48 protein-coding genes (2 of these 48 only partly in view) are annotated in these 57,671 nt (G+C 69.0%); 31 read left to right on the top strand and 17 right to left on the bottom strand.

Annotated features, from left to right (window positions below; all coding sequences use genetic code 11):
- The 6 genes from ACN0TP_RS08500 to ACN0TP_RS08475 all read left to right on the top strand — a co-directional run.
- A protein-coding gene (locus ACN0TP_RS08500; protein WP_417218418.1) for a M20 family metallo-hydrolase crosses the window boundary here: on the top strand, positions 1-1,077 show its 3' portion. It extends 192 nt beyond the left edge of the window; the window shows 1,077 of its 1,269 coding nt (coding positions 193-1,269); the start codon falls outside the window, past its left edge; it ends in the stop codon at positions 1,075-1,077.
- 82 nt (positions 1,078-1,159) lie between these two features.
- Positions 1,160-1,720, top strand: a complete 561-nt coding sequence (locus ACN0TP_RS08495) for a DoxX family protein (protein WP_417218417.1) — start codon at positions 1,160-1,162, stop codon at positions 1,718-1,720.
- Positions 1,721-1,723: 3 nt separating this feature from the next.
- A complete protein-coding gene (locus ACN0TP_RS08490; protein WP_417218416.1) occupies positions 1,724-2,401 on the top strand; it encodes a peptidyl-tRNA hydrolase in 678 nt (225 codons plus the stop codon).
- A 139-nt stretch (positions 2,402-2,540) separates the two neighbouring features.
- The gene (locus ACN0TP_RS08485) at positions 2,541-3,989 is read left to right on the top strand and encodes a GntP family permease (protein ID WP_417218415.1); all 1,449 of its coding nucleotides are present in this window, start codon (positions 2,541-2,543) and stop codon (positions 3,987-3,989) included.
- Between the two features lie 47 nt (positions 3,990-4,036).
- The gene (locus ACN0TP_RS08480) at positions 4,037-5,287 is read left to right on the top strand and encodes a CaiB/BaiF CoA transferase family protein (protein WP_417218414.1); all 1,251 of its coding nucleotides are present in this window, start codon (positions 4,037-4,039) and stop codon (positions 5,285-5,287) included.
- A complete protein-coding gene (locus ACN0TP_RS08475; RefSeq protein WP_417218413.1) occupies positions 5,284-6,237 on the top strand; it encodes a hydroxymethylglutaryl-CoA lyase in 954 nt (317 codons plus the stop codon). The genes ACN0TP_RS08480 and ACN0TP_RS08475 overlap by 4 nt, the downstream gene beginning before the upstream one ends.
- A gap of 137 nt (positions 6,238-6,374) precedes the next feature.
- Here ACN0TP_RS08475 and ACN0TP_RS08470 read toward each other — a convergent pair whose 3' ends face one another.
- Positions 6,375-7,178, bottom strand: coding sequence for an IclR family transcriptional regulator (locus tag ACN0TP_RS08470; RefSeq protein WP_417218412.1), 804 nt, complete (start codon positions 7,176-7,178; stop codon positions 6,375-6,377).
- 83 nt (positions 7,179-7,261) lie between these two features.
- On the opposite strand from ACN0TP_RS08470, the gene ACN0TP_RS08465 reads away from it, so the two are divergent.
- The 3 genes from ACN0TP_RS08465 (at position 7,262) to ACN0TP_RS08455 (ending at position 12,276) form a co-directional block, all read left to right on the top strand.
- Entirely contained in the window at positions 7,262-7,714 is a 453-nt protein-coding gene (locus ACN0TP_RS08465) for a hypothetical protein (protein WP_417218411.1), read from the top strand.
- Positions 7,715-7,788: 74 nt separating this feature from the next.
- On the top strand, positions 7,789-8,334 hold the full coding sequence (locus ACN0TP_RS08460; RefSeq protein WP_417218410.1) for a flavin reductase family protein: 546 nt from the start codon (positions 7,789-7,791) through the stop codon (positions 8,332-8,334).
- Between the two features lie 183 nt (positions 8,335-8,517).
- The gene (locus ACN0TP_RS08455; RefSeq protein WP_417218409.1) at positions 8,518-12,276 is read left to right on the top strand and encodes a S8 family serine peptidase; all 3,759 of its coding nucleotides are present in this window, start codon (positions 8,518-8,520) and stop codon (positions 12,274-12,276) included.
- Positions 12,277-12,366: 90 nt separating this feature from the next.
- Here ACN0TP_RS08455 and ACN0TP_RS08450 read toward each other — a convergent pair whose 3' ends face one another.
- Positions 12,367-14,172 carry a bifunctional metallophosphatase/5'-nucleotidase gene (locus ACN0TP_RS08450; protein WP_417218408.1) on the bottom strand — a complete coding sequence of 602 codons (1,806 nt, stop codon included), beginning with the start codon at positions 14,170-14,172 and terminating at the stop codon, positions 12,367-12,369.
- Between the two features lie 205 nt (positions 14,173-14,377).
- On the opposite strand from ACN0TP_RS08450, the gene ACN0TP_RS08445 reads away from it, so the two are divergent.
- From ACN0TP_RS08445 to ACN0TP_RS08430, 4 genes are all read left to right on the top strand, one after another.
- On the top strand, positions 14,378-15,013 hold the full coding sequence (locus tag ACN0TP_RS08445) for a TetR/AcrR family transcriptional regulator (protein ID WP_417218407.1): 636 nt from the start codon (positions 14,378-14,380) through the stop codon (positions 15,011-15,013).
- Positions 15,000-16,847, top strand: a complete 1,848-nt coding sequence (locus tag ACN0TP_RS08440; RefSeq protein WP_417218406.1) for an MDR family MFS transporter — start codon at positions 15,000-15,002, stop codon at positions 16,845-16,847. Before ACN0TP_RS08445 ends, ACN0TP_RS08440 begins: the two co-directional genes overlap by 14 nt.
- A gap of 7 nt (positions 16,848-16,854) precedes the next feature.
- Positions 16,855-18,021 (top strand): N-methyl-L-tryptophan oxidase, encoded by a 1,167-nt coding sequence (solA, locus tag ACN0TP_RS08435; RefSeq protein WP_417218405.1) that lies wholly within the window; start codon positions 16,855-16,857, stop codon positions 18,019-18,021.
- A gap of 89 nt (positions 18,022-18,110) precedes the next feature.
- On the top strand, positions 18,111-18,455 hold the full coding sequence (locus ACN0TP_RS08430; protein WP_417218404.1) for a bifunctional 3-phenylpropionate/cinnamic acid dioxygenase ferredoxin subunit: 345 nt from the start codon (positions 18,111-18,113) through the stop codon (positions 18,453-18,455).
- Here ACN0TP_RS08430 and ACN0TP_RS08425 read toward each other — a convergent pair.
- Positions 18,438-19,283 carry a hypothetical protein gene (locus tag ACN0TP_RS08425; RefSeq protein ID WP_417218403.1) on the bottom strand — a complete coding sequence of 282 codons (846 nt, stop codon included), beginning with the start codon at positions 19,281-19,283 and terminating at the stop codon, positions 18,438-18,440. The two genes, ACN0TP_RS08430 and ACN0TP_RS08425, sit on opposite strands and share 18 nt — an antisense overlap.
- Before the next feature lie 29 nt (positions 19,284-19,312).
- Entirely contained in the window at positions 19,313-20,284 is a 972-nt protein-coding gene (locus ACN0TP_RS08420) for a D-2-hydroxyacid dehydrogenase family protein (RefSeq protein ID WP_417218402.1), read from the bottom strand.
- 83 nt (positions 20,285-20,367) lie between these two features.
- Here ACN0TP_RS08420 and ACN0TP_RS08415 point away from each other — a divergent pair, with 83 nt between their 5' ends.
- Complete coding sequence (locus ACN0TP_RS08415; RefSeq protein WP_417218401.1) at positions 20,368-21,330, top strand: aldo/keto reductase; 963 nt, start codon at positions 20,368-20,370, stop codon at positions 21,328-21,330.
- An 18-nt stretch (positions 21,331-21,348) separates the two neighbouring features.
- Here ACN0TP_RS08415 and ACN0TP_RS08410 read toward each other — a convergent pair whose 3' ends face one another.
- Positions 21,349-22,275: an NAD(P)H-binding protein gene (locus ACN0TP_RS08410; protein ID WP_417218400.1), complete on the bottom strand. Its 927-nt coding sequence runs from the start codon at positions 22,273-22,275 to the stop codon at positions 21,349-21,351.
- Between the two features lie 169 nt (positions 22,276-22,444).
- On the opposite strand from ACN0TP_RS08410, the gene ACN0TP_RS08405 reads away from it, so the two are divergent.
- Both ACN0TP_RS08405 and ACN0TP_RS08400 read left to right on the top strand, forming a co-directional pair.
- A complete protein-coding gene (locus ACN0TP_RS08405; RefSeq protein ID WP_417218399.1) occupies positions 22,445-23,683 on the top strand; it encodes an MFS transporter in 1,239 nt (412 codons plus the stop codon).
- Positions 23,684-23,745: 62 nt separating this feature from the next.
- The gene (locus ACN0TP_RS08400) at positions 23,746-24,201 is read left to right on the top strand and encodes a DedA family protein (protein WP_417218398.1); all 456 of its coding nucleotides are present in this window, start codon (positions 23,746-23,748) and stop codon (positions 24,199-24,201) included.
- A 13-nt stretch (positions 24,202-24,214) separates the two neighbouring features.
- Here the strand turns inward: ACN0TP_RS08400 and ACN0TP_RS08395 are convergent, their stop codons facing one another.
- A complete protein-coding gene (locus ACN0TP_RS08395) occupies positions 24,215-24,772 on the bottom strand; it encodes a YetF domain-containing protein (protein ID WP_417218397.1) in 558 nt (185 codons plus the stop codon).
- A 123-nt stretch (positions 24,773-24,895) separates the two neighbouring features.
- The gene (gene ald, locus ACN0TP_RS08390) at positions 24,896-26,023 is read right to left on the bottom strand and encodes an alanine dehydrogenase (protein ID WP_417218396.1); all 1,128 of its coding nucleotides are present in this window, start codon (positions 26,021-26,023) and stop codon (positions 24,896-24,898) included.
- A gap of 181 nt (positions 26,024-26,204) precedes the next feature.
- Here ald and ACN0TP_RS08385 point away from each other — a divergent pair, with 181 nt between their 5' ends.
- Together ACN0TP_RS08385 and ACN0TP_RS08380 are read left to right on the top strand one after the other, a co-directional pair.
- A complete protein-coding gene (locus ACN0TP_RS08385; protein ID WP_417218395.1) occupies positions 26,205-26,696 on the top strand; it encodes an Lrp/AsnC family transcriptional regulator in 492 nt (163 codons plus the stop codon).
- A 112-nt stretch (positions 26,697-26,808) separates the two neighbouring features.
- Complete coding sequence (locus ACN0TP_RS08380) at positions 26,809-28,230, top strand: HNH endonuclease (protein WP_417218394.1); 1,422 nt, start codon at positions 26,809-26,811, stop codon at positions 28,228-28,230.
- Between the two features lie 15 nt (positions 28,231-28,245).
- Here ACN0TP_RS08380 and ACN0TP_RS08375 read toward each other — a convergent pair whose 3' ends face one another.
- The 4 genes from ACN0TP_RS08375 to ACN0TP_RS08360 are packed head-to-tail and all read right to left on the bottom strand — an operon-like array spanning position 28,246 to position 31,952.
- Positions 28,246-28,980, bottom strand: a complete 735-nt coding sequence (locus ACN0TP_RS08375; RefSeq protein ID WP_417218393.1) for an ABC transporter permease — start codon at positions 28,978-28,980, stop codon at positions 28,246-28,248.
- Complete coding sequence (locus ACN0TP_RS08370) at positions 28,977-29,765, bottom strand: ABC transporter ATP-binding protein (RefSeq protein ID WP_417218392.1); 789 nt, start codon at positions 29,763-29,765, stop codon at positions 28,977-28,979. The genes ACN0TP_RS08375 and ACN0TP_RS08370 overlap by 4 nt, the downstream gene beginning before the upstream one ends.
- A gap of 19 nt (positions 29,766-29,784) precedes the next feature.
- Positions 29,785-30,459 (bottom strand): TetR family transcriptional regulator, encoded by a 675-nt coding sequence (locus tag ACN0TP_RS08365; RefSeq protein WP_417218391.1) that lies wholly within the window; start codon positions 30,457-30,459, stop codon positions 29,785-29,787.
- 35 nt (positions 30,460-30,494) lie between these two features.
- Positions 30,495-31,952, bottom strand: coding sequence for a GuaB1 family IMP dehydrogenase-related protein (locus ACN0TP_RS08360; protein ID WP_417218390.1), 1,458 nt, complete (start codon positions 31,950-31,952; stop codon positions 30,495-30,497).
- Between the two features lie 155 nt (positions 31,953-32,107).
- Between ACN0TP_RS08360 and ACN0TP_RS08355 the strand changes: the two genes are divergently transcribed.
- The 5 genes from ACN0TP_RS08355 (at position 32,108) to treZ (ending at position 40,691) form a co-directional block, all read left to right on the top strand.
- Positions 32,108-33,325 carry an NRAMP family divalent metal transporter gene (locus ACN0TP_RS08355; RefSeq protein WP_417218389.1) on the top strand — a complete coding sequence of 406 codons (1,218 nt, stop codon included), beginning with the start codon at positions 32,108-32,110 and terminating at the stop codon, positions 33,323-33,325.
- Positions 33,326-33,333: 8 nt separating this feature from the next.
- Positions 33,334-34,173, top strand: coding sequence for a putative hydro-lyase (locus ACN0TP_RS08350; RefSeq protein WP_417218388.1), 840 nt, complete (start codon positions 33,334-33,336; stop codon positions 34,171-34,173).
- A 132-nt stretch (positions 34,174-34,305) separates the two neighbouring features.
- A complete protein-coding gene (glgX, locus tag ACN0TP_RS08345) occupies positions 34,306-36,507 on the top strand; it encodes a glycogen debranching protein GlgX (RefSeq protein WP_417218387.1) in 2,202 nt (733 codons plus the stop codon).
- Positions 36,504-38,849, top strand: a complete 2,346-nt coding sequence (treY, locus tag ACN0TP_RS08340) for a malto-oligosyltrehalose synthase (RefSeq protein WP_417218386.1) — start codon at positions 36,504-36,506, stop codon at positions 38,847-38,849. The genes glgX and treY overlap by 4 nt, the downstream gene beginning before the upstream one ends.
- A 9-nt stretch (positions 38,850-38,858) precedes the next feature.
- Complete coding sequence (gene treZ, locus ACN0TP_RS08335) at positions 38,859-40,691, top strand: malto-oligosyltrehalose trehalohydrolase (RefSeq protein ID WP_417218385.1); 1,833 nt, start codon at positions 38,859-38,861, stop codon at positions 40,689-40,691.
- Here treZ and ACN0TP_RS08330 read toward each other — a convergent pair.
- Entirely contained in the window at positions 40,614-41,408 is a 795-nt protein-coding gene (locus ACN0TP_RS08330; RefSeq protein ID WP_417218384.1) for an SDR family oxidoreductase, read from the bottom strand. The genes treZ and ACN0TP_RS08330 overlap by 78 nt on opposite strands.
- A 122-nt stretch (positions 41,409-41,530) precedes the next feature.
- Here ACN0TP_RS08330 and ACN0TP_RS08325 point away from each other — a divergent pair, with 122 nt between their 5' ends.
- The 7 genes from ACN0TP_RS08325 (at position 41,531) to ACN0TP_RS08295 (ending at position 51,814) form a co-directional block, all read left to right on the top strand.
- The gene (locus ACN0TP_RS08325; protein ID WP_417218383.1) at positions 41,531-42,328 is read left to right on the top strand and encodes an IclR family transcriptional regulator; all 798 of its coding nucleotides are present in this window, start codon (positions 41,531-41,533) and stop codon (positions 42,326-42,328) included.
- Between the two features lie 129 nt (positions 42,329-42,457).
- The gene (locus ACN0TP_RS08320) at positions 42,458-44,128 is read left to right on the top strand and encodes an FAD-dependent oxidoreductase (protein ID WP_417218382.1); all 1,671 of its coding nucleotides are present in this window, start codon (positions 42,458-42,460) and stop codon (positions 44,126-44,128) included.
- Positions 44,125-44,454 carry a Dabb family protein gene (locus ACN0TP_RS08315; protein WP_417218381.1) on the top strand — a complete coding sequence of 110 codons (330 nt, stop codon included), beginning with the start codon at positions 44,125-44,127 and terminating at the stop codon, positions 44,452-44,454. The genes ACN0TP_RS08320 and ACN0TP_RS08315 overlap by 4 nt, the downstream gene beginning before the upstream one ends.
- The gene (locus ACN0TP_RS08310) at positions 44,451-45,830 is read left to right on the top strand and encodes an MFS transporter (RefSeq protein ID WP_417218380.1); all 1,380 of its coding nucleotides are present in this window, start codon (positions 44,451-44,453) and stop codon (positions 45,828-45,830) included. Before ACN0TP_RS08315 ends, ACN0TP_RS08310 begins: the two co-directional genes overlap by 4 nt.
- Positions 45,831-45,905: 75 nt before the next feature.
- Positions 45,906-47,687 carry an FAD-dependent oxidoreductase gene (locus ACN0TP_RS08305; protein ID WP_417218379.1) on the top strand — a complete coding sequence of 594 codons (1,782 nt, stop codon included), beginning with the start codon at positions 45,906-45,908 and terminating at the stop codon, positions 47,685-47,687.
- 5 nt (positions 47,688-47,692) lie between these two features.
- The gene (locus ACN0TP_RS08300) at positions 47,693-48,442 is read left to right on the top strand and encodes an SDR family NAD(P)-dependent oxidoreductase (RefSeq protein ID WP_417218378.1); all 750 of its coding nucleotides are present in this window, start codon (positions 47,693-47,695) and stop codon (positions 48,440-48,442) included.
- Positions 48,443-48,478: 36 nt separating this feature from the next.
- A complete protein-coding gene (locus ACN0TP_RS08295) occupies positions 48,479-51,814 on the top strand; it encodes an SNF2-related protein (protein WP_417218377.1) in 3,336 nt (1,111 codons plus the stop codon).
- Between the two features lie 78 nt (positions 51,815-51,892).
- Here ACN0TP_RS08295 and ACN0TP_RS08290 read toward each other — a convergent pair whose 3' ends face one another.
- The 5 genes from ACN0TP_RS08290 to ACN0TP_RS08270 form a co-directional block, all read right to left on the bottom strand.
- A complete protein-coding gene (locus tag ACN0TP_RS08290) occupies positions 51,893-52,771 on the bottom strand; it encodes a shikimate dehydrogenase (protein ID WP_417218376.1) in 879 nt (292 codons plus the stop codon).
- Positions 52,761-53,633, bottom strand: coding sequence for a sugar phosphate isomerase/epimerase family protein (locus ACN0TP_RS08285; RefSeq protein WP_417218375.1), 873 nt, complete (start codon positions 53,631-53,633; stop codon positions 52,761-52,763). The genes ACN0TP_RS08290 and ACN0TP_RS08285 overlap by 11 nt, the downstream gene beginning before the upstream one ends.
- Positions 53,630-54,775 carry a Gfo/Idh/MocA family protein gene (locus ACN0TP_RS08280; RefSeq protein ID WP_417218374.1) on the bottom strand — a complete coding sequence of 382 codons (1,146 nt, stop codon included), beginning with the start codon at positions 54,773-54,775 and terminating at the stop codon, positions 53,630-53,632. Before ACN0TP_RS08280 ends, ACN0TP_RS08285 begins: the two co-directional genes overlap by 4 nt.
- 91 nt (positions 54,776-54,866) lie before the next feature.
- On the bottom strand, positions 54,867-56,207 hold the full coding sequence (locus ACN0TP_RS08275) for an MFS transporter (protein ID WP_417218373.1): 1,341 nt from the start codon (positions 56,205-56,207) through the stop codon (positions 54,867-54,869).
- Positions 56,208-56,375: 168 nt separating this feature from the next.
- Entirely contained in the window at positions 56,376-57,323 is a 948-nt protein-coding gene (locus tag ACN0TP_RS08270) for a LysR family transcriptional regulator (RefSeq protein WP_417218372.1), read from the bottom strand.
- Positions 57,324-57,455: 132 nt separating this feature from the next.
- Between ACN0TP_RS08270 and ACN0TP_RS08265 the strand changes: the two genes are divergently transcribed.
- Positions 57,456-57,671 carry the 5' portion of an FAD-dependent oxidoreductase gene (locus ACN0TP_RS08265; RefSeq protein ID WP_417218371.1) on the top strand. The gene runs 1,548 nt beyond the window's last position, so only the first 216 of its 1,764 coding nucleotides appear in the window; its start codon is at positions 57,456-57,458; the stop codon falls past the right edge of the window.

The following is a 57,671-nucleotide window of genomic DNA, read 5'->3' as shown; positions in this document are numbered from 1 at the left end:
GAGGTCCGCTACGACGCCGTCGGGAACCAGTTCGCCCTGCTCGAACTCGTCCCCGGTGCCCCCTACGTGGCCATGGGATCGCATCTGGACTCACAGCCCCTGGGCGGTCGTTTCGACGGCGCCTACGGCGTGCTCACCGCGGCGCACGCCGCCATCCGGCTCAAGGAGTCGGCCGCCGGAGCGAAGTTCAACATCGCCGTCATCAACTGGTTCAACGAGGAGGGCTGCCGCTTCAAGCCCTCGATGATGGGCAGTTCGGTGTTCACCGGAAAACTCCCGGCCGAGCAGGTCCTGGAGACCACCGACCCGCACGGCACCACCGTCCGCGAGGCCCTGGAATCCATCGGCACCATCGGCGACTTCAGCCTCGACGTCGCCGCGTACCTGGAGATCCACATCGAACAGGGCCGTTCGCTGGAGGACGACGGGCTGGTGATCGGCCTGGTCGAGTCGACGTGGGGGGCCAACAAGTACGAATTCATCGTCCACGGCGAGCAGGCCCACACCGGGGCCACCGTCATCGCCGACCGCCGCGACGCACTCCTCGGTGCCTCCCTGCTGGTGGCCGCCGCCCGGGACATCGCCGACGAGTTCTCCACCGACGAGCACGCGGTCATCACCTCCTGCGGTGAATTCACCGTTTTCCCCAACTCCCCGGTGGTTGTCGCCAGCCGGGTCAACCTGCTGGTGGACCTGCGCAGCACCGACCCCGACGTGCTCGCCACCGCCGACGCCGAACTGCACCGGCGGGTCGCCGCCATCGAGGCGCGCGCGAACGTCCAGATCGAACGCGGCGCCGAACATGTCTGGGCCTCCAAGGCCTACGACGCCTCCGGGATGGAGCTGGCCGCCGCGTCGGCCGAGAAGCTGGGCCTGCCCTATGGCACCGTCCGCACCCTGGCCGGACACGATTCGACCAACATGAAGGACATCGTGCCCACGATCATGCTCTTCGTGCCGAGCGTGGAGGGCATCTCCCACAACGAGAAGGAGCTGACCCGCGACGAGGACATGCTCTCCGGCGTCGACCTCTTCACCGAACTGCTCGGCCGCGTGGCCCGCGGGGAGTTCGTCTAGGACCTTCATCCAAACGCGGCGGGCACCGCGTTTCTGCCAAACTGGGTGGACAACCAAGCCCCCCACCAGCAGGAGTTCCACCATGCCCCAGTCCGTCCCGTCCACCGTCTCGAGCACCATCGCCCATACGCTGCTGCGGGTCGGCGTCGGTGGTGTCCTGGTCGCCCACGGCACCCAGAAGCTCTTCGGCTGGTTCGGCGGCAGCGGGGTCGAGGGCACCGCCCAGGCAATGCACGCCATGGGTTTCCGGCCCGGACGGCGCAACGCGGTCCTGGCCGGGTGGGGCGAGGCCGGAGCCGGGGCTGCACTGGTCCTGGGCCTGGCCACCCCCGCCGCCGGAGCTTCGGCGGCCACCGCCATGGGCGTGGCGGCAGCGGTACACGCCCCCAACGGATTCTTCGCCACGAAGGGCGGAATGGAGTACCCGGCCCTGTTGTCCCTGGCGGCCGCCTGCACCGTGATCGCCGGCCCCGGCCCGGTGTCCCTGGACGCCGCCACCCGGAACATCCTGGACCGCCCGTGGATGCGCGCCGTCGCCCTGGGGGCCATCCCCCTCGTGGCCGGCGCCCAGATCCTGGGCCGCCGCAAGGCCCTGCGCGAGGACGCGGCCCCGGCGCAGGCCGCCGGAACCCCCGAAGCCTGAACCGTGGAGACCCCGCCGGAGGATCTCATCCAGCAGATCGTCCTGTTCGTGGACCGGGAGGATCCGGCCCCGGAGCCGGAGGGCATCGCCGCTGCCGCGCTGGCCTCCGTGGGGGCCTTCACGGCACACCCCGCGGCGGATGAGTGGCGGGGGTGGGCCGAAGGCTCCTTCGCGAAGGTCGTCCGCCGCGCCGATGCCGGCACCTTCGCCAAGGTCCGTGCCGCGCACCCCGACCACGCGCTGGCCACTTCCGGTGCCGGGCAGGCGATCGCCTTCGTCCCGGGACCTTCCGGGCACGTCCCGAAGAAGATCGCCAAGCTCCAGGTCTCCGGCACGGAACTGCCCCGCGCCGGAGATGCCCCGCGGCCGGGCCGGGCACCCGAGTCAGGGCCCGGCCTCGTCGTCGTGCTCAACGACTCCCTCGGCATGTCCACGGGCAAGGCGGCGGCGCAGGCCGCCCATGCGCTGTTCGCCTGGGTGCTGGAGGCCGCCCCGGCCCGTGTGGACGGCTGGTTGCGCGCGGGACGTCCCCTGTCGGTGCGTCGCCTCCCGGCCGCCGGCTTCCGCCGGGCTGTGCAGGGCGAGGGTGCGGGGCCGTTGATCCATGATGCGGGCCGCACGGAAATCGCCCCCGGATCGGCCACCGCCTGCGTGGTGGCACCGATCCGTTGCGCCGACTAGGCCCCGGCCCGGCTCCGTTGCCACCCCGATCCGACATGTAGTCGTCACAGGTCTTGCATTATGGGTTGAAAACCATAATATGGGTTCAGTACTGTGGTTCCGGTCACATCTTTGCGACGCCAACCCGAAGGACCCTCCCATGTCAGATGCAGCCATCCTGATCAATACGGCAGTGGCCGTGATCGCCACTGTCGTGCTGATCGTGCGCTTCAAGGTCAACCCGGTGATCTCACTGGTCATCGGCGCCGCCTACCTCGGCCTCGCGGTCGGCCTCGGTGTGAAGAAGACCGTCGAGACCATCTCCACCGGATTCGGCGACATCATGATGGAAGTCGGCCTGCTCATCGCCTTCGGCGTCCTCATGGGCTCGATCCTCAACGAAACCGGGGCCATCCGCCGCCTGGTCGAGCATCTGCTGAAGACCTTCGGCCCCGGTCGCCTGCCCTACACCATGGGCCTGGCCTGCGCGACGGTCCTGCAGTCGATCTTCCTGGACGTCCTGCTGGTCATCTCCGCCCCGCTGGCCCGCCGCCTCGCCCCGAAGATCGGCCGGCTCGGCACCGCGCGCATGGCCACCGCAATGGCCATCTCGCTCGAATGCGGCATCGTGTTCATGGTCCCCGGCGTCGGCGCCCTGGCGCTGGCCGGGCTGCTGGGCGTCCCGCTGGGCAAGATGCTGCTCTTCGGCCTGCTCATCGTCGTCCCCACGGTCGTCATCGCGATCGCCATCATGACCTTCCTCTTCCGCCGCGGCCTCTGGAAAGAGGAATCGGATGAGAACCATGAGCTGTTCGAAGCAGAAGAACCACTGCACGACGGCGGTGCCCCCACGGGCCCCGGTGCCCCCTTCCGCAACAACAGCTCCGGCAGAGGCCAGCCGGCCGACGTCCCCCCGGCCGGAACCCAGGGCTCCGCCGTGGCCGTCGCCGAGGAGACCCGACAAGAGCCCGCGCTGATCCTGCTCTTCGCCCCGCTGCTGCTGTCCCTGGTCCTCATCGCGGCCGGCGCCATCCTGGAGATCGCGAAGATCGAGATCGCCCCCGTCCAATTCGTCGGCGAACCCATCATCGCCCTGCTCATCGGCCTGGTCGGCACCTGCATCGTCGGCCGCTACACCGTGGGCCAGAAACGGGTCGAGGCCGGCATCTCCGCGGGCTTCCGGGAATCCGGCCAGATCCTGCTGCTCACCGGCGTCGGCGGCTCCCTCGCCGCAGCAGTCACCGCAGCAGGCGTCGGCGACATCCTCGGCGGCTTCTTCACCGCCAGCCATGTCGCACCGCTGGTCGTAGTCTGGGTCATCGCGGCCGTGCTGCACATCGCCGTCGGCTCGGTCACCCTCTCGGCCATCACTGCAGCGGGCCTGCTGGCCCCCATCGCCCCAGCGCTGGGTCTGGACCCGGTGCTGATCGCCCTGGCCGCCGGCGCCGGTTCACTGTTCATGGTCCACGTGACCTCCAATACCTTCTGGCTCCTGCAGTCGCTGCTCGGCCAGACCACCCGCGGTGCCCTGAAGTCCGTGACCTTGGGCGTTTCCGTCGCCTCAGTCGTGGCCCTGGGCCTGGTCACGGTCCTGAGCCTGTTCATCTGACCCAGCACCCCCGAACCACCGACACCGCCGTAGCAAAGGAAGAACCAATGAGCGAGAACACCACGGCCCCGCTGGCCGGAGTCCGCGTCCTGGAACTGGGCAACTACATCGCCGCCCCGACAGCCGGGCGACTGCTGGCCGACTTCGGCGCGGAGGTCATCAAGGTCGAACGCCCCGGCACCGGTGACGAACTGCGCAACTGGCGCCTGGCCAAGGGCACCACGTCGATGCTTTACCGGACGCTGAACCGGAACAAGAAGTCGGTGGTCCTGGACCTGCGCTCCGACGCCGGCCGCGCCGCGGTCCTCGAACTGGCGCGCACCTCCGACATCCTGCTGGAGAACTTCCGCCCCGGCACGCTGGAGAAGTGGGGCCTCGGCCCGGACGTCCTCAACGAGGCCAACCCCGAGCTCGTCATCACCCGGATCTCCGCGTTCGGCCAGACCGGCCCGCTGTCCGAGCGCCCGGGTTTCGCCGCCGTCGCGGAGGCCTACAGCGGCTTCCGCAACCTCGTCGGCGACCCGGACCGCGCCCCGGTCCGCGTGGGGGTCTCCATCGGCGACTCGATCGCCGGACTCTACGCCGCCTTCGGTTCGGTCATGAGCCTGTTCCAGCGCGAAACCCGGCGCGGAGCGGGCCAGCCCGGAACCGCACTGGGCGAACGCATCATCGACGTCGCCCTGAACGAGGCGATGTTCTCGATGATGGAGTCCCTCGTCCCGGATTACGAGGCCTACGGGAAGAAACGTGAACGCACCGGCGGCCGCATGGAGGGCATCGCCCCCTCCAACGCCTACGTCTGCGCCGACGGGGCCAGCATCGTCGTCGCCGGCAACGGCGACTCGATCTTCCAGCGCTACATGGAGACCATCGGTCGCCCCGACCTCGGCGCCGACCCCGGCCTCGGCTCCAACGCCGGCCGCTGGGCCCGCCGCGAGGAACTCGACGCGGCCATCGGGGAATGGACGGCACGCCACGACGCCGCCACCGCCCTGGACCTGCTCGACGCCGCCGGCGTCCCGGCCGGACCCATCTACACGGCGGCCGACATCGTCGCCGACGAGCAGTACGCGGCCCGCAACATGGTCCAGAAGTTCGACGTCTCCACCGGCGACGAAATGCTGCACGACGTCGGCTTCCCCGGCATCGTCCCGGTCATCGGCGCCACGTCGCTGCCGGTCCGGCACCTGGGCCCGGACCTGGGCGAACACAACGACGAGGTGCTCGGCGGACTGCTGGGCCTGGACGCGGACGCCATGGCGGCGGCCGCCGGAGCAACGGAGGCGCGCAGCGCATGACATCCACACCAGAAAACCAGGGCACGACGGCGGTGCGCAGCGCGGGATTGCGCGATGTCACCTTGCGCGACGGCCTGCAGCTCACGGGCAAGAACCTCTCCACCGCGGCGAAGGTCGCCACCGTGCGCCGGCTGCTGGAACTCGGGGTCCCGGAGATCGAACTGGGGTCCATGGCCCGCGCCGATCTGGTCCCCACCATGGCCAACACCCTCGAGGTCGTCGCCGAGCTGATACCTGCCGAGCTGGAGCACTGCTGGATCTGGGTGGCCACACCCGGCCACGTGGCCAAGGCAGCCGCGGCAGGGGTACGGAACTTCCAGTACTGCCTCTCGGCCACCGACGCACACAATCAGGCCAACATCGGCCGCAGCACCGATGCCAGCCTGGAGGCGTTGCCGCAGGCCGTTGAATACGCGCAGGGCGTGGACGGCCGCATCCAGCTGTGCATCGCCACCTCGTTCACCTGCCCCTTCGAGGGCCAGGTCCCCGTCGAGCGCGTTCTCGCCATCGCCAACGATCCCCGCGCCGAAGGGACCTGCGACATCGTCATCTGCGACACCCTGGGCCAGGCCCACCCCGCCCAGGTCACTGAACTGGTTTCCCGGGTGCGAGACGAGACGCCGGGCCGGCGCATCGTCTACCACGGCCACGACACCTGGGGGCTGGGGGTGGCGAACACCCTGGCCGCGATCGACGCCGGCGCCGACCTCGTCGATGGCGCACTCGGCGGGCTGGGCGGTTGCCCCTTTGCCCCGGGGGCCAGCGGGAACACGGCCAGCGAGGACATCCTCTTCGCCACCCGGCCCGGATGGCTCACGCCCGACACTTTTGCAGGGATCGTCGAGCTGGGCGAGCAGGTCCTCGGGGACCTGGGGGAGTCCAGCCGGTCCAAGGCCGCCCAGGGTGCCCGGTCCAAGGCCGAGGCCTTCGAGTGGGTCATCCGCGCCTGAAGCGTTGTTGGCGACTTATCCAAGTACGGAAGCTACGTAGAGTCACGCAGTGGATAAAAGCCGCCGGCCCCAAGCTGCTCGAAAGGGCGGTGCACACCGTCGTCGTGCATTGAAAGGACGCGACGGCGGACGACAGGTCAGGCGGGGGCGCCCGGCTCGCCGGGGAAGCGGCCGCCGACCATCCGGGTCATCCGCTCGGCGGCCTGCAGCAGGGGTTCGACCCATCCCCGGCAGACCTCTTCAGACATCCGGAACGTCGGGCCGCTGATCGTCACCGCGCCCAGCACGGCTGCGGAGGCGTCGAAGACGGGGGCCGAGAGTCCCGAGGCCCCGGACTCGCGCTCGCCGGTGGTGATCGCGAACCCGTCGGTGCGGGTCTGGCGGACCGCCGCCTGCAGCGCCTTGGACTCGGTGATGGTGAAGTCGGTGATCGATTCCAGCGGGTTGCGCAGCAGCGACGCCAGCAGGTCCGGGTCCCAGGCCAGCAGCACACGACTGGCGGAACCGGCGTGCAGGGGCAGGATCTTGCCGACGTGCATTTCGCGGCGCAGCGCGTGGCGGGTCTCGGCCATCGCCACGCAGACGCGGTGGTTCTGCTCGGCGGTGAAGAAGCAGGCGGTCTCGCCGACGGTGTCGCGCAGGTCGGCCAGCAGGGGGGAGATCACGTCGAGCATGGCCTTGCCGCGGGTCGCCGGCGCGGCCCAGTAGGCCATCTTCAAACCGATCCGGTAGGCGTCCCCTTCGCGGTCCAGGAAGCCCTGCCCGGCCAGGTTGGCCACGAGGCGCTGGACGGTCGACATCGGCAGGTCGGTGGCCTCCCGGATGTCCCCCAGGGTGAGCACCGGACGGGTGAGGGAGAACGCATCGAGGATGGCGGTGATCTTTCCGAGCACCAGCAGGGTGTTGCCGGTGGTCTTCGGGACGGCGGGCGCGGCTGACATGGGACTTACGCTATGCGCAAGCCCCGATCCCGTCCAACCCCCGGGCGGACGCCCCGCCCGTCCCGCATCCATAAACTGGAAGCGTGAACAGAACGGCAGCACCTTTCCTCGTCATCGGCGGACTCGGCATCCTGGCCGGGGGCTTCCTCTCGGCCATCAGCGCAGCCGCCCCCAGCTACCTCGCCTCGTGGGCCGTCGCCTACCTGGTCCTGGTCGTTGGATTCGCCCAGCTGCTGCTGGGCATCGGCCAGGACCAGCTGGCCGTGCGCCGCCCCTCGACCGGCCTGGTGGCCGCAGAGGTGCTGGCGTTCAACCTGGCGAACGTTGCGGTCCTGGTCGGCTCGCTGACCTCGATCGTGGTGCTGACCTGGATCGGCGCGGCCCTGATCGTGGTGGCCATGGTGTTGTTCATCTGGGCGGCCCGGGGCGGCGGAAGCCGGCACCGGTGGCTGCTGTACCTGTTCCGTGCCATGATCGTCATCCTCTTGGTCTCGGCACCGATCGGCATCATGCTGGCCCATTCGCGCATGGGCTGAACGCGTGGGGTGGTGCCCATCGCCTGGCCGACCTACGGTGGAAGGCAACAACCGCATCCGGCAGGAGGGCAACGGTGGAGCGAATCACAGGTGCCCGGGCGGCGCGGGGCGCACGCGGCCGTGCCGATGTGGCAGATGCCTTCCGCGAGGCCTTCGCCGCCCATCCCTCGGGCGTCGCGGTGATCACCGCCGCCGGCCCCCGTGGTCCCGTGGGCCTGACGGCGTCCTCGGTGATCTCCGTGGCCGTGGCGCCGCCGGTGCTGGCCTTCTCGCTGTCCTCGTTCCGCGGTTCGGTCGGCGCACTGCTCGTCTCCAGCCAACTGGCGGTGCACCTGCTGACGTCCGGCGATGAGGAGCTGGCCCGGCGCTTCAGCGCCGCGGGAATCGATCGTTTCGGCCCGGACCTCGACTGGCACCCAGCGCCGACGGGCGAGCCGCTGCTGGAGACCAGGGGAACCATCCTGCGCTGCCGCGTCCTCACCCGTACGCCGGTGGCCGGATCAAGCCTGGTCGCCGCCCAGGTTACGGACATCCTGGTCGTGGGCACGACGGCGGTGCCATCGGAGGGGCCGCTGGTGCACTTCCGCCGCGGCTACCACCGGGTGGCCGCAGACGGCTGATCGCAAACCCCGAATATCTGTCTCAGGGGTTCACAAGTTCCGTTTACTGACCTACTGTGAAGCAGTCGCTTAATAAATTAAGTGACGGTTCGGAACTTTGGCGAACCACGCTCCACTCCACTTCACCGCACCCAAGAGGTCGGGGCAATGGCGCCCCGGCACGTCAGGATTCGAGTTGAGATCATGATTCCCTTCTCCCGCCGCGCCCAGAGCGCGGATCGCCCCACCGTCCGGCTGGTGGCCGCCATCTCGTTGGTGTCCGCCGGCCTGGCCATCGGTCCGCCGGCCACTGCCGCACCGCCGCCAGACCCCGCAGCGCACCATCAGGAGGACTTCGAGGCCGGAAAGTACATCGTCCGGCTCCAGGCAGATCCCGTCGCCTCCTACGACGGCGGGGTGCGCGGATTTGCTGCGACCCAGCCGAAGGACGGCAAACGGCTGGATGCCGGGAGCGCCACGAGCCGCAGCTATGCCGGCTACCTGCGCAAACGCCAGGATTCCGTGGCGGACCGTGCAGGTGTCGATCCGCTCTACCGATACACCTACGCCCAGAACGGCTTCGCCGCTGAACTCGGCGCCGACGAGGCCCGCGAACTCGCAGCGGACCCGGCCGTCGCCGACATCGTCCCGGCCGAAACACTCGAACTGCAGGGATCGACGACGCAGTTCCTCGGCCTGGGCGATGACCAAACCGGCGCCGGCGGCGTCTGGGAAGACCTCGGGGGCATCGAGGATGCGGGGAAGGGAGTCGTCGTCGGGGTCATCGACAGCGGCATTGCCCCGGAGAACCCCTCGTTCGCGGGCGAGCCGTTGGCCACCGAGGCATCCGATACCCAGCCCTACCGCGACGGGGACGCCATCCGCTTCAACAAGGCCGACGGCCAGCAGTTCGTCGGCCGGTGCCAGGAAGGTGAACAGTTCACCAGCGAGATGTGCAACAGCAAGCTGATCAGTGCGCAGTACTTCCTCGCGGGGGCCGGCAACGTCGGCACGCCGGAGATGGGCGAATACCGGTCCGCCCGCGATGGCAACAGCCATGGTTCGCATACTGCCAGCACCGCAGCGGGGAACTTCGGGGTCACCGCGACCGTCGGCCCCGGCTACACCCAGCGCATCTCGGGGGTCGCCCCGGCAGCCAAGATCTCCGCCTACAAGGCCTGCTGGCACCAGATCACCGGCAGCAGCGGGTGCAGCACACTGGACCTGCTGGCGGCCATCGACCAGGCCATCAAGGACGGAGTCGATGTCCTGAACTACTCGATCGGCCCCAGCGGCGGATCCCCCTCCACCGCCAGCCTGACCGACCTGGCCTTCCTCAACGCCATCAACGCCGGGATCTTCGTCGCGGCGTCCGCGGGCAACTCGGGGCCCGGTGCGGAAACGGTGGGCAATACCGCCCCCTGGCTGACCTCGGTGGCCAACAGCACCTACATGAACCCGCAATCCGACGTCGTGCTCGGTGACGGGCGCCGGTTCACCGGACAGTCGTTGACGATCCCCGACGCCGGGGTCGCATCCGCGGAACTGGTCACCGCGGCCTCCATCGCACTGGAGGGCGCCACCGGAGCCAACCTCTGCGCCGAGGGCACCCTGGATCCGGAACGGGCGGCCGGCAAGGTCGTCATCTGCGACCGTGGCGACTTCGCCCTCGTCGACAAGGGGGTGGAGGTCAAACGGGCCGGAGGCATCGCCATGGTCATGGCCAACGTCCCCGGCGGCGCCACCGACCTGGCCGCCCTGGACTACGTCCTGCCGGCCGTCCACGTCGACGCCGACCAGGCAGCCACGATCAAGGACTACGCATCCGCCGGCACGGCGACGGCAGCGTTCGAGAAGGAGCCCAGCAAACCGGTCGAGGTGCCCGTCCCGCAGATCGCCCCCAGCTCCAGCCGCGGCCCCATCCGTTCGGACGGCCAGAACGTCCTCAAGCCAGACGTCGCGGCACCCGGCACCACGGTGATCGCCGCCGGCGCCAACGCCGCGGGCGAAAAGCCCATCCACGTGGTCATGTCAGGCACGTCCATGGCCTCACCGCATGTGGCGGGACTCGCGGCCGTCTACCTCGGAGAACACCCGCTGGCCACACCGGCCGAAATCCGTTCGTCCCTCATGGGCACCGCCGGTGATCTCGTCGACGCCGACGGCGCCGGAACCCACGACGTCTTCGCCCAGGGCGCCGGCCAGGTGGACCCCACCCGGTATCTCGACGCCGGTTTCTACTACCCGGCAGGCGCGGCGGACTGGACGGCCTACCGCCGCTGGCTCGCCGACCCGACGGCCGAAGGTGCCACGAGCGGAACCGACCTGAACATCCCCTCGTTGGCGATCGGTGAGATGATCGGTGCCCGCGAAACCACCCGGACCGTCACCTCCCTGAAGGCCGGAACCTGGACGCCCAGTGCCGATGTCCCCGGCATCGAGGTCACCACCTCGCCGGCACGGTTGGACTTCGACGCCGCCGGAGAGAGCAAGACGGTGAAGATCACCCTGCGCCGCACCACAGCGCCGGTCGACGCGTTCGCGAAAGGCTACCTGACCTGGACCAACCAGCAGGGGGCGACCTCGCGGATGCCGATCGCCGTCAAACCCGGAGCCCTGCAGGCGCCGGCAGCGGTGATCGGACAGGGCACCACCGGCAGCACCCAGGTCACCGTCACCCCCGGTGCCACCGGGGAGCTGAAGCTGGCGGTGAACGGCCTGTTCCGCCAGGACACCCTGCGGTGGCAGGACAGCCTGGTCCCCCCGACCCGGTACAAGTACCCAGCACCGGATGCGGCCACCGGGCCGGAATCGCCCTTCAGTGGTCGCCTGACCGGTGACAAGTCAACCAGCTTCCTGGCCTACAAGGTCGACATCGCCCCGGGCAGCACCGAGGCAACGTTCGAACTCGGGGCGGAAAACGGCAGCGGCGCCGACATGGAAATGGTGATCTACCAGGACGCCGACACCGGCAACTACAGCGCAGGCAGCGGGAACTTCACGGGAGCCACCCTGGCCAAGCGCGAGCGCGTCGTCATGAAGGACCCGGCCCCCGGTGGCTACACCGTGTTCGTCTACGCCTGGTCCGTCCCCTCGGGCGAGGAGGCCGTGGACTTCAGCCTGGCGATGAGCGAGAAAAACCCGCAGGCACCCGTCACGCCGCTGGTGGTTCCGGCAAGCATCACCGGCACCGCAGGGGTCCCGCTCACGTTCGACGCCAGCTGGAAGGACCTGGAACCGAACACCACCTACCGAGGATCGATCGCCTTCGGCGACGGCGATGCCACCACCGACGTCACCGTGATGACCGGCGACGCCACGGATCCCACCGATCCCACGGACCCCACCGATCCGGTGGACCCGGGGGAGCCGGATGACCACGAGGCAGCACTGCCCGGCGTGGGCGTCCTGGGAACGGACAGCGGCTGGGATACCGGACTGCGCGATGGCGACTACAACGTCACCATGAACATGTGGTGGGGCTCCAACGCCAGCCTGTTCCGGTTGTATGAGAATGACGTGCTGGTCGCGGTCAAGGACCTCACCGTCAAGACGCCGCGGGCCCAGTCGGCCGAGGTGGCCATCAGCGGTCGGCCGAACGGGACCTACGTCTACACCGGCGAGCTGGTCAATGCCGCCGGCGTCACGGCAACGAAGCCCGTTACCGTCAAGGTGGACCAGGCGGCTCCCGGAAAGCCGGTCCTCTCCGGTCCGAAGCGCGACGCCGATGGCAGCTTCACGCTGGCCGCCGACCTGTGGTGGGGCACGAACGCCACCAGCTACCGGTTGCTGGAAAACGGGAAGGAGATCGACGCCGGCACGCTGGAGGCGAAGACCCCCGCCGCGCAGCATGTGAGGATCCCGGTCCAGGGACGCGAGCCCGGGAAGTACACCTACGTCGTCGAGTTCACCAACGACGCCGGAACCACTGCGGGCAAGCCCCACACCGTCACGGTGAAGTAGCCGGCACGGACCAGGGCCCGCACCCCGCCGCCAGGACGACGGCGGGGTGCGGGCCCTCGTGCCGCCATCCGGCGGCAGGGTGCTCCGGGTCTACTGCGCCGTCGCCCGTCCAAGCGGCGCCGGATCGACCAGATCGTGCGCTTCGAAGTAGTTGATCGCTGCGACCAGGTCGCTCTGGCCCGTATCGGCGGCGTTCGTGCCCTCGGCGAGGGTGGTGAAGTTGTCGCCGCCGGCCGCGAGGAACGAGTTCATCGCGACCTTGAACACGTCGGAATCGGCGATGGGCTCGCCGTTGAACGACATCGACGTGATGTGCGAGCCACGGGCCGCGTTTTCGGTGTAGGTGTAGCTCAGGCCCGCCGAGATGCCCAGGTGCAGTTTCGGACGGCTCGAACCCTCCGGCTGCCACTGTTCCTCCAGGACCGCCTTCAGCTGCGCTCCGGTCAGGTCCTCGGTCCACAGGGTGTTGCCGAACGGCTGCACGCTGGCCACGTCCTTGTAGGTGACGGTGCCATCGGTTCCGTAGAGCAGATCCGCGCGCAGGCCGCCGGGGTTCATCAGCGCGATCTGCGCCGGTTCGCCGCCGAAGTCCTCGTTGGAGGTCGCCCACAGCTGCATGTCGGCCACGAGGTTGCCCAGGGAGGACTCGACGCCGCGATCGGAGCCCGGCTCGGCCCCGCCGCGCAGGATGTCGGCGCTGATCTTGCCGATCGGCTGGGCGCCGACGACCTCCGCCTGTTCGGCGGCCTTCGTGACGATGCTGGCCACCCGCGGATCCGCCGGGAACGCGGGAACCGTGGCGCCGGCGTCGTCCGTGGTGGTGAGCTGCACCAGCGAGCCCGCCAGCGCAACCGGCTTCTTGCTGCGGCGGTCGACGGTGATCTGCACGCGGTCCAGCGTGGTCCCGTACTCATGAGCTTGCACGACCGGGCGCTTCATGGCCTTCGGCCATCCCTTCACCGGGTACGAGCAGGCGTAGCCCTGATGGGTGTGGCCGGAGTAGATGGCATCGATGTTGGCCGATGCCCCGCGGACCAGCTCGCCATAGGCGGTGTCCTCGGTGGCGATCGCCGAGCAGTCGGTGCCCGCCGAACCATCGTGGGCCAGCAGCACGACGACGTCCGCCTCGCCATTGGACTTCCGCCCATCGGAGAGCTGGCGGGCGACGCGGTTGGCCGCCTCGAGCTGGTTGCCGAAGTCGAGCTGGCTGATGCCGGCCGGTGTGACCAGCGATTCGGTCTGCTCGGTGACGACGCCGACGAATCCTACGGTCACCCCCTGGACCTTGCGCAGGGCGTATTCCTTCAGGGCTGGCTTCTGGGTGCCCTGGTAATAGACGTTGGCACCCAGGGCGTAGTCCGCTCCGCGCTTCGCGCTGCCGTTGCCGTAGCGGGGGATGACCCGGTTCTTCAGGTCATCGAAGCCGCGGTCGAATTCATGGTTTCCCACGGCCGAGACGTCCAGCCCCCCGGTCCGGAGCGCATCGATCGTGGGGGTGTCCTGTTGGGAAAAGGAGGTGAAGGTCGAGGCGCCGATATTGTCCCCGGCCGAGACGAAGAGCGTGTTGTCCTTCTTCTGTCCGGTCAGCTCGTCGACGGCACCGGCCAGCACCGCCGCCCCCGCGGAGGTGCCGTTGGCCTCCAGCCTGCCGTGGAAGTCGTTGATGCCGAGCAGTTGGATGGTGCTCGTCCGTGGCTGGTGGTGGCCTCCTCCGTGGTGGCCTCCTCCGTGGTGGCCGCCCCCGTGGTGCCCACCCCCATGGTGGTTGCCCTGGTGCTTGCCCTGCGGGACCGCCGTCGGCGCCGCCTGGGCCGGGGCGGCCAGCGACGTGGCGGCCAAGGCGAGGCCGGCCGCGACCAGGCTGGCGCGTTGGATCGGATGCTTGCGTGGGTTCATGTCATGACTCCCGGGTGCGATGAGTGATATGCCGCACATTCGAGGCACGGCACATCGGCGATCCTACCGAGCGCCGATGCCGTGTCAATGGCCGGGGGGTGGCCGGTGGGCTGCCATTCCGCGAACGGCTCACATCCGAACGATGTGGCATAGCCGATATTCCTTGCAGTTGTGCAAACTTTGCACGAGTGCATAAACTGTACCTATGCAAGAAGTCCCCATCTCCCAACGCGAGCGCAATCGCCTCGACACCTGGAACGCGGTGCACGACGCCGCGGCCGCCATGGCGCTGGAAGACGGCCCGGTCGCCGTGACCATCGAGGCCATCGTGACGCGGGCCGGCGTCTCGAAGCGGACGTTCTTCAACTACTTCCCCACGAAGGAGGACGCCATCCTGGGCACCCGTGCCCCCTGCGTCCCCGAGGAGCTGCTCGAGCAATTCCGCACCAGCGAGGCCGACCTGCTGACCCGGATCGTCCGGATCCTCACCGGTGTCATGCGCACCAGCCTGGGCCGGGGGGCGTCCTACCAGATGCGCCGCGAGATCGTCACGCGGTACCCCGAATTGCGGGGCCGGGTCATGCAACACATCAACGATGCCGAGAAGCTCGTCGACGAAATCCTCCGCGAACGCATGCAGGCCGACGAGGCAGAGGAAGAGCCCGGCCGGCTGCCTGCCGGTGAGGACTCCGCCCGGGCCCTGCTCATGCTCGCCGGGACGATCACCCGCTACGCCTACAGTTCCGATCCCGAGGGAACCGTCGCCGACATCGACGGACACATCGACTCAGCCGTCACCATCTTCCGAGAGGTTATGAACTCCACCCATGACAACGACTAAACCCACACGGTCCAAGCCGGTACACGGGAGCAAGAACCACATCCTGCTGCTCTTCGCCGCCCTGATGGTCACGATGCTCATGGCGTCGCTGAACCAGACCGTGCTGTCCGCTGCGCTGCCGACCATGGTCGGGGAGCTCAACGGCGTCGAGCACATGGCCTGGATCATCACCGCCTTCATCCTGGCCTCCACGGTGATGATGCCCGTCTACGGCAAGCTGGGCGACCTCTTCGGCCGCAAGCCGTTGCTGATCTTCGCGATCGTGGTGTTCATGTGCGGCTCCGTCTTCGGTGCGCTGTCCGACACCATGAACCTGGTCATCATCGCCCGCGTCATCCAGGGCCTGGGCGGCGGCGGATTGATGATCCTCTCGCAGGCCATCATCGCCGACGTCATCCCCGCCCGGGAGCGCGGCAAGTACATGGGCGTCATGGGCGGCGTCTTCGCCGTCTCCTCCGTCGCCGGCCCCCTGCTCGGCGGCTGGCTGACCGAGGGCCCCGGCTGGCGCTGGGCCTTCTGGCTGAACCTGCCGCTGGGCCTGGTGGCCGTGCTGGCCACCATCTTCCTGCTGCACATCCCGAAGACGACCAACTCCACCCGACCGAAGATCGACGTGATGGGCATGACCCTGCTCGCCCTGGCCACCACCTCGCTGGTCCTGGCCGGAACCTGGGGCGGCAACACCTACGCCTGGGATTCACCCACCATCCTGGGCCTCTTCGCGGCCGCCGTCGTCGCCGCAGCCCTGTTCGTCCTGGTCGAATCGAAGGTCTCCGAACCGGTCATGCCGCTGATGCTGTTCAAGAACCGCAACTTCGTCCTGACGACGTTCTCCGGCCTGATGATCGGCATCGCGATGTTCGGCGCCATCGGCTACATGCCGACCTACCTGCAGATGGTCACCGGCTACGGTCCCACCGAGGCCGGGCTGCTGATGATCCCCATGATGGGCTGCCTGCTTATCACCTCGGTCATCGTCGGCCGCCAGGTCTCCAAATCGGGCCGCTACAAGATCGTCATGATCGCCGGCACGCTGGTCCTGGGCCTCGGGCTCTTCCTGCTCTCCACCATCCACGCCGATTCGCCGGTCTACCTGATCTGCGTGTTCCTCGGTGTGATGGGTCTCGGCCTGGGCATGTGCATGCAGATGCTCACGCTCGTGGCCCAGAACTCCTTCCCCCTGCGCTACGTCGGCACCGCGACCGCCGGGCAGAACTACTTCCGCCAGGTCGGCGCCACCCTGGGCTCCGCCGTCGTCGGCTCGCTCTTCGCCAGCCGCCTGACGGACCTGCTGAAGGACAAGATGCCGGCCGGTGCCGGCTCCTCGGGTGGCCCGAGCGCCAACTCCCTGACCCCGGAACTGGTCACCTCGCTGCCGGACCCGATCCGCAACATCATCATCAGCTCCTACAACGAGGCGCTCGTGCCGCTCTTCCTCTGGATGGTCCCGCTGGCCATCGCCGCCGCCATTTCCCTGAGCTTCATGACGGAGAAGGCGCTCGCCACCAAGATCGAGCGCGACATCCCCTCGGAGTCGCTGTCGACCGGCCAGGTCGGCCACGTCGAGGACCACTCCACCGGCAGGGCGGCCGCCGCCCACCGGGTGCAGGCGGACGACGCCGGTGCCTCTTCGGCTGCCCGCTCACCGGAGGACACGCAGCAGGAGGCAGTGCGTGAAAAGGTCAGCGTCTCCGCCGCGGGCGCCGGCCGGGAACGCGGCCAGGTCCCCTCCATGGGCCCGGTCCCCGCGCGCGACGCCGTGGCGGACCCGGACGTGTCCGGAAACGGACAGCACCGCCGTGGCGCCCACCGCGCCTCCGGCCCGGCCGAATAGCGCCGCCATGGCACCGCAGCGCGTGCAGGTCGCCGTCGTCGGCCTGGGGGCCCTCGGGTCCGCGGCCCTCTGGCGGCTCGCGGCCCGGGGCATCGACGTCGTCGGCTTCGAGCAGTTCGGGATCGGCCATGCCCTCGGGTCCTCCCACGGGCAGACCCGGCTCTTCCGCGAGGCCTGCCTCGAGCACCCGGGCCTGGCACCCATGGCCGCCGAAAGCCGGAGCCTGTTCCGCCGGCTCGAGGAGGCCTCCGGCCGCGACCTGCTGAAGATCACGGGCGGCTACATGGTGGGCTCCGCTGACTCCGATGTCGTGGCCGGAACCGCGCGGGCGGCGGACGACCACGGGCTGCCCTACGAGCGGCTCGACCGGGAGGCGCTGACGGGGCGGTTGCCGCATTTCGCGGATCTTGCCCCGGACGCGCGCGGCCTCTTCGACCCCGGCTGCGGCGTCATCCACCCCGAAGCCACCGTGACCGCCGCCGTCACCGAGGCGGCCCGGCTCGGGGCGGCCGTCCACGCGGACACCCGGGTCGAATCCCTCGACGCCGGTCCCGCGGGCGTCCGGCTCACCGCCGGGGGACACGACTACCTGGCCGAAACGGTCATCATCGCCGCGGGTGCCTGGCTGCCCCCGTTCGTCCCCGACGTGGACCTGGTCCCGATCCGCACCCCGTTGCACTGGTTCGCCCCGGCGGCCCCGGCAGGCGAGTCCGGCGGGAGCCCCGGGTTCGACGCGGGGGACTTCCCCGTCGTCGTGCACCAGGTCGACCCCGAGACCGTGCTCTGGGGCCACGGGTCGGTCGACGGCGGCCTGGTCAAACTCGGGATCGGCGACATCTGGGGCGAACGGCCGCCACGCATCGATCCGGACACGCTGGACCGCGGGGTCGACTCGGCGGCATGGCGCCGGCTCTCTGCCCTCGTCGAGCGCGTCCTTCCGGGGCTGGACGCGGTTCCGGCGCGGGTGGAACCGTGCATGATCACGCTGTCCCCTGACGACCAGTTCGTCATCGGGCCCACCGCCGCATCACCGCGGGTGCTGGTGGCCGGAGGCGACAGCGGGCACGCGTTCAAGCACTGCCTGGCCATCGGGGAGATCCTGGCCCGTGATGTCGCGGGGGAGCGGCAGCCCTACGCGCTGGACTTCGTGAGGCCCTCCCGCTTCGGGGTGTGAGGTGCGGAATTGCGCACCGTCGGGCCGTGCACAACACTGGAAGCAGGGACCCGTTCGGCGTCCCGCTGCGCCAACCAAGGAGTGACACCGTGAGCGAACCCATCCATGTGGGCCCGGTCGACGAGATCGAGGAGGGCGAGGCCAAGGTCATCGACGCCGACGACACCGGCACCGGCTCGGATATCGCCGTCTTCCACAGCGAAGAGGGCGGCTTCTACGCGCTCGACGACGAATGCACCCACGAGACCGCCTCGCTCGCCGACGGCTGGATCGAGGGCAACGAGGTCGAATGCCCCGTCCACTCGGCGCGCTTCTGCCTCACGACCGGAGAGGCCCTCTGCCTGCCCGCCACCGTGAACGCCCGCACCCACAAGGTCGAGGTCCGCGACGGAGAGGTGCTGCTCTACCCCGGCGTCTCACCGGCCGACGGCTAGCCGTTCCACCGCCGCGGCGGTTCCCAGCTCCGGTCGGTCGGCCGGCTCGGCGAGGTAATGCAGCAGTGCGGTGTGCAGGACGTTGGGGTCCGCGAGCAGGAACTCCACCTGCACCAGCAGCTCGTGCGGGGCATCGCCGTCGTTCCCGGAAGAGCCCACGTCCTGCCGGCGGCCGCGCAGCACGATCAGTGCCGGACCCCGGCGTCCCAACGGGGTGCGGCCGCGCGGGTTGGCGGCGCCGACCGATTCCATGTCGCGCCAGTACATCTCGTCCAGGCCCAGCGGCCCGAAGACCACCACCCGGCTGCGCGTCAGGTAGACGCCCGGTGCCTGTTCGGCGGAGGCGATGCGCAGCAGGCGCAGGCCCTCGCGCAGGATCAGGAACCCGATGACGCCCAACACCAGGGCGCCGGCGACGGTCCAGTACCGTTCGAATCCGGAGTGCAGCAGGACGAACCGGCCCACCGCGGCCAGCGCGGCCACCAGCCCGATCACCCCGAGCCCCACGGTGCCCGCGGCGAACGCCGGGGAGTTGCGCCGGAACGCAAAACGGGTCGCCGCACGCACCCCGTTGCGGGTGGTGACGGGAGCCAGGTCGGGGTCCACGGGGTCCGGATCGAGCCGGAATTCGCGCACCAGCGACACGACGGTGCCGGTGCCGAACGCGAGCAGCGGGATGCCGAACAACCACGACTGCAACAGCAACGCCCACGCGCCCAACCCGATGAGGAACGCCGCCATGACCAGGGCGGGAACCAGGTGGTGCGCCAGCTTCCACCCGCGGTGCCGCCCAGCCCAGCGGGGCGCGGGGGACGGGGCGGATGACATGCCCCCAGCTTATCGGTGGACGCCGCCGCTCAGCTGGTCAGCACGCGCACCGGGGCGTCGGCGAGCCAGGCCTCGACGTCCTGGAGCGCCCCGCCGTGGAACTGCCGGTAGCTGGCGTCGGAGACGTACCCCAGATGCGGGGTCAACACGGTGCGCGGCGCCTGGAGCAGCCGGTGCCCCAGCGGCAGTGGTTCAATGTCGAAGACGTCCAGTGCGGCACCGCCGAGCCAGCCCTCGTGCAGCCCGCGCAGCATCGCCTCCTGGTCCACGATGCCCGCCCGCGACGTGTTCACCAGCAGGCCGTCGGGGCCGAGCAGGCGCAGTTCGGCCTCGTCGACCAGCCCGCGCGTGCGATCGGACAGGCGCAGGTGCACGCTGAGCACGTCGGCGGCGGCGAAGAGCTCCTCGCGCCCCACCAGCCGGGCCCCGGCGGCCTCGGCCCGGTCCTGCTCCAGGTTCTGGCTCCACGCGATGACGTCCATCCCGAACGCTGCCCCGTACCCGGCGATCCGCGTGCCGATCCGGCCCAGGCCCAGCACGCCGAGGGTCTTGCCGGCCAGCTCCGTGCCGACGCCGCTCTGCCATGTCCCGGCCCGCAGCGAGGCCTGCTGCGCGGGGATGTCGCGCATCCACGCCATCAGCAGCGCCCAGGCCAGCTCCGGGGTGGCGGTGGGCGACCCCGGTGTCCCGCAGACCGTGATGCCCGCCGCCGCTGCGGCGTCCAGGTCGATCGACGCGTTGGCCATCCCCGTGGTGACCAGCAGCCGCAGGCGGGGCAACTGGTGGAGCACGTCGGCGCCGAAGGCCGTGCGTTCGCGCATCGCCACGACGATGTCGAATCCGGCCAGGGCCCGCACCACCTCCGCGGCGTCGGGCATCGGGTCGTGGAAGACCACCACCTCCACGTCCTCCAGGGTGTCCCAGGGCGCGAAATCCAGCGCCACGTCCTGGTAGTCGTCGAGGATCGCCAGCCGGTGGGCCGGTTGCTCGGTGGTGGCCATGGGGGCCCCTTCCGGTGTGGGTCGTCTCTCCTGAACCCTATGCCCGTAGGCTGGGATCCGTCAGCATCGGACAGGAGACACCCATGAAGCACGACGCCGGATCCCCCCTGTTGTTCGGCTGCATGGGGTTGGGCGGTGGCTGGGACCGCGGCCCGATCGAGGCGGCGGATGTCGCTGCGGCCCATGCGGCGGTCGACGCGGCGCTGGAGGCCGGCATCACCGTGTTCGACCACGCCGACATCTACCGGCACGGAAAGGCCGAGGCGGTCTTCGGCCGCGTCCTGGCCGACCGGCCTGGGTTGGCGGGGCAGCTGCACCTGCAGACCAAATGCGGGATCGTGCTCGGCACCGCCGACGCCCCGGGCCGCTATGACTCCTCGGCCCGCACCATCACCGCCCGGGTACAGGACTCGCTGGCCCGGCTCGGCGTCGAACGGATCGACACGCTGCTCATCCACCGCCCCGACCCGTTGACGCCCCCGGAGGAGATCGCCGCAGCCTTTGCCGCCCTGCACGCCGCGGGCACCGTCGGCCGCTTCGGGGTCTCCAACCATTCGGGCGCGCAGATGGCCCGGCTGCAATCGGTGCTGGACGAACCGCTGGCGGTGAACCAGCTGCAACTGAGCCTGGGGCATCGCGGCTGGCTGGAGTCCGCGGTCGCGGTCAACGTCGCCGAACCCGGCATCGACGCCTCCTCCTTCCCGCACGGGACGCTGGAATACTGTGCCGCCCACGACGTTCAACTGCAGGCCTGGGGGTCGATGGACCGCGGCCGCTACACCTCGGTGGGGGACCCCGCGGCTCCAGCTGCCGACCGTGAGGCGGCGGCACTGGTCGCCCGGCTGGCCGGGGAGCTGCACACCACGCCGGAGGCGATCGTGCTGGGCTGGCTGATGCGCCACCCTGCGGGCATCCGGCCCGTTATCGGCACCACGAACCCCGCACGCATCGTCGCCTGCGCCGACGCCGGGGCCGTCGCCGCCCGGATGGACCCCGACGACTGGTATGCCCTCTGGATCGCCGCCCGCGGCCAACCCCTGCCGTAGACGCAGCGGCCTTGGGAACTACACCTGGCGCTGTGACCGCTCCAGGGTCTGGCGCAGCGTCTGGGCGGGACGGCCGAGCAGCCGCTGCACGTCGCCGGACACCGCCGCCAGATCACCCGATCCGATCGCCGTGTAGGTGCTGATCCACGCCTCCAGCTGCCAGTCCGGCGCCCCGTAGCCCGCCCGGGACGCGCGCGCCTCGGCCAGGGTCTCGTTCAGATAGCGCACCGGCCGGCCGGTCACCCCGCCGATCACCGCTGCCGCCTCCTCGAGGCTGAACGCCTCCGGTCCGGTCAGGTCGTACGTCGTCCCGGAGTGTTCCGGCGAACGCCCAGCGGCCAGGGCCATGGCGGCTTCGGCCAGCACGACTGCGGCCACCGCCGCCACGTCGTCACGTGCCACCGCGGAGACCCGCCCGTCGCCGGCGGGGCCGCGCAGCACGCCCTCCTCCCCGGCGAACAGCGGGAAGACGTCCTGGTAGAAGTTGTCCCGCAGGATCGTGTGCGACACCCCCGAAGCTGCCAGCAGCTCCTCGGTGGCGTGGTGGTCACGCGCCAGGGTGAACACGGCATCGGGCGCCGCGGCCAGGAACGACGTGTACACCAGATGCCCCACCCCGGCGGCGGCCGCGGCCCGGATGAACGTGGCATGGTCCGCCAGCCGGTGATCGGTCTCGGCGGCGGAGACCATGAGCACGACGTCGGCGCCCGCCAGGGCGCTGGCCGCACCTTCCCCCTCGGCATAGTCCAGGGCCGCGGACTCCACGGTGGAAGCCGCCGTCGTACCGGGCAGGTCACGGGCCGCCGCCTCGGCGCGGGCCGCGTCGCGGGAGAACAGGCGCAGCCGGGCGGTGCCGGCGAGCCGCCGGGCCACCCGCGAACCCACGGCGCCGGTCGCTCCGGTGATGGCGATCAGGGGGGTGCTGGGCGTGTCCACGGGGTTCATGTGACCACCGTACGCCGCGCGCGCGACACCGGGGCAAGGACTTTGGCCGAGGGCGGAATACGATAGGCGGCATCATGGACAAAACCCGCGCCCTCGCCAAGCCCCTGACGTGGCTGTTGATCATCGCCCTCATCGGAACCGCGGGGGCCGGTCTGCTCCAGGCGATCCTGTGAGCACCTCCGAGGCGCTGGCCGAGCCGAACCGGCAGGTCAGGGCCCGCTGGATCCTCGGCGCCGTCGTCGTCAACGTCGTCATCAACGTCGCGTTCTTCGCGCCGATCAACATCCTCATCGGGTTGCAGGCCACCGGGATCGACCCCGCCAACAAGGAGGCCATCCTGACGCTGGTGACCGCGTGCGGGGCCGGCGTCGCGCTGGTGGCCAACCCGGTGACTGGGGCGCTCTCGGACCGGACCACCTCCAGGTGGGGGCGGCGCTCGCCGTGGATCCTGGGTGGCGCGGTGCTGGGCACCGCAGCGATGCTCTTCCTCTCCGGTGCGACGACGATCGCCGCCCTGGTCATCGGGTGGTGCCTGGTGCAGGCCGGCTGCAACGCGATGTATTCGACCATCACCGCGGCCGTCCCGGACCGGGTGCCCGTCGCCCAGCGGGCCACCGTGGGCGGATTGGCCGCCATGGGGCAGACGATCGGCATCCTGGGCGGCTCGGTGGTGGGGTTCGTGATCTCCGGCAACGTCGCGGTGGGCTACTGGATCTGCGCCGCCGCCCTGGCCCTGGGGGTGATCCCGTATCTGACCCACCGCAACGACCCCGTCCTGCCGGCCGGACACCACCCGCGCTTCCGCCTGGGCACCTTCCTGCGTGGTTTCTGGATCAACCCGGTCCAGCACCCCGACTTCGGGTGGGCCTGGCTGACCCGGTTCCTGATGTTCGTGGGCAACCAGCTGGTGATCGTGTACCTGCTGTTCTTCCTCACCGACGTGATCCACCATCCGAACCCCGCGGCGGGGGTGCTGGTGCTCACCGGGTTGTACGCCGTCATGGTGGTCATCACCAGTGTCATCGCCGGGCGGTGGAGCGACCGGGTGGGCAAGCGCAAGGTGTTCGTCGCCGGCGCCTCCGCTGTCATCGCGTGCGCCGCACTGATCATGGCGTTCTTCCAGGTCTGGCCGGCGGCCATGGTCGGTGCCGCCGTCCTGGGCATCGGGTTCGGCGCCTACCTGGCGGTGGACTTCGCCCTGCTGACCCAGGTCCTGCCCTCCGCCGCCGCGCGCGGCAAGGACATGGGGGTCGTCAACATCGCCGCAGCACTGCCCCAGGTGATTGCCCCGGCGCTTGCGCTGCTCGCGGTGAAGTTCCTGGGCGGCTACGTGGCCCTGTTCGTGCTTGCGGCCATCATCGGGCTGGCCGCAGCGGTGCTGGTCTACCGCATCAAATCGGTCCCCTAACCCGGGCACCCGGCCCGGTTCCGCCGTCGTGCACCGTGGTCCGGCCACGGTAATCTGGGGGGATGATGGACTGGCTGCGCGAGGCACCCCTGGACTGGGCGTACCTGTTCCTCTTCCTGTTGGCGATGGCGCGCGCCAACATCACCTATTGGATCGGCCGCGGCGTGGTCGCCGGGGTCAGCCATTCGCGATTCGAGCGCTTCCTGGAAGGGCCGATCTACCTGCGGGCGCGCCGGTTCGTGGCGCGCTGGGGGATCCTGGCCGTGCCGCTGTCCTTCCTCACCGTCGGCATCCAGACCGCAGTCAACGCCAGCGCCGGCATGTCCCGGATGCCGCTGGCGCGGTACCTGCCCGCCGTGGTCGTCGGGTGCCTGCTCTGGGCGCTGATCTATGCCACCGTCGGCATGGCAGTGGTCTACGCGGCGTTGGCGGTGGGCTGGCAGTGGATCGTCCTGGCGGTGGCCCTCCTCGCCGTCGGGACCGTGCTCTGGATCCGCTACCGCCGGCGCAACGGCTGAGCCGGGCGCGCGGCTAGGGCTGCGGGGGCTGCTGCATGTACGACGACGGAACCTGCTCGGCGCCCACGACGCCTTCCAGCAGGTCCGGCTCGATGGGGACGCCGGCGCGCAACACGCTGATTTGGCCCGTAGACTCCAGGATCACGCACGCGACTTCCGCGCGCTGGCGCACCCCGGCCAGGCGCAGGCGGGCGGTGAGCTCCGGGCCCGAAATATGGGTGCGCCGCAGGTTCTCGTCGATGGCATGGCTGCCCGCCATGAGCAGGTAGGGCGGATTGCTGACCAGTCCCGCGGCTGCGCGGAAGCGCCGCAGCTGACCCGTCAGCGCCTGCAGGACCAACAGGGTCAGCAGGCCCAGTGCCCCGGAGGCCAGGGTGGGGGTATAGCCGAGGATGGCGCGTCCCACGACGGCGCCGAGCGCCACGGCGGCGGCCAGGTCAAAGCTGGACAGGCTCGCCATGGTCCGCTGGCCCATGACGCGGATCAATGCCAGGACCAACACATAAAGCACGACGGCCGAGGCGACGACCCGCCCCGCATCCGCCCAGGTCAGGCCATACTGATGCCACATTTCGGCCCCTTTCTGCCAGGGTCCAGCTTAAGCCCGCTGCGAGGCGCGCCATGAAAGGGGGAGGCATGCGGTGCCGGGCGGCAGGTCCCCCGGGGGGAGCCTGCCGCCCACGCTCTGCCGGACCTAGCCGACCGGAGTGCCGTTGAGCACCGATGCTGCCGGGGTGTGCTCGAGCCCCAGTGCCTCGGCGACGGGGGCCGAGGTGACGCGCCCATCGTGCACGTTCAGGCCGTTGGCCAGGCCCGGATCCGCCTGGAGCGCGCGGCGCCAGCCCTGGTTGGCGATGCGCAGGGCATAGGGCAAGGTGGCGTTGGTCAGTGCCGCCGTCGAGGTCTGGGGGACCGCGCCGGGCATGTTCGCCACGCAGTAGTAGACCGCGTCGTGGACCTTGAAGGTGGGGTCGGCATGCGTGGTCGCCCGCGACCCCTCGAAGCAGCCGCCCTGGTCGATGGCGATGTCCACGAGCACAGACCCCGGGCGCATGTTGGCCACCATGTCCTGCGTGACCAGCTTCGGTGCCGCGGCCCCGGGGATCAGGACCGAGCCGATCACCAGGTCGGCCGCGGCGACCTCGCCGGCGATGGTCAGCTTGGAGGAGGCCAGCGTCTTGATGCGTCCGTTGTAGGCGACGTCGATTTCCTTCAGCCGGGCCAGGTTGATGTCGATGATCGTGACGTCTGCCCCCATGCCGGCAGAGATGGCTGCGGCGTTCTCGCCGGCGACGCCTCCGCCGATGACCACGACCTTCGCCGGCCGCGTGCCGGGCACGCCTCCCATGAGGACCCCTGCGCCGCCATTGGGCTGCTGGAGCTGGTAGGCGCCGACCTGTGCGGCGAGCCGTCCGGCGACCTCGGACATCGGGGCGAGCAGGGGCAGCCCGCGCCCGTTGGTCACCGTTTCGTAGGCGATCGCGGTGGCGCCGGCATCGAGGATGGCCTGGGTGCATTCCCGCGAGGCGGCCAGATGGAGGTAGGTGAAGAGGATCTGGCCGCGGCGAATACGGTGGTACTCGGCGGCGATCGGCTCCTTGACCTTCAGGACCATGTCCGCCTCGGCCCAGGTGGCATCGGCATCGCCGGCGATGCGCGCCCCGGCGGAGACATATTCGGCGTCCGGAATGCCCGACCCCACGCCGGCCCCGGTCTCGATCACGACGTCGTGGCCTCGCTCGACGAATTCGGTGACACCGGCGGGCGTGATGGCTACACGGAATTCGTTGTTCTTGATTTCGCGGGGAATGCCGATGATCATGGGGTACTCCTTGGTGATGGTGGTGCGGTCCTTGTGGTCCGGGCTCCCATTCCCGGTCCCTGACAGCTGTGGTGTCGTGATTTAAGCGTAGTTTTTCTGCGGGGCTATGCGTCTTCTGCAGAATTATCTCCACTAAAATGGCCGGAATCTGCAGTTTCCATCAGTCGACAGGGGTGTGATCGTGGCCACAGCGAAAGATCTTCGGGGCAAGCGGCCGTATGAACTCGACGAGATCGACCGGGGGCTGCTGCGGATGCTCACCGAGAATTCCCGGCGGACCAACAACTCGCTGGCCGAGGAACTCGGGATCGCGCCGTCCACCTGCCTGGCGCGGATGAATGCGCTGCGCGAGTCGGGGGTGATCCGCAAGTTCACCCTGGATCTGGACCCGGAAGTCCTGGGGCATGCGCTCGAGGCGCTGATCTTCGTGCGCATCCGCCCCGGCGCCCGGCATCTGATGGCGAGCTTCGCCGAGGAGATCCGCGGCAAGACCGGGGTTGTCCAGCTGTTCTTCCTGGGTGGAACGGATGACTTCCTGATCCATGTCGCCGTCAAGGATTCGAACGACGTGCGCCAGTTCGTCCTCGACAACCTCTCGGCGAACCCCGCAGTGGCGTCGACGCAGACGTCGCTGGTCTTTGAGCACACCCACGGCGCCGTGCCCTGGCTCTGATTCGGGCGTCGGGGAGTGTGTTCCCCTCCACAGGGGACGGTGTTCCGGGTGGGTATCCACAGGCGGGCATTCGACCGCCTAGCGCGGTTGTTGCGCTACTAGAATCGAATACATGTTCGAAGAATTTATCCAGCCGTTCACCGGGTCCGCGGATGTTCCCGCCACGGTGCCAACGCCGCTGGAACCGCCCATCGCGGTGGTGCCGGATGCGGAGGTCGTCGCCGCGGTGACCGGGGCAATCGACCGGTTCGCCGCCGGGCGGTCGGATCTGACCGAGAAGGCACTGGTCGATTTGCTGCGGGAACTGGAGGGTGCCAAGGCCGCTGCCGCGGCCTACCAGGCACGGGCAGCCGTCCAACTGCGGGCCCGGATCGTGGAACGGGAACAGGCCGCCGGTGTTCCCACGGACGAGCAGGGTGCCGCAGCCGGGGCGCAGGTGGCCTTGGCCCGCAGGGAACCGCCGTGCCGGGGTGGGCGCTGGATGGGTTTCTGCCGGGCCGTGGTCTCCGAGATGCCCCATACCCACCGGGCCTTCAGGACGGGACGCATCAGTGAGTGGCGGGCGATGATCCTGGTGCGCGAAACGGCGTGCCTGTCGCTGGAAGACCGGCAGAAGGTCGACGAATCGCTGATGGCCGATCCTCGCACCACGGAGGGTGCAGGGGATCGGCGGGTCGCTGCCATGGCCCGCCAGCTCGCCGACCAGATCGATGCGGCGGCCCTGGTGCGCCGTGCCCGCCAGGCGGTGGGCGACCGGCACGTGAGCCTGCGGCCCGCCCCGGACACCATGGGGGTCCTCACGGGAGTCTTGCCCGTCGCCCAAGCCGTGTCCGTGTTCAAAGCGCTCTCGCATGCCGCAGACTTTGCCTCCTCGCAAGGGGATGCCCGCAGCAGGGGGCAGGTCATGGCCGATACCTTGGTCGAGCGGGTGACGGGGCAGGCCCGCGCAACGGACGTGCGCGTGGAAATCGAACTGGTGATGACGGACCGGACCCTGTTCAAGGGGGACGCCGAGCCGGCCTACCTGCAGGGGTATGGCGTCGTCCCGGCCCAAATCGCCAGGGATTTGATTCGGGACGCCACCCGGCCGCCGGGCCTGGAACCATCCCGTGATGCCGGGGAACCCGCCGCGGACGTCGGGGCGGCCCCGGGGTCGAGCGCTGACAAAGAGCTGGTGTGGCTCAGGCGGTTGTACACGGCTCCCGGTAGCGGGGCGCTGGTGGGCCTGGACTCGAAGGCGCGGTTGTTCCCCGATGGCTTGCGCCGGTTCATCGACTTGCGGGACCAGGTGTGCTCCAGGCCCTGGTGCGACGCCCCCATCAGGGAGCGGGACCATGTTGTGGCCCATGCGGCGCGGGGGCGCACGTCGGCGGAGAACGGTGCGGGAACCTGTACGGCGTGCAACCACAGCAAGGAGGCCCGGGGGTGGAGCTCGCGGGTGGTCCCCGGTGACCGGCATGCCATCGAGGTCACCACCCCGACGGGCCATACCTACCGGTCCCAAGCGCCAGCGCTGCCCGGCACCGACCCCTGAGGGGCACCTGTGGCATCAGGGGGTCCTGCGGCGCAGGGTCACCGATCCCAGCGCGATGGCGCCGGCAATCCAGGCGCAGATGATCAGGATCCTGACCACCACGTAGGCCGTGTCCTGGTCCCCGGTGGCAACGGCGCCCAGCGCGTCCATGGCGTGGGAGAGCGGGAGCCAGTCGCCGATCTGTCGCAGCACATCCGGCAATTGCCCCCGGGGAAGGAACAGCCCGCCGAGCAGGATCTGCGGGAACACGAAAGCCGGCATGAACTGGACGACCTGGAACTCGCTGCGGGCAAAGGCGCTGGCCAGCAAGCCCAGGGACGTTCCCAGCAGTGCATCGACCACTGCCACCAGGAACAGGAGCCAGACCTGGCCCTCGATCCCCAGCCCGCACACCCACACCGAGAATGCCACGGCAATTCCGGTTTGCACGATGGAGAGCAAGCCGAAAGCCAGGGCGTACCCCAGGATGAAGGACCCCTTTCCGAGCGGCATCGTCAGCAACCTCTCCAGGGTCCCCGAGCGGCGTTCCCGCAATGTGCTGATGCTGGCCACCAGGAACATGACGATGAACGGGAAGAGGGCGATGATGGCCGGGCCGATCGTGGCGAAGACGGGAGTCTCGGTGAAGATCCAGGCCACCAAGCCGATAAGCAGGCTGGGGACGATCAAGAGCAGGGCGATGGTGCGCGGATCATGCCGAACCTGTGCCAGAACGCGTCCCGCCGTCGCAAACGTCGACGCTGCGGTCACGGCCTGCCTCCTTGTTCGTGGCCCGGAGCCTGCCTGTGTCGGGCATGTGCGGCCTGTGGCGGGACGGTGTCCTGTCCGGAAATCAAGGCGAGAAACGCAGCTTCTGCGGTTTCGGTCCCGGTCGCCGCGAGCAGGCCATCCGGGGAATCATCAGCGATGATGTCCCCGTCCCGCATCAACAGCAGGCGGTCGCAGCGGGTGGCCTCGTCCATGACGTGGCTGGAGACCAGCAGGGTGGCGCCCTCGGCGGCGAGCTGGCGGAAGAGGGACCACAGATCCGCGCGCAGCAAGGGATCCAGCCCCACCGTCGGTTCATCCAGGACAAGCAGATCGGGCTCGCCCAGGAGGGCGACCGCCAGGGACACGCGGCTGAGCTGTCCCCCGGAGAGCGTTTCCACCAGTTGATCTGCGGTGTCGGCCAGATCCGTCAGGCCAAGGACCTGGTCGACGCGTTCGGGGCCGGCCCCCAGGACCTTGCGGAAGTAGTCGAGGTTCTGGCGGATCGTGAGGTCGTCGTAGACGCTGACGGATTGGGTCATGTAGCCCACCCGCCGGCGGAGGGGGGCGGATCCGGCCGGCTCGCCCAGGACCCGGATTGTTCCGCCATGGACCACCTGCGTTCCGACGATGCTGCGCATCAGGGTGGACTTGCCGCAACCGCTGGGGCCAAGCAGCCCCACGACGGCGCCGGCGGGCACGCCAAACGTCAGATCCTCCAGCACGGCGGCCTTGCCCCGGCGGATGGTGAGCCCGTCGACCTCGATGGCCATCTGGCTATTCATCATGTGATGAATTAAAGACCTGTCACGTCCCCGGGTCAACGGTGCCGGGATGGCCCGCATCCGGTTCCGCGGCAAGAACTCGCCCGGTGAGGTGCCATTGGACGACGGGCCCGACCGTGTCGACGAGTCGGCCGATGGGTGCCGAGGCCAGGGGCTCGATCCCCAAGACGAAGCGCATGAGCAGCAGCCCGGCCATCTGGCTGGCCGCCAGCGATGCGCGCAGATCGGCGTCGGGACCGCCGACGCGGCGTGCCAGTTGCCCGATCAGCTCCCGCTTGAGGAAGCTGCGGACCATGGCCGACCCGGCGCCCGTGCCGACAGCGCTGCGCATCAAGGCGATGGCCGCCGGCCGAACGGCAGGGCGCTCCCAGGCGGTGAGCACGTCGTGGACCAGGCGTCGGCCGAAGAGCCCGGGCGGTCCGGCCAGCACCTCGGCCACGATGCGGTCCGGGCGCAGGGGAACCCTGACGACCTCGGTGAACAGGCCCGCCTTGTCATCGAAGTAGTGGTGGACCAAAGCGGAATCCACCCCGGCACGGCGGGCAATGGACCGGATGGAAGCCGCCTCGTAGCCGCGGTCGTGGAATTCCGCGGTCGCGGCCTGCAGGATGCGACCGCGGCCGCCGCCGGAGGCGCTGCCGCGCGGCCGTCCCCTGCGGCGTCCACCGGGTCCGCCGTCGTCCTGGTTCTGCGTCACGGAACCAGCCTACGGCCGGGCGCCGGAGAAGCCGCCTACCAAGAGGTGTCCCGGGGGCGGCCCTCCTCGTAGCCCGCGCTCGACTGCACGCCGACGACGGCCCGCTCGCGGAACTCCGCGATGGTCTCCGCGCCAGCATACGTAAAGGACGAGCGCACCCCGGAAATGATGGAGTCGATCAGGTCCTCCACGCCCGGACGGGCCGGGTCCAGGTACATGCGCGAGTGCGAGATGCCCTCCTCGAACAGCGCGGAGCGGGCGCGGTCGAATGCCGAGCGGTGCTTCGTGCGCTGCTGCACGGCGCGTGCCGAGGCCATCCCAAAGCTCTCTTTGTAGGCCCGGCCGTCGGAATCGAGGACCAGGTCGCCGGCCGATTCGTGGGTCCCGGCAAACCAGGAGCCGATCATCACGCTGGCGGCACCGGCGGCCAATGCCAGGGCGACGTCGCGCGGGTACTTCACGCCACCGTCGGCCCAGACCTCGGCCCCGGATTCCCGAGCCGCGGTGGCGCATTCGAGTACTGCGGAGAACTGCGGGCGCCCCACGCCGGTCATCATGCGGGTGGTGCACATGGCCCCTGGCCCGACGCCGACCTTGAGGATGTCGGCCCCGGCGGCCACCAGATCGGTGACTCCGCCGGAGGAGACGACGTTCCCGGCGACGACCTGCAGGCGACGCCCGGTGCGCTGGGCAAATTCGTCGCGCGCCGCGGTGACAAGCGGCAGCGCCTCGATCATCTTTTCCTGGTGGCCGTGGGCCGTGTCGACGACGAGGACGTCCACTCCGGCCTCCAGCAGCCCGGTGGTCTTGGCCCGGACGTCGCCATTGATGCCCACGGCCCCGCCGACCATGAGGCGGCCCTGCGGGTCCACCGCAGGGGAGTAGATGGCCGAACGCAGGATCCCCTTGCGCGTGAGCACCCCGGCCAGGCGCCCGTCGTCCAGGACCGGGACCATGCTCAGATGGCGCTCGGCGATCGTCTCGAAGACCGACCGCGGTTCCTCTTCTACCGATGCGGTGACGATGTTCTCGCTCATGACCTCGGAGATCCGGGCGAAGCGGTCGACCTGCTGGCAGTCGCCGAGGGCGACGATGCCGACCGGCTCGTCCCCGTCGAGCACGACGGCGGCACCGTGGGAGCGCTTGCCCAGCAGCGACAGGGCGGTCGCCACGGCATCCCCGGCCTGGACGGTGATGGGGGTTTCGAGGACGGGGTGGGCGCGCTTGACCTGCCCGACCATGTCGTTGACGGCGTCCATGCTGATGTCCTGGGGAAGGATCGTGATGCCGCCGCGGCGCGCGACCGTCTCGGCCATCCGGCGCCCGGCCACGGCCGTCATGTTCGAGACGACCAGCGGGATCGAGGTCCCGATGCCGTCCGGCGTCGTCAGGTCCACGCTGGTCCGCGAGGCCACCGCGGAGCGCGAGGGCACCATGAAGGTGTCGTTGTAGGTCAGGTCGTACTGCGGGTCCACGTCATTGAGAAACTTCACGCATCTCAGGCTAGCGTGCCGTCCGCCGTGGTTCGAGACGGCGACGGCGAAAATTGTTGAACAATGTCTTGTATGGATTGTTGAACAACCTGTAGGCTGCGTAGCAACCACCGATCATGTGACCCCGATCACCGCCAACAGGACGGAACATCCCCATGTCCGAGACACCCACCAGGAAGGGCCTGAGCCCGGCCGCCCGCCGGACCGCGCTGCTCGGGGCCATGTTCCTGATGGCCACCAGCGCCATCGGCCCCGGCTTCATCACCCAGACCACGGTATTCACGGTCCAGTTGCGCGCGGCGTTCGCCTTCGCCATCGTGATTTCCATCCTCGTCGACGTCGCCGTCCAGCTCAATGTCTGGCGCGTCGTGGGCATCTCCGGGATGCGCGCCCAGGAGCTGGGCAACAAGGTCCTTCCCGGGATCGGCTGGGTGCTGGCCGTCCTCGTGTTCATCGGCGGCGTGGTGTTCAACATCGGCAACATCGCCGGTACCGGCCTGGGCATGAACGCCATGCTCGGCCTGGACCCGAAGATCGGCGGCGCCATTTCCGCCGTCGTGGCCATCCTGATCTTCCTTTCCAAGCGCGCCGGCATGGCGCTGGACCGCATCGTCGTGCTGCTCGGGGCCATCATGATCCTGTTGATGATCTACGTGGCCATCGTCGCGGCGCCCCCCATCGGCGAGGCGCTGAAGAACACGGTCATGCCGGAAAAAGTCGATTTCCTGATCATCACCACGCTCATCGGCGGCACCGTCGGCGGCTACATCACCTACGCCGGTGCCCACCGCATGCTGGACTCCGGCGCCACCGGGCCGGAGAACGTCAAGGCCATCACGCAGAGCTCGGTGCTCGGGGTCATCGTCACCGGCATCATGCGCGTGCTGCTCTTCCTGGCGATCTTCGGCGTCGTCGCCGGCGGCGCGACGCTCGCCGGGAACAACATGGCCGCCGAGGCCTTCCAGCACGCCGCAGGGGACATCGGCCTGCGCATGTTCGGCGTCGTGCTCTGGAGCGCGGCGCTGACCTCGGTCATCGGCGCCGCCTACACCTCGGTCTCGTTCATCACCACCTCCACGACGTCCGAACGCACCCGGAACCTCATCACGGTGGCGTTCATCGCGTTCTGCGCCGCCGCATTCCTGCTGCTCGGGCAGGCCCCGCAGACGCTGCTGATCTTCGCCGGTGCCTTCAACGGCCTGATCCTGCCCCTGGGGTTCGCGGTCATCCTATGGATCGCCTGGCGCCGCCGCGACCTGCTGCGCGGCTACGCCTACCCCCTCTGGCTGCTCGTCATCGGCGTGCTGACCTGGCTGCTGACCCTCTACCTGGGCTGGAACTCACTCTCCGGCCTGGCCGCCCTCTGGAAGTGAGCGAGTCCATGGACACCGAAGCACCCGGTCCGACGGCGGTGCCCGGCCCGGGCGCCGAACCGGCATCGGCGCGTGCCACCTGGACCCCGGCCCAGGCGCGGGCGGCGTTCCGCGACGGCCTGGTCGCACCCACCGCCGGCATCGCCTGCGGGTACGCCCAGGCGAACCTGATCATCGTGCCGAAGGCGCAGGCCTTCGACGTGCTCCTTTTCGCCCAGCGGAACCCGAAACCATGCCCCCTCCTCGGTGTCCTCGACGCCGGGCAGACCACCGGCGCTCTCCTGGCCGGCGGGGATATCCGCACCGACGTGCCCCGGTACGTCGTCTACCAGGACGGCGTCCCCGTCGCCGAGCCCACCGACATCACCCCCTATTGGCGCGATGACCTGGTCACGTTCATCGTCGGCTGCTCCTTCACCTTCGAAACGGCCCTGCTCGAGGGCGGACTGCCCGTCGCCCACATCGACCAGGACGTGAACGTGCCGATGTACCGGACCAGCGTGCGGTGCCAGGACGCCGGGACGATGTCCGGTCCGCTGGTCGTCTCGATGCGCCCCTTCCCGGCCTCCCAGGTCGCCGACGCGGTGCGGATCACCTCCCGCTACCCGGCGGTCCACGGGGCGCCGGTGCACATCGGCAACCCCGGCGACCTCGGCATTTCCGATCTGTCGCGGCCCGACTTCGGGGACCCCGTGGACATCCCCGCCGGCCACCTGCCGGTGTTCTGGGCCTGTGGGGTCACCCCGCAGGCCGCCGTCATGGAATCCCGCCCGCCGCTGGCCATCGGCCACGCCCCCGGGCACATGCTCATCACCGACGCGCGGGACAGCGAGTACCTCGTTCCCTGACCGGTGCGGCCAGTCCCTGCGGGGCGGGCCTCCGAGTCGTCCGTGCCGGGAAGCTGGGCGCGGGCCGCTCCTGCCTATATCGTGGGCGGAAGGGCCCCGCCACGGTGCCCGCCCCCGTTTCAAGGAGCATGCATGGACGTTTGGCCCGGAGACGCCTACCCACTGGGCGCGACCTACGACGGAAACGGCACGAACTTCGCGCTCTACAGCGAGATCGCCGAATCGGTGCAGTTGTGCCTCATCGACGACGACGGTGCCGAGACCTGTGTCGACCTGACCGAGGTGGACGGTTTCGTCTGGCACGCCTACCTGCCGCAGATCATTCCGGGCCAGAAGTACGGCTACCGGGTCGACGGGCCCAACGATCCCGCCGCAGGACACCGCTGCAACCCCAACAAGCTGTTGCTGGACCCCTACGCCAAGGCCGTCCACGGCGAGATCGACTGGGACCAGTCGCTGTTCGGCTACACCTTCGGCGACGAGGACTCGCGCAACGACGAGGACTCCGCGGCCCACATGATGCTCGGCGTCGTGGTCAGCCCGTTCTTCGATTGGGACGGTGACCGCAAGCCGCGCACGCCGTACCACCAGTCGGTCATCTACGAGGCCCACGTCAAGGGCCTGACCCGGCTGCACCCCGAGGTCCCGGAGGACCAGCGCGGCACCTACGCGGGCGTCGCCCACCCGGCCGTCATCGCCCACCTGCAGAAGATCGGCGCCACCGCCATCGAGCTGATGCCGGTGCACCAGTTCGTCAACGACTCCACGCTGCAGGACCAGGGGCTGTCCAACTACTGGGGCTACAACACCATCGGCTTCTTCGCCCCGCAGAACACGTACTGTTCCACCGGGGACTCCGGCCAGCAGGTCCAGGAGTTCAAGGCCATGGTCAAGGAACTGCATCTGGCCGGCATCGAGGTGATCCTCGACGTCGTGTACAACCACACCGCCGAAGGCAACCATCTGGGCCCCACGATCTCCTTCCGCGGCATCGACAACGCCTCCTACTACCGGCTGGTGGAGGACGACCAGCGGTACTACATGGACTACACCGGCACCGGGAACTCGTTGAACGTGCGCAACCCGCATTCGCTGCAGCTGCTGATGGACTCCCTGCGCTACTGGGTCACGGAAATGCACGTGGACGGCTTCCGCTTCGACCTGGCCTCCACCCTGGCCCGCGAGTTCTACGACGTCGACAAGCTCTCCACCTTCTTCGAGCTCATCCAGCAGGATCCGGTGGTCTCGCAGGTCAAGCTCATCGCCGAACCCTGGGATATCGGCCCCGGCGGCTACCAGGTCGGAAACTTCCCGCCGCAATGGACCGAATGGAACGGGCAGTACCGCGACACGGTCCGCGACTTCTGGCGCGGGGTGCCCTCCACGCTGGGCGAGTTCGCCTCCCGCATCACCGGCTCCTCGGACCTGTACGAACATTCCAGCCGCCGGCCGGTGGCATCGATCAACTTCGTCACGGCCCACGACGGCTTCACGCTGCGGGACCTGGTGTCCTACAACGACAAGCACAACGAGGCCAACGGCGAGGACAACAACGACGGTGAATCCACCAACCGCTCCTGGAACTGCGGGGTGGAGGGGCCCACGGACGACCCCGAGGTCCTGACCCTCCGGGCACGGCAGCAGCGCAACTACCTGGCCACGCTCCTGCTCTCCCAGGGGGTGCCGATGATTGCGCACGGTGACGAGCTGGGGCGCACCCAGAACGGCAACAACAACACGTACGCGCAGGATTCCGAGCTGAGCTGGATCAACTGGGAGGACGCGGACACCCCCCTGCTCGAGTTCACCGCTGCCGTGAGCCGGCTACGCGCCGAACACCCCACATTCCGGCGCCGCAGGTTCTTCGACGGCCGGCCAGTGGTGCGTGCCGATGGCGAGGACCTGCCGGACATCAAGTGGCTGGGCGCCGACGGCACCCCGATGACCCCCGAGGACTGGGACGCCGACATCGCCCAGTCCTTCGGGGTGTTCCTCAACGGCTACGGGATCGCCGGCACCGACGAACGCGGCCAGGCCATCCGGGACAGCAATTTCCTGCTGTTCTTCAACCCCCACCACGAGGACGCGGACTTCACCATCCCCTCCACCGAATTCGCCCCGGCCTGGGAAGCGGTGCTGGACACCGCCGGGGACTACGCCCCCACCGATTCCCTGGAGGCCTCCAGCACCATCACCGTGGGCGCCCGGTCGCTGCTGGTGCTGCGCGCCTACGAGGAGACGCCCGAGGCGGACCATTCGGTGGCCGCATCACTGGCCGCCCAGGCCGGATCCGGTGACGAGGCCGATGCGTCGAAGGCGGGAGCGTCGGCATGAGGTCTCCGCGTTCGACCTACCGGCTGCAGATCCGTCCCGGCTTCACCTTGTTCGACGCGGTCGACCTGGTCCCGTACCTGCGCGACCTCGGCGTCGACTGGATCTACCTGTCCCCGATCCTCACCGCGGAAACCGGCTCGGACCACGGCTACGACGTCGTGGACCCGGGAACCGTCGACGCCTCCCGGGGCGGGCGTGCAGGGCTTGAGGCCCTCTCGCGGGCGGCCCACGACGCGGGGATGGGCGTGCTGGTGGACATCGTGCCCAACCACATGGGCGTGGCCACCCCGCGGCTGAACCACTGGTGGTGGTCCCTGCTCGCCGAGGGCCGGGGCTCCCGCTACGCCGAGGCCTTCGACGTCGACTGGGAGGCCGGGGCGGGGCGCCTGCGGCTGCCGGTCCTCGGCGACGGCAGCCAGGAGCTGGAGCGGCTGGAACTTGTCCCGGATGGGGCCGGGGGCTTCGAGCTGCGCTACTACGACCACGCCTTCCCGGTGGCCGCCGGCACCGCCGCAGCGGGCGAGGACGCGTCCACGGTGCACGGCCGCCAGCACTACGAACTAGTGAACTGGCGCCGTGCCGACAACGAGCTGAACTACCGGCGCTTCTTCGGGGTGAACTCGCTGGCCGGCCTGCGGGTCGAGGTGCCGTGGGTCTTCGAGGAATCCCACGCCCAGATCCGCAGCTGGTTCGACGACGGCCTGGTCGACGGGCTGCGCATCGACCACCCGGACGGGCTCGCCGACCCGGCCGGCTACCTGGAGCGCCTGCGCTCGCTCACCGGCGGCGCCTACCTGCTGGTGGAGAAGATCCTCGAACCCGGCGAGAAGCTGCCGGCCCGCTGGGAATGCGAGGGCACCACCGGGTATGACGCGCTCGCCGACATCGACCGGCTCTTCGTGGACCCCGACGGGCGCGCGGTGCTCGGCGACGTGGCACCGGTCGAGGGCTACCACCCGATGATCCACGACACGAAGCGCGCCATCGCCGACGGGTTGCTGCACTCCGAGGTGCTGCGCCTGGCCCGGCTGGTGCCCGCCGAAGCAGCCCTTGCCCCGGACGCCGTCGTCGATGCGCTCGCCGAAATCCTCAGCTGCTTCCCCGTCTACCGCAGCTACCTGCCCGACGGTGCCGAATACCTCGAACAGGCCGTCATCGCCGCCCGCATCCACCGGCCGGACATCGCCGAGACCATTGCCGCACTGCACCCGCTGCTCAACCCCGCCACCGGGGACGACGGCGGGGCGCCGCTGGGGGAACTCGCCACCCGGTTCCAGCAGACCTCCGGCATGGTCATGGCCAAGGGCGTGGAGGACACGGCGTTCTACCGCTTCACGCGGCTGACCTCGCTGAACGAGGTGGGGGCGGATCCCTCGATCTTCGCCGTGGAGCCGTTCGAGCTCCATACCAAGCTGGCGACGCGGCAGCTGGACGCGCCGGAGGCCATGACGACGCTGAGCACCCACGACACCAAGCGGGGCGAGGACACCCGGTCCCGCATCAGCGTGCTGTCCGAGCTGCCCGGGTACTGGGCGGAAACGATGGCGCGCTTCCACGCGCTCGTGCCCCTGGGCGACGAGCCGTTCGCCGACCTGCTGTGGCAGGCCACCATCGGCACCTACCCGGCCCGCCGGGAACGGGCCCACGCCTACGCCGAAAAGGCCGCCCGCGAGGCCGGCACCAGCACCACCTGGACCGAGCCCAACGAGGAATTCGAGGCCCGGCTGCACGCTGCGGTGGACGCCGCGTACGACCACCCGGACCTCGTGGCCATGGTCGGAGACGTCGTCGGGCACCTCCAGGGCGCGGGCTGGTCCAACGGCTTCTGCGCCAAGCTCCTGCAGCTGGCCATGCCCGGGGTCCCCGACGTCTACCAGGGCACCGAATTCTGGAACCGCTCGCTGGTGGACCCCGACAACCGCCGGCCCGTGGACTTCCCCCGGCGGCGCGAGGCGCTGGCTGACCTGGACCGGCTCAACGGCCCGGCCCGGGTGCCGCCGATCGGCGCCGATGGGCGGGCCAAGCTGCTGATGGTGTCCCGGGCCCTGCGCCTGCGCCGCGACCGGCCGAACCTGTTCACCGGCTACGAGTCGGTCGCCGTCACCGGGGCGGCGGCCGGGCACCTCTTCGCGTTCGACCGCGGCGGGGCCATCGCCGCACTGACCCGGCTCCCGGTCCGGCTCGCCGCCGAGGGCGGCTGGCGGGACACCGGGCTGCAGCTCGCCGCGGGCACCTACCGCGACGAAATCACCGGCCGCATCCACACCAGCGACGGCCAGCTGCCGGCCGCCGAGGTCTTCGCCGACTACCCGGGCGCCCTGCTCGTGAGGACGGCGGGTTAGGGAGGGACCATGGACGAACGCTTCGCCGTCTGGGCGCCACGCGCCCACGAGCTTTCATTGCTCGCCGGCGGCCAGACCGTGCCCATGCAACGGCACGACGGCGGATGGTGGGCCCCCGCCGTCGAGCCCCCGCACGGGGAACTGGACTACGGGTACCTGCTCGACGGCGCGGACACCGCGCTGCCCGATCCGCGCTCGCGCCGCCAGCCCGACGGGGTCCACGGGCTCTCGCGCACCGTCGACGCCGGTGCGCACGCCTGGGGCGACGCCTCATGGGTTTCGCCCGGGCTTGCCGGCGGCGCCATCTACGAGCTGCATGTGGGCACGTTCACCCCCGAGGGCACCCTGGACGCCGCCGCCTCCCGCCTGGGCTACCTCGCCGACCTGGGCATCCAACACGTCGAGCTGCTGCCGGTCAACGCCTTCAACGGCACCCACAACTGGGGCTACGACGGCGTCCTCTGGTACGCGGTCCAGGAAACCTACGGCGGGCCGGCGGCCTACCAGCGGTTCGTCGACGCCGCACACCGGCACGGGCTCGGCGTCATCCAGGACGTCGTCTACAACCACCTGGGCCCCAGCGGGAACTACCTGCCGCGGTTCGGGCCCTACCTGACCGAGGGCAACGCGAACACGTGGGGCGACTCGGTCAACCTTGACGGGCCCGGATCGGATGAGGTCCGCCGGTACATCGTGGACAACGCGCTGATGTGGATGCGCGAGCACCACGTCGACGGGCTGCGCTTGGATGCCGTGCACGCGTTCAAGGACGCACGGGCGGTGCCGCTGCTGGAGGAACTGGCTGCCGCGACCGATGCCCTGGCCGCCGAGAGGGGACAACCGCTGTTCCTCATCGCCGAATCGGACCTGAACAACGACCGGTTGATCCAGCCGCGCGACGTCAACGGCGACGGCCTCTCAGGACAGTGGAGCGATGACTTCCACCATGCGGTCCACGTGAACCTCACGGGGGAGACCGCCGGGTACTACGCCGATTTCGAGTCGGTGGGCGCGTTGGCCAAGGTCCTGCGTGGCGGGTTCTTCCACGATGGCAGCTACTCCTCGTTCCGCCGTCGTCATCATGGGCGGCCCATCAACCAGGACCGGGTGGCCCCCGGGCAGCTGGTGGTCTGCACGCAGAACCACGACCAGATCGGCAACCGGGCCGCCGGGGATCGGCTGACGGCCACCCTGGACGCCGGCCGGTTGGAGCTGGCCGCCGTGCTGAACCTGACGGCCCCGTTCACCCCGATGCTGTTCATGGGAGAGGAGTTCGCCGCCTCGACGCCATGGCAGTTCTTCACCTCCCACCCGGAACCCGAACTCGGGCGGGCGACGGCGGAGGGCCGGCTGGCCGAGTTCGCCGCCATGGGATGGGACCCCTCAGTGGTGCCGAACCCGCAGGACGAGTCGACGTTCCTGGACTCCAAGCTCGACTGGTCCGAGGCCGAAGGGCAGGGAACGGTGCACGCGCGTCTGCTCGGGCTGTATCGCCGGTTGCTCGCCCTGCGTGCCGCCGAACCCGATCTGGCGGACACCGGCACCTGGCCGCAGGTGGACTTCCATGAGGCCGAGGGCTGGTTGCTGGTCCACCGGGGTTCGATCGCCGTGGCCGTGAACCTGGCAGGGCACGACGCCACCGTGCCGCTGCCGGGGGAGCCGGGTCGGATCCTGCTGTCGACCGGGGCGGCCGCGGCCGAAACCGTGGACGGCGGGATCGCCGTGGGCCCGGTTTTCGGCGGTGGTGCTGCGCCTGTCGGAAGTCTAGGAGTCCTGACGCAGGTTGTTGCCCGCCGTTTCGCCGCCATCGATGGGGATGCCCGCACCCGAGACGAACCGTGATTCGTCGGAGGCCAGGTAGAGCACCAGGGCGCTGATCTCCTCGACCTGAGCCGCCCGGCCGGCCGGGACCTGGCCGAAACCCCGTTTCAGGTTGGCCGTCAACGGCGTCTCCACCGATCCGGGATGGATGGAGTTGACCCGGACGCCATCGGGCCCGAAATCCATGGCCGAGGTCTTCGTCAGCCCCTGCACACCCCATTTGGCGGCGGAGTACGCCGCGCGGTTCTTGAAGCCGACCAGACCGGCAATGGAGGAGATGTTGATGATGGACGAGGTCTGGTTCCGGCGCAGTTCGCCGAGGGCGGCCTTCATGCCGAAGAACGTCCCGGTCAGATCGATGTCGATGGTCCGTGTCCAGTTCTCGATGGTGGCGTCGGCGACGGAGCCGGGGGTGTAGATCCCGGCATTGTTGACCAGCACCTGCAGGGATCCGAAGGTGGCGACGGTGCTCTCCACTGCTGCGGTCCAGGCCTCGAAACTCGTCACGTCCAGTGGGGTGAAGGCGGCTGCCTGTCGGCCGGCGTCAGCGTTGAGCTTCTCCGCCAGTGCCGTGCCCGCCTCCTCCTGCAGGTCACCGATCATGACGTGTGCCCCCTCGGCGACCAAGGCGCTGGCATGGGAGGCGCCCATGCCCTGGGCGGCGCCCGAGATGAGGACGACCTTTCCGGCGACGCGGCCGGCGGCGGGGGCAGTGGGAGCGGGAGTATCAGCTGTCATGCCATCCACGCTAGGTCCGCGGCGGCGCCCGGGACCCGGGTGTTCCGTTCAACGGATATGATGGCCGTCAAGCTAGCGGATCCGGGTCGCCCCGGCCCGATTCGCGGGGAAGGGCATGACCCATGGCAAACTCCTCATCGGGCGAATCGGTCATCAACCGCGTCGTGCGTGTCCTGGGTGCCTTCACCGACGATCAGCCCGCCCTGCACCTGCGCCAGCTCTCGCGCGCCGTGGACCTGCCACTGTCAACGGTGCACCGTCTGGTGGCCGAACTCGAGGTGGAGGGACTGCTCGAGCGGGACTCCGGCGGCAGGTTGCGCCATGGGCACCGTCTCTGGGAACTGGCCAGCCGCGGATCCCGGGCCTCCAACCTGCGGGAGGCCGCGCTTCCCGTCATGGAGGACCTGCTGGTGCAGACCGGCCACCACATTTCACTGGGGGTCCTCGAGGGTACCGACGTCCTGTACATCGAGCGGCTGGCTTCCCGTGAATCCACGGTCAACATCACCCGGATCGCCGGACGGCTGCCGGTGCACGGTTGCTCGGCCGGCCTCGTCTTCATGGCCCATGCCCCGGACGGGGAACAGGAGACGTTCCTGCATCGGCGCCTGGAGAAGCTGACCGAGGCCACCGTGACGGATGCGGATCAGCTGCGGGGCATCCTGGCGACCATCCGGCAATCCGGATACTGCTCCATGGCAGGGATCATCGTGACCGAATCCAGCGGCATCTCGGTCCCCGTCTTCGCCGGCACCGATCGTCCTGTCGCCAGCTTGTCGGTCATCGTGCCCCGGGGGCAGGAGAACCTGCCCAACCTCGTTCCCCAACTGCAGATGGCGGCCCGGGCCATCGCCCGTCGCCTGGGGTTCAATCCAACCCACGTCGGGGCCCAGCGGCGCAGCATGCCGGCGGACCGCTAGGCTCACCCACCCCGTTCGGATGAATGGAACGGGTGTTCAGTTCAACGGAACACCTCCTCGTTGGCGACTGTGTGCCCTGTCACGATCATGTGCATTGCATCACACACCCCGCACATCGAAGGACCCATCATGCGAATGCTCAATGGAGAGAATGCCGGCAGCTACGACGTCGTGGTCGTCGGCTCGGGCGCAGCTGCCCTGACGGCGGCCGCCACGGCCGCCCGGGCCGGCCAATCCGTGATCGTGCTGGAGAAGTCAGGACTCCTGGGCGGGACGTCGGCGGTCTCCGGCGGAATGCTGTGGATCGTCGACAACCACCACGCCCGGGAGGCCGGTATCGACGATTCGAAGGCAGCCGGACGCAAATACGTCGAGGCGGTCGCACGCGGCCGCGGCCGGACCGAACTGCTCGATGCCGCCCTGGACCACGGAGACACCATGCTCCGCTTCGCCGAGAACGAGCTCGGCGTCCAGTTCATCTTCCTGGACAACTTTCCGGACTACCGCCAGGACCTCCCCGGGGCCGTCACCGGGGGCCGCACGGTGGAACCGGAGTTGTTCAACTACCGCCAGGCCCTGGGGGACGTGGCGGAACACGTCCGCAGCGATGGACGCCACCCCTACACCATGCAGGAATACGAGGACTGGGGTGCGTTCCTGCGCTTCCCCTGGGATGAGCTCAACGCCCGCCGGGACGCCGGATTCGCGGCCAAGGGACACGCGCTCATCGGGATGCTCCTGGCCGCCTGCCTCCAGAACGGGGTCCACCTGGCCACCGGGGCCCGCGTGGACCGCCTGCTCACCCACCAGGGTGGGGTGACCGGCGTCGTGCTGGAGGACGGGACCGAATTCCGCGCGGCCTCCGGGGTGATGCTCGCGGCCGGCGGCTTCGAATGGGACCGCAAACTCGCGGATTCGATGCTGGCCACCCGGCTCCATACGATGTGCTCCCCGCCGTCGAACACCGGCGACGGGCTGAAGATGGCGCAGCGCATCGGGGCCATGACCCGCGGCACCCGCGAAGCCTGGTGGGCACCGATGTCACTGACCGGGACCCTGCGCGACGGCGAACCGATCGGCTCCCTGCTGCGCTTCGAACGCCAGGGCCCGGGATCCATCATGGTCAACCGCCACGGCCAGCGCTTCGCGAACGAGGCCCAGAACTACAACGACCTCGCCCGCGTCCTGCACTCCTGGGACTCGGCCAACCACCAGACCTTGAACACCCCGGCCCACGTGGTCTTCGACGAGACCTACCTGCAGCGGTACGGGATCATGGACCACCGCAGCGGCCAACCGACCCCCGCCTGGCTGATCGAGGCACCGACCCTGGCGGCCCTGGCCGAGCGCATCAAGGTCCCCGCGGCAGCCCTTGAGGCAACCGTCGAATGCTTCAACACCCACGCGGTGGCCGGCGAGGACCCGGACTTCGGGCGCGGGACCTCCGAATACGACAGGTACTGGGGCGACTCGGACAACGCGTGGCCCAACCCCTCGCTCGGACCGCTGCAGAGCGGGCCGTACTACGCCCTGGAAGTGGTCAACGGGGCCTTTGGCACCTGCGGCGGCGTCGCCACCAACGGGCGGGGCCAGGTGCTGGATGTCGACGGGGAACCCATCGCCGGCCTCTTCGCCGCCGGCAACACCACCGAGAGCCCCTACGCCGCCGGATACCCCGGGGCGGGGGCGACCCTGGGCCCGCTGATGACCATGGCCTACCTCGCCGGCCGCACCCTGGCCGGACAACCAGCGGACTACCACGCGACGGCCGGCCGGCGGGCCGAAACGGTGAACGCATGATCCGGCACATCGTGATGTTCCGCTTCAAGGACACCTTCACCCCCGACATCCGCGACGCCTGGACCACAGGCCTGGAGGCCATGGCCGGCAACATCCCCGGACTGCTGTCCCTGACCCACGGACCCGACGTCATGGGCACCGGCAAATCCTGGGACCACGTGATCGTCGCGGATTTCGCCTCGCGCGAGGACATCGCCGTCTACAACACCCACCCACTCCACGAAGCCATCAAGCCCTACTCCCTGCCGAACGTGAGGGACCTGGCCTACGTCGACTTCGAACTGGCGGCCCCGGCCGCCGGATCCACCCCTAAGGACCAGACATGAACACCTCACCATCCCCCACGCCCGGCATCGACACCGCCTCCGGGACCCACGCTGCCGACACCCTCGAATCGCCGCGGACCCCCGCCAAGGCGGCCCTGGCCTCCTTCCTGGGCTCCACGTTGGAGTACTACGACTTCTTCATCTACGGCACGGCCGCGGCCCTGGTGTTCCCCCACCTGTTCTTCCCCGGGGACAACCCGACGGTGGCCACGATGGCCGCCTTCGCGACCTTCGGCGTCGCCTACATCGCCAGGCCCCTGGGCGGACTGGTGATGGGCCACTTCGGGGACCGGATCGGACGCAAGAACGTCCTGTTGTTCACCCTGGTGCTCATGGGCCTGGCCTCCCTGAGCATTGGACTGCTGCCGACCTACGGACAAATCGGCGTGTGGTCCACCGTCCTGTTGGTCATCGCCCGACTCGCGCAGGGCTTCTCGGCGGGCGCCGAATCCGCAGGAGCCTCCTCGTTGACGATCGAACACTCCCCGGAGGGCCGCCGCGGCTTCTTCACCTCGTTCGTCATGACCGGGTATGCCTCCGGCATGGTGCTGTCCACCATCGTCTTCATCCCGATCACCGCCCTGCCCGAAGACCAGCTGATGAGCTGGGGCTGGCGCATCCCGTTCCTGCTCTCCGTCTTCGTGCTGGCGATCGCCTTCTGGGTCAGGACCAAGCTGGATGAGACACCTGTTTTCGAGGAGGAAGTGGCCCAGGCCGGAGAGGTCCGCAAGCTGCCGGCCCGCGAGGTGCTGAAGTACCAGGGATTCGATGTCCTGCGCGTGCTGTTGATGTCCATCTTCTCCGTGATGCAAACCGTGTTCACCGTGTTCGGCCTGTCCTATGCCACCAAGCACGGCGGATTTGAGCGGACCGAGATCCTGACGGTCAACGCAGTGGCCATCGGCCTCTCCATGGTCCTGATGCCGCTGGCCGGGCGGCTCTCGGACCGGGTGGGCCGCAAGCCACTCATGCTCACCGCCATGATCGGCTGCGCCGCCACCATCTTCCTCTACTTCCTGGCCCTGGGCACCGGAAACATCTGGATCGTCTTTGCCGCGTCGCTGCTGTTCATGACCATCCTCTACTCCGGGTTCAACGGGGTCTGGACCTCGTTCTTCGGTGAGCTGTTTGCCGCGCCCGTCCGCTACACCGGCATGGCCATGGGAAACCAGCTGAGCCTGCTGGTGGCCGGCTTCGGCCCCATGATCGGGAGCCTGCTGCTCGCCGACGGAACCTTCGGCTGGGTCCCGGTGGCCGTCTTCGGCGCCGTCTGCGCGCTGATTGCCGCCGGAGCGGCCATCAGCGCCCGCGAAACAGCCCACACCCCCATCAAGGAACTGGGCGAGCCCTACCTGAAGGCCACGGCCAGGTCCTGACCCACCGGCCGCGGTTCGCCACCGAGCGGCGAACCCCCCCCTCCCCTGCACCGCCATCGACGAAGGAAACACATCATGTCCACCACCCCCACCTCCACCTCCGGCCACCGGGGCACGACGACCGACATCCGCTGCGACGTCCTGGTGGTCGGCTCCGGTGTCGCCGGCATGGCGACCGCCATCCGGGCAGCGCACGACGGACTGAACGTCATCGTGGCCGAGAAGTCCCCGCACTTCGGCGGCACCACCGCGATCTCGGCGGGCTGGGCCTGGGTCCCCGGCAACCCGAAGGGCTCCGCCGCCGCCGGTGACACGCGGGCCGAAGCCGAGGACTACCTCAAGGCCCTGGCCCCCGGCACCTACAACGACTCCGCAGTCGCAGGTTTCCTGGACACCGTCCCGGAGGCCATCGACTTCTTCGAAGACCACACCGACGTCATCTTCAGCTACCCGGACAAGGCCCCCGACTACCAGATGGACCTGCCCGGGGCGAAGCTCGGCGGGCGGGCCATCCTGCCCGCGGACGCCGACGTGCGGATGCTGGGGGAACGCCGGCGGGAGCTGCAGCCCTACCTGGGCTCCTACACGGTGTTCGGATACATGCCCCAGGTCGGCCCCGACCTCACCCAGTTCCTCCACGCGAACCAATCGGTGAAGTCCTTCACCTATGTCGCGCTGAAGCTGATGAAGACCTGGGCGGACATGGCGGTGCACCGCCAGCCGCTCAAGCGCACCAACGGTTCCGCGTTGATGACCCGCATGGTGAAATCGGCGCTCGACGCCGGGGTCCGCGTGTGGACCGGGACCCCGGTGGTGGAATTGGTGGGGGACGACGGCGGCGCCGTCACCGGAGCTGTCCTGGGCGGGGCCCACCCCGGCACGGTGCAGGCACGCCTGGGCGTGGTGCTGGCCGGCGGCGGATTCACCGGCGATGAGCAGCTGCGGCGGAAGTACTTCGCCCACGACCGGCACGGGACCGAACACTTCACCCCGACCCAGGGCCACGATGGCAGCTCGGCCAGGATGGCGATGTCGGCCGGCGGACGGATCAACGCCGAGGTCTCATCGGTTGCCTCCTGGGCTCCGGTGACGGTCTTCAAATCGCTGCGCACCGGGGCCCAGCGGCTGTTCCCGCATCTGCGCCAGATCGGGCTTCCGGGCATGATCACCGTGGACCGGGCCGGGAAGCGCTTCGGCAACGAGGCGCTGAGCTACCACGACTTCGGCGGTGCGATGCTCCGGCACGAAGCCGACCAGGACTCCCCCCATGCGTGGATCATCGGCGACAAGAAGCTGATGGACAAATACGGGATCGGCTACGCCAAGCCGTGGCCCGTCCCCAGGGCACCCTTCAAGTGGATGGGCTACCTCCACCAGGGCAGCACCATCGAGGAGCTCGCCGGCAGGATCGGGGTGGACCCGACCGGCCTGCAGGAGACGATCGCGACGTTCAACCGCGATGCCGTCGCCGGAGTGGACACGGAGTACGGGCGCGGATCGACCGCCTACAACCACTTCCGCGGCGACATGGAGCACCAGCCGAATCCGAATCTGGCCACGCTGGATAAGGGCCCGTACTACGCGGCGAAGGTGCAGATGGGGGACCTGGGCACGTTCGCGGGCATCGACGTCGATGACCACCACGCAGTCATCCGCGAGGACGGCTCCCGGATTCCCGGGTTGTACTCCGTGGGAGCGGCAGCTGTATCGGCCTTCGGAGGCGGCTACCCCGGCTACGGCTCCCATATCGGACCCGGGTTGGTGTTCGGCTACCGGATGGGACGCGACATCGCCGCCCTGGCCGCCGAATCGGGTCGACCGGAGGCCCTGGAACGTGCCTTGATCGTCGGGGCCTGACGGCCGTGGACCAGGCCTTCGCCGGCCGCACCGCCGTCGTGACCGGTGCTGCCGGAGGGATCGGTGCCGCGACGGCACGCATGCTGGCCGCCCGCGGCGCGAGCGTGGTCATCGGCGACGTGGATCCCCGCGCCGCATCGGTGGCCGAACAGATCACCGGGCTCGGGGGCAGGGCCCATGCCGTGGACACGGACGTCACCGACGAGACAGCCGTTGCCCGGCTCATGGACGAGGCCGCGCGGCTCGGCGGAACCGTGGACGTGCTGGTGGCCAATGCCGGAATCGCCGAACGCAAGGGGCCACTGCACGAACTGGACATGGACCACTGGCAGCGGGTGATGGACATCGACCTGACCGGAGTGGCCCTTTCCCTGAAGCACGCCTTGCGTCACATGACGGCCAACGCCGGCGGGGCGGTGGTTGCCGTGTCATCCATCCTCGGCCTGGTGGGACAGGCGGGATCGGCGCCCTACTCGGCCGCCAAGGCGGGGGTGGCGAACCTGGTGAGGTCCGCCGGCCTGGGATATGCCTCGTCCGGAATCCGGATCAATGCAGTCGCCCCGGGATATGTGGAAACGCCCCTGACAGCCGGTCTGGATGAGGCAGTGCGCTCGCAGATGCTGGCCCGCCAGCCGATGGGCCGACTGGGCACCCCGGAAGAGGTCGCCGAGGTCATCAGCTTCCTGGCCTCCGACGCCGCAGGATTCGTCACCGGTGCCGTGTGGTCGGTGGATGGCGGGTACGTGGCACAGTAGCCAGGGACTGTCCGGCACTGCGGCTACACCGGCCCGGTGGACCCCGACCTGCCGCCCGTGCTGCACGACGCCCAGATCCAGCAATTCGTCGGCCGCCAGGCCTTTGAACGCGGATTGGAATACCACCTCCTCCGGCGGGTCCAGGACCTTGAATGGGATTCCGGAACCCGTCAGATCTCGGCCCATGTGAGGGGCTCGGGGGCCCGCATCTACCGCTCCATCGTCACCTTCACCCGAGCGCTGGAACCGGCGATCGCGGTCTGCAGCTGTCCGGTCCACGAACGCTGCAAGCACACGGCAGCCCTCATGCTCACCGCCGCGGAGGCCGCCGGCCGGACGCGGCCGACCCAGGTCGAAAAGCTTCCGCCGTGGCGGCGCCGGATGGATGCCATGCTGGACCGGCGCACGGAGCGTCGGCTTCCGGCCCCCTTGGGTGTCCACTTCGAAGTCATCAACGCAGCGGCCAGGGGCCGCAAGGCCAGGCACACCATTGGCCTGCGCCCCGTGACGCTGAACGACAAGGGCCGCTGGGTCTTTTCAAATCTTCGCTGGGGAGGCATCGGCACGGCAGCCGCTTCGCCGTACTACCCGGCGAACCAGCCGGCCGCATCCACCTTCGACGAAGCCCAGGAACGCTGGATGCATGATTTCCATGCGTTGCATGACATGGGCTACTCCTACCCCTACATGCAGCTCGAGCGCTTCTCATCCCCCATGCTCTGGCGTCTGCTGTCGACGGCCGACGAGGCAGGAATCGTCTTGCGCAGTGCCGCGGGTGCTGTCACCGTGCACGACCCGGTGGCCGTCGGATTGGACGTGGCCGATGCCAACGGCAAGCTGCGCTTGAGCCCGACCCTCCGCGGGGATGACGAGGGGCCGGCAGGGGAGCCGGCGGCGGGAACCGAGCGGCACCTGCGCGTCATCGGCACCCCCGGGCATGGCATGGCGTGGTGGGACGAGGCCCCGGATCAGCCGGCGCGGACGATTCGCATCCATCTGGCGCCCGCGCTGGGAACCATTCCCGACGTCGTCGTGCAGTTGCTCGAAGAGGCCAAACCGCTGGAGATCCCGCGGAACGGCAGGGATGAATTCGTCAGCGACTACATACCGGAACTGGTGAGACGGGCCCGCGTGTCCTCCAGCGATGGCGCCGTCCAGATCCCCGAGCGCGCGGTGCCGCGGCTCCGGCTGACGGTGGGGCACTTCCGTCGTGCGGGAACACGCAAGACGCCGGACGTGCCGGGTGTGCGCCTGTCCTGGCGCTGGGCCCCCCGGGCGGGACAGCAGGCCCCGGGGCACCCATTGCTCCCCGACGGCGACCCGGATCGCGACGTCGTCGCCGAGGCCTCCCTGTTGCGGACGGTGATCGACGCACTGCCGGACTTCCCCCACGTCTGGGAGGAGACGTTCCCGCAGCCGCTGCTCAACCGCCGCGGCAGCAGCGAGCCGGTGGAATTGACCGGTGTGGACGCAGCGCGCTTTTCCGCGGAGGCACTGCCCCGGCTCGAAACCATCGACCACGTGGAGATCGACGTCGACGGTGATCCCACCGACTACGTGGAACTGACCGAGGTCCCCCAGATCTCGGTGAGCGCCAGCGAAACGGACAGCAGCGACTGGTTCGACCTGGGGGTGCAGGTCCACCTCGGCACCATGGAAGTCCCCTTCGACCAGTTGTTCGTGGCCTTGGCCCGGGGGGATGACTACCTGCTGCTCGAGGACGGCAGCTACTTTTCCCTCGCCAACCCCGAATACCGGCAATTGCGCCGCCTCATCGAGGAAGCCAGGACGTTGCAGGACCGCGAGGCGAACAGCCTGCGGATCAGCCGTCATCAGGCCTCACTCTGGGATGAGCTGGTGGAGCTTTCGGTGGATGCCCACCAGGCCGAGTCGTGGCAGAAATCCGTGGGCGGACTGCTGGAATTGGAACGGATCGAACCGGCGGAGCCACCGGCAGGATTGTCGGCGACGATGCGCCGCTACCAGCAGGAAGGCTACTCCTGGCTGGCATTCCTGCACGACCACGGCCTCGGAGGGGTCCTGGCCGACGACATGGGGCTGGGCAAGACCCTCCAGACGCTGGCACTGATGTTGCACGTCAAGGAACGGGACGCCCGGGACGGGGTTCCACCGCTGCCCTTCCTGGTGGTGGCCCCCACCTCGGTGGTGCCGAACTGGGCGGCCGGGGCGCATCGTTTTGCACCGGATCTTCGGACCATCGTGGTCTCCGAAACCCTCCAGCGCACGGGACGGGGGTTGGCATCGATCCTGGACGGGGTGGACGTGGTCGTCACCTCCTACGCCTTGTTCCGGCTGGACAACGAAGAGTATGCACAACAACGGTGGGCGGGACTGGTGCTGGATGAGGCCCAGTTCGTGAAGAACCCCGCGACGAAGGCGGCCGCGCAGGCCCGCTCGTTTCCGGCGTCGTTCAAGCTGGCGATCACGGGAACACCGATGGAGAACAACCTCTCGGAGCTGTGGTCGATGTTCGCGATCACCTCCCCGGGCCTGTTCCCCTCCGCCAAGAGGTTCGAGGAGCTCTACCGCAAGCCGATCGAAAAGGACGGCGACCGGGAGCGCCTGGCCCAGCTACGCCGTCGTATCCGTCCGCTGATCATGCGGCGGACCAAGGAACTGGTCGCCACGGAACTGCCGCCCAAGCAGGAACAGGTCCTGGAGCTGGAACTCTCGCCGAGGCACCGGACCATCTACCAGCGCCACCTGCAACGGGAACGGCAAAAGGTGCTCGGGATGATCGACGAACTGGACAAGAACCGCTTCCAGATCTTCAGGTCCCTGACCATGTTGCGCCAGCTCAGCCTGGACGCGTCGCTGGTGGACGAGAAATATGCAGGAGTGCCATCGAGCAAGCTCGACGCCCTGCTGGAGCAGCTGGAGGACATCGTGTCCGAGGGGCACAGCGCCCTGGTGTTCAGCCAGTTCACCTCGTTCCTGGGCCGGGCGGCGCAACGCCTGGACGAGGCCGGCATCCGCTACGCGTATCTGGACGGCGGCACCCGGTCGCGGGGGAAGGCCATCGAGTCCTTCACCGGAGGCACCGTGCCGGTCTTCCTGATCAGCCTGAAGGCCGGCGGGTTCGGGCTGAACCTCACCCAGGCGGACTACTGCTTCCTGCTGGACCCCTGGTGGAACCCGGCCAGTGAGAACCAGGCGGTGGACCGGGCCCACCGGATCGGGCAAACCCGCAATGTCATGGTCTACCGCATGGTCTCCAAGGACACCATCGAGGAGAAGGTGATGGCGCTCAAGGCCAAGAAGGCGCAGTTGTTCTCCTCGGTGATGGACGAGGACGCAGCCTTTGGTGCAGCCATCAGCGCGGACGACGTCAAGTCACTGTTCGAGGGGTGACCGCGGGTCGCCCCGGCCAAACCACCGGCGGGGGGACGCCCCCAGCGGCCCCCGTCGTGCACCGGACCGGCAGCACTCTCACGAGGGAGCGGGGGTTCCCGAGCCCTGGAGAAACGCCTGGTACATCGCCTCCCGGGACGCCGGCCGGCCCGTGAACATCCCAAAGGAGGCCACTGCCTGGCCGACCACCATGTGCGCCCCACCGAAGGCCGTGCACCCCAGGTCCTCGGCGGCCCGCACCAGCGTGGTCCGCAGCGGCCGGTAGACGGCATCGCCCACCCACAAACCGCGGTGCAGCGCGCCCAGATCGATGGGAGATCCGTCAGAGACCCCATCCATGCCAATCGGCGTGCAGTTGACCAGGCCGGTGGCCGCACCCACCGCCGCGGTTGCCTCCTCCGGTGGAATCACCCGCAGCCGGGAGGCATCAAACGCGTGGGATAGCCGTTCCACCAGGGAACGGGCCCGTGAAGGGTCCACGTCCACCAGCGTCACCTGCGGCGTCCCGGCCTTCAGCAGGGCATAGGCAACGGCGGAACCTGCCCCGCCGGCTCCAATCTGGACCACGTTGCCTGCCGAGGCGTCGATGCCGCACGCATCCAAGGCTCCCGAGAACCCGATGTGGTCGGTGTTTTCGCCGAAGGCACGCCCACCGCTAAACGTCACCGTGTTCACCGCACCCAACAGGGCCGCATCGTCGGAGAGGCCATCGAGCACACCCATGAGCGCCTGCTTGGCCGGGTGCGTGACATTCAGTCCGTCATACCCGAAATCCCGGGCCGTGAGCAGCCATTGCGGCCAATCGACGTCGGCCAAACCCAACTCCACGGGATCCAGGGCACGATAGACCAGCGGCAGACCCTGCCGACGGCCTTCGGCCTCGTGCATGGCGGGGGTGAGGGACTCCATGATGTGCTCCCCGAGCAACCCCAACAGAAAGGTGCGCTCACCGTTCATCGACGTGCCCCCCGAAACCGCTGTCGACGGACTTCAGAAGCCTCATCGTCTCGTCGTGCAGGTATCGCGCGTACCCCAGGGCCCCCAACTCCGAGGCCAGGTCCACATGGGGGACCTCGAGGCTGATCGGAGTTCCAGCTGGCACGGTCCGCACGAGGGACTTCAGGTCAAACTCGCCCAGACCAGGTGCCAACCGCAGGGCACGGGACTCAACCTTCCGCGGCTCGCCATCGGCCGACATGCCCCGTGGCAGCGGCGAGCCCACGGTGATCCGTTCCGGGGTGGCGACCGGCCCATCACATAGCTGGAGCACCGGGATCTGCGACGGATCCAGAGCCTTCACATCCGCGATGGAACTGCCGCCGCGTTGCAGATGCAGCGGATCCAACATCACGCGGGCACCTGCGGCCCCGGCGATCGATGCTGCCTGCCGGACGGTTGACACCGCGTTGTAGCTGATCGGCTCGAGGGCCGGCGTGATGCCGAAATCGGCGGCGTCGGACACCACCTGCGCCAGCGTGTCCGTCAACCGGGAGGCATCGGCATCCTGGCCGGCCAGGTTCAACGTGTCGGCGCCGAAGGCGGCACCCGCCTCCAGCATCGGGAGCCAGGCTTCGCGGCCGGTGTGGCCGTCCAACGAGAGGAACTCGATGTCACGCACGCGCAGGCCCGTCTCCCGCAGTGCCGCGACGGTGGCCCGCGAGGAGGCGGACCCGGGCCGTTGGTCCGGCCATGTCTCAGTTGGCGTGGCTCCGCGGACGCGCAGTCCCACGAACTGGTATCCGGCTTCGGCCGCGACACGGACCAAGTCGGCGGGATCAAGCTGGAGCAGGCTCAGGTGGGCAATTCCCAATTCGGTCATCGTGAGACCTCCCGTACGGGTTCCGTGGGGACGACTGGCTGGGTTCCTCCGCCGGGACGTTCGGGCTGGCCGCTGCGCATGGAGGCATACATGGCGGTCATCGTGTGCAGGGAGCGCAAGGCATCTTCTCCCGTGACGGCGGGTTCGGTCCCCTGGCGGACTGCGTGGACGAAGTCGGCCACCTGCAAGGCGTGGAAGGGGGCAAGGGAAGCATTGATCTCCGGCAGGGCGACGTCGTCGAGCACGGCGGCGGGGTGGGTGAAGGCCTCGTGTCCGGGGACGGTCCAGACCTCGTTGACCGCGCTGGTGCCTTCCGGGTATTCCAACAGCGATACCGTGGCGCCGTGGGAGCCGGTGATGGAAAGACGCTGGCCCAACGCCGGGGTGAGGGCCGTCGAGGCCGTGAACTGGGCGATGGCACCGCTGGTGAACCGCAGGGTGGCCGCGAGCGTGTCCTCGACTTCGATGTAGTCGCCATGCTTGAACGTGTCCGCGGTGGCCATGACCCAGTCGACGTCCCCCAGGTACCACTGCAGGAGGTCCACGTAGTGGATGGCCTGCGTCATCAGCACACCGCCTCCATCGCTCTCCCACTTTCCCCGCCAGGGCGTGGCGGTGTAGTAGGACGCATCGCGGTGCAACAGCACCTCGGCCCGGGCGAGGATCGGGCTGCCGAGGGCGTCCGCGTCCAATGCGGCCCGGATCCGCTGGGCTGCGGGCCAGAAGCGGCGCTGGAATACCGCCCCAAGGTGGATTCCGGCTTCGCGGCAGGCGTTGACCATCCTTTCCGCCGACTGCACGTCGATGGCGAGGGGTTTCTCGCACAACACGTCGACTCCCGCCCGGGCCGCCTGCAGGACCAGCGCCTCATGCGTGGGGTGGGGCGTGCACACACTGACAACGTCCACTGCCGAGAGCAGTTCGCCGGTATCGGTGGTCCATGCCGGGATGCCATGTTCCCGGGCAAAGGTGCTGGCCCGGTCGGGGTCGGTGTCCATGCAGATGGCGACGAAGGCATCCTCATGCCGGTTGTAGGCGTCGAGGTGGTTGATGGCGATGGCGCCGCATCCGATGATGCCCACGCGCAGTCCGCTGGCGGAGGTGCGGTTTTCGGCCGGCACTGGGGGCCTGGATTCATTCATGGTCGTCGTGAAGCCTTTCTGCGGTGGCTCCCTGGGGCCGGGCAGGCCGCCGGGGTGCCGGATCCGTTGGGCCGGAGCCTTCGGTGGTCGATCAGGAGCGGTGCCGCTGGCCCAATTGCTCGGTGGGGGTCCTGAAGGTCTCGCGGCTCAGTGCGGCGCAGATTCCGGAGATGGCAACGCAGATCGAGGAGAAGAGGGCCACGCCGAACCAGTTGTGCTCGGTCCCGGAGATGCCGGCCGCGATGGCGGGGGTGAATCCCGCCAGCAGGAGTCCGATCATCAGGGAGATGGCCATGCCGGAGTAGCGCACGTTGGCGGGGAACTGCTCCGGAAAGTATGCGGGGTAGATCGCGTTCGTCATGGAATAGGCGCCGGCGACGAGCAGGATGCCCAGTATCCACACCCACCAGGTGTTCTCGGGAGAACCGGTGGCGAGTGCCCGGAGGAACGCGAAAATGAGGATCACCTGCAGCACCGTGCCGGTGATGAACAGTGGCTTGCGGCCGACCTTGTCGGAGAGGTGTGCCCACAGCGGCAGGGCGAGAACCGCGACCAGGTTCGCGACGGTGATGAACAACAACATCTCATCACGAGGAATGCCGGAAACCCGCGTCCCGTAGGACAGGGTGAAAACGTTGATCATCGTGTTGACCATGGTGAACAGGCTCATGCCGGTGACCAGGACCATGGTCCGTGGATGGCGGCGCAACAGTTCCAGGATGGGGACCTTCACCACCTGGGCTTCGACCTTGGTTTCGACGAACACTTCCGGCTCATCCAGTGAACGCCGCAACAGCAGCGCGACGACGGTGACCACGGCGCTGAGCAGGAAGGGGATGCGCCAGCCCCAGCTCATCAGTGCGTCCTCGGGAAGGAGTTGCAGGGGAATGAAGACTGCAGACGAGAGCACGATGCCGAAGGTGACTCCCGACATGGTCCAACTGGAGAAGAAGGCCCGGCGATGATCGGGGGCGTGCTCCATGGACAGCGCGGAGGAGCCGGGTGACTCGCCGCCGGCCGACAGCCCCTGGGCCAGGCGCAGGACGACGAGGATCACCGGCGCCCAGACGCCGATCTGGCCGTAGGTGGGGACGAGGCCGACCAGGAAGGTGGCGATCCCCATGAGCAGCAATACGGCGATGAGCACGTTCTTCCGGCCGATCTTGTCGCCCAGATGGCCCCACAGCACTGCTCCGAGTGGGCGGGTGATGTAGGCGACGCCAATCGTGGCGAGCGAGAAAAGCTGTCCCGCAACACCGGCGTCGGGGAAGTAGAGGTCCTTCAGGTAGAGCGCCGCGGCGGTGGCGAAGATGAAGAAATCGTAGTACTCGAGTGCACTCCCGGCGAACCCGGAGACCGCGGCATTGCGGGCATTCCGGCGTTGCTTCTCGGTGCGGGTTGCCGTCGTTGGCGGCGCGGTTTTGCTGAACATGGGATCCCTCGAATCGGTACCGGAAGCGCGTGCTGATGTGCGCCGGAACTGGATGGAATTCTGAAGTCACTTTGCCTACTGGCGTGATCGGTGACACATTCGAGAATGACCCATTTTTTGCAAAAGATCCAAGACCTAATAGGTCTACAACTAAGCTCCGAAACTACATTATCGCTGGGGCGTCGTCGTTTCCGTCTCGAAGACACCCTCCGGGAAGACCTCATCCATGACGCGTACGAAGGCCTGGAGCGCCACCGACTGGTTCTCCTGCGACCAGGTGAGGCCATGGCGGAAGCTGATGGGTGCGCCCTCGAGCTCAAGCCAGGCCGAGGACTCGGGCAGGATCGGCATCACCTCGGAGGAAACGATGGTGACGCCCACTCCTGCTGCGACCATCGACAGGATGAGGAACGGGTCGGAGACGGCCTGCACGACGTCCGGTAGGAAGCCGGCGCCCTGGCAGGCCTGCCTGGCCTGCACCGTCATGGAGGAATTGCCGTCGACGGGACCCATGACGAAGGGCTCGTGGCGCAGTTCCTGTAGTCGAACGGTGCCACGTCCGGCCAGCCGGTGGTCGGCAGGTACCACGACGCCCAGATGCTGTCGCGAGATCTCCCGCATCTTCAAGGGCGGTTCCGCGGGGCCGAGGATTCCCACGAAGGCGGCGTCCAATTCTCCGTTGCGCACCAACCGCAGTCCGTCAAAGGTGCGGACGCCGCCGACGAGCTTGAGGTCGATGGAGGGGTAGGCGTTGCGCAGCGAACGCGTGATCCGCGGGAGCGTGTGGTGGTTGTGCACGCCGGAGAACCCCAGGGTCAATTGGCCGCTGGGCTCGCCGTTGGCGCTGCGTGCCGCGTCGACGGCATTGCCCAGGGTGCGCAGTGCCTGGTAGGCGTACGGGAGCAGGGCCTCGCCGGAGGCGGTCAGCGCCACCGAGCGGGTGCTGCGTTCGAACAACGGGGTCCCCAGCTGGCGTTCCAGCCGGCGGATCACCTGGCTGAGCGGGGACTGGGCCATGTGAAGGCGTTCCGCCGCACGGCCGAAGTGCATTTCCTCGGCCACGGCAACAAAGGCCTCCAGCCAGCGGATTTCCATGACGTCCCGACTTCCGATCACCGAACTCATTATGTGTTCAAACAGTCACAATATCAGACTGGCTGTAGATCAATCCATGGAAAATCTTGTTTTGAGTGGTGTACGACACCACGATGGTTTGAAGTCCTGGACCACCGGAGGAAGGAAGCCAGCATGCCGCATCGAAGCAGCGGACCCAGTGGGGAATACGACGTCGTCGTCGTGGGCTCCGGGGCGGGGGGATTGTCCACGGCAGTCGTCGCGGCCCACCAGGGGCTGAAGGTCCTCGTGCTGGAACGGGCCCGCCAGTGTGGGGGCGCCACATCGCGTTCGGGGGGTTGGATGTGGGCTCCGCGCAACGAGTTCGCCCGCCGCGACGGGGTGGACGAA

Origin of the sequence: Arthrobacter sp., assembly GCF_048266065.1 — a bacterium.
Taxonomy (GTDB): domain Bacteria; phylum Actinomycetota; class Actinomycetes; order Actinomycetales; family Micrococcaceae; genus Arthrobacter_H.
Note: the sequence above shows the minus strand (reverse complement) of the source record. Positions and strands in the feature narration are given on the sequence as shown.

Bases quoted from the DNA above. Each gene is read 5' to 3' on its own strand.
- ACN0TP_RS08320 (WP_417218382.1), top strand. From the start codon at position 42,458: ATGCGAATGCTCAATGGAGAGAATGCCGGCAGCTACGACGTCGTGGTC.
- treZ (WP_417218385.1), top strand. From the start codon at position 38,859: ATGGACGAACGCTTCGCCGTCTGGGCGCCACGCGCCCACGAGCTTTCA.
- treY (WP_417218386.1), top strand. From the start codon at position 36,504: ATGAGGTCTCCGCGTTCGACCTACCGGCTGCAGATCCGTCCCGGCTTC.
- ACN0TP_RS08280 (WP_417218374.1), bottom strand. From the start codon at position 54,775: ATGAATGAATCCAGGCCCCCAGTGCCGGCCGAAAACCGCACCTCCGCC.
- ACN0TP_RS08475 (WP_417218413.1), top strand. From the start codon at position 5,284: ATGACATCCACACCAGAAAACCAGGGCACGACGGCGGTGCGCAGCGCG.
- ACN0TP_RS08315 (WP_417218381.1), top strand. From the start codon at position 44,125: ATGATCCGGCACATCGTGATGTTCCGCTTCAAGGACACCTTCACCCCC.
- ACN0TP_RS08330 (WP_417218384.1), bottom strand. From the start codon at position 41,408: ATGACAGCTGATACTCCCGCTCCCACTGCCCCCGCCGCCGGCCGCGTC.
- ACN0TP_RS08325 (WP_417218383.1), top strand. From the start codon at position 41,531: ATGGCAAACTCCTCATCGGGCGAATCGGTCATCAACCGCGTCGTGCGT.
- ACN0TP_RS08420 (WP_417218402.1), bottom strand. From the start codon at position 20,284: ATGGCCACCACCGAGCAACCGGCCCACCGGCTGGCGATCCTCGACGAC.
- ACN0TP_RS08305 (WP_417218379.1), top strand. From the start codon at position 45,906: ATGTCCACCACCCCCACCTCCACCTCCGGCCACCGGGGCACGACGACC.
- ACN0TP_RS08355 (WP_417218389.1), top strand. From the start codon at position 32,108: ATGTCCGAGACACCCACCAGGAAGGGCCTGAGCCCGGCCGCCCGCCGG.
- ACN0TP_RS08495 (WP_417218417.1), top strand. From the start codon at position 1,160: ATGCCCCAGTCCGTCCCGTCCACCGTCTCGAGCACCATCGCCCATACG.
- ACN0TP_RS08285 (WP_417218375.1), bottom strand. From the start codon at position 53,633: ATGACCGAATTGGGAATTGCCCACCTGAGCCTGCTCCAGCTTGATCCC.
- ACN0TP_RS08395 (WP_417218397.1), bottom strand. From the start codon at position 24,772: ATGTGGCATCAGTATGGCCTGACCTGGGCGGATGCGGGGCGGGTCGTC.
- ACN0TP_RS08400 (WP_417218398.1), top strand. From the start codon at position 23,746: ATGATGGACTGGCTGCGCGAGGCACCCCTGGACTGGGCGTACCTGTTC.
- ACN0TP_RS08445 (WP_417218407.1), top strand. From the start codon at position 14,378: ATGCAAGAAGTCCCCATCTCCCAACGCGAGCGCAATCGCCTCGACACC.
- ACN0TP_RS08450 (WP_417218408.1), bottom strand. From the start codon at position 14,172: ATGAACCCACGCAAGCATCCGATCCAACGCGCCAGCCTGGTCGCGGCC.
- ACN0TP_RS08370 (WP_417218392.1), bottom strand. From the start codon at position 29,765: ATGATGAATAGCCAGATGGCCATCGAGGTCGACGGGCTCACCATCCGC.
- ACN0TP_RS08310 (WP_417218380.1), top strand. From the start codon at position 44,451: ATGAACACCTCACCATCCCCCACGCCCGGCATCGACACCGCCTCCGGG.
- ACN0TP_RS08480 (WP_417218414.1), top strand. From the start codon at position 4,037: ATGAGCGAGAACACCACGGCCCCGCTGGCCGGAGTCCGCGTCCTGGAA.
- ACN0TP_RS08485 (WP_417218415.1), top strand. From the start codon at position 2,541: ATGTCAGATGCAGCCATCCTGATCAATACGGCAGTGGCCGTGATCGCC.
- ACN0TP_RS08350 (WP_417218388.1), top strand. From the start codon at position 33,334: ATGGACACCGAAGCACCCGGTCCGACGGCGGTGCCCGGCCCGGGCGCC.
- glgX (WP_417218387.1), top strand. From the start codon at position 34,306: ATGGACGTTTGGCCCGGAGACGCCTACCCACTGGGCGCGACCTACGAC.
- ACN0TP_RS08440 (WP_417218406.1), top strand. From the start codon at position 15,000: ATGACAACGACTAAACCCACACGGTCCAAGCCGGTACACGGGAGCAAG.
- ACN0TP_RS08415 (WP_417218401.1), top strand. From the start codon at position 20,368: ATGAAGCACGACGCCGGATCCCCCCTGTTGTTCGGCTGCATGGGGTTG.
- ACN0TP_RS08290 (WP_417218376.1), bottom strand. From the start codon at position 52,771: ATGAACGGTGAGCGCACCTTTCTGTTGGGGTTGCTCGGGGAGCACATC.
- ACN0TP_RS08425 (WP_417218403.1), bottom strand. From the start codon at position 19,283: ATGTCATCCGCCCCGTCCCCCGCGCCCCGCTGGGCTGGGCGGCACCGC.
- solA (WP_417218405.1), top strand. From the start codon at position 16,855: ATGGCACCGCAGCGCGTGCAGGTCGCCGTCGTCGGCCTGGGGGCCCTC.
- ACN0TP_RS08275 (WP_417218373.1), bottom strand. From the start codon at position 56,207: ATGTTCAGCAAAACCGCGCCGCCAACGACGGCAACCCGCACCGAGAAG.
- ACN0TP_RS08410 (WP_417218400.1), bottom strand. From the start codon at position 22,275: ATGAACCCCGTGGACACGCCCAGCACCCCCCTGATCGCCATCACCGGA.
- ACN0TP_RS08470 (WP_417218412.1), bottom strand. From the start codon at position 7,178: ATGTCAGCCGCGCCCGCCGTCCCGAAGACCACCGGCAACACCCTGCTG.
- ACN0TP_RS08380 (WP_417218394.1), top strand. From the start codon at position 26,809: ATGTTCGAAGAATTTATCCAGCCGTTCACCGGGTCCGCGGATGTTCCC.
- ACN0TP_RS08455 (WP_417218409.1), top strand. From the start codon at position 8,518: ATGATTCCCTTCTCCCGCCGCGCCCAGAGCGCGGATCGCCCCACCGTC.
- ald (WP_417218396.1), bottom strand. From the start codon at position 26,023: ATGATCATCGGCATTCCCCGCGAAATCAAGAACAACGAATTCCGTGTA.